The organism is Streptomyces sp. NPDC088387 (assembly GCF_044753385.1).
Taxonomy (GTDB): domain Bacteria; phylum Actinomycetota; class Actinomycetes; order Streptomycetales; family Streptomycetaceae; genus Streptomyces.
Window position 1 is genome coordinate 114,651 of the sequence record NZ_JBIVNC010000015.1, and the last position, 57,671, is coordinate 172,321.

Here is a 57,671-nt window from a genome sequence, read left to right on the forward strand (position 1 = left end):
CCCGGACGAACTCCTCGTCGAGATCGGCTTCCCGCGTCCCGCTCCGCACGCGGCACTCACCGAATTCGCCGAACGGCGCGGTGACTTCGCGATCGTGGCGGCGGCCGTCGACCTCGACGTCGATGAAGGTGCCGTACGCGGTGGCCGGGTGGCACTCGGCGGAGTGGGGGCCGCGGTCGTACGGGTGCCGGAGGCGGAGGCCGTACTGGCACGCGGCGGCTCCTTCGGCGAGTGCGCGTCCGCCGCCGCGGCAGCGGTCGAGCCCCCCGCCGACGCGTCCGCCGGCACGCACTACCGCAAGGAACTCGTCCGGACACTGGTCCGGCGCGCCTGTGAGGAGGCGATGGCCCGATGAGCCGACGGAAACTGGTGGGCAGGTCGGTCGCGCGCTGCGAGGATCCACGGCTGCTGTCGGGGCGGGGCCGGTTCGTCGACGACATCGCGCTGCCCGGCATGCTGCACGCCCAGTTCGTCCGCAGCACCGTCGCCCACGGCGAGATCACCTCCGTCGATCTCTCGGCCGTACGCAAAGTCCCCGGCGTCGTGGCCGCGTTCACGGCGGACGACCTGGAACTGGGCGACATCACCGCCCAACTCGGGCGCCCCCTCTCCGAGTTCGTCCCCACCGCCATGCCCGTCCTCGCCCGCGACAAGGTCCGCTACGTCGGAGAGCCGCTGGCCGTCGTCGTGGCCCGCGACGCCTACGCCGCCGAGGACGGACTGGAGGCGGCCCGCGTCACGTACACGACCCTGCCACCGGTCACCTCCGAGGAGACCGCGCTGGCACCCGGCGCCCCGCTCGTCCACGCCGAAGCCGCCCGCAACACCCTCGTCGACGTCTCCCTCTTCGCGACGGACGGCATCGACGAGATCTTCGCGAACGCGCCCTGCGTCGTCCACGTCGAGACCAGGACCGGCCGGCAGAACGCGCTGCCGCTGGAGACCCGTGGCGCCGTCGCGCACTGGGACGACCGCGAGGAACAGCTCGTCCTGCACACCTGCACCCAGATCCCGCACCAGGTCAGGACGGTGGCCGCCCGCAGCCTGCGGCTCGACGAGCGCGCGGTGCGGGTCGTCGTGCCCGACATGGGCGGCGGCTTCGGCCAGAAGTGCGTCGTGGGCCGCGAGGAGATCGCGGCCGCCGCGGCCGCACTGCGCCTGCGCCGCCCCGTGAAGTGGATCGAGGACCGCAAGGACGCCCTCTCCGCGTCCTTCCTCGCCCGCGAACAGCACTACAAGGTCCGCGCCGCCTTCGACGGCGACGGCCGGATCCTCGGCCTAGACGCCGACGTCGTCTGCGACATGGGCGCCTACTCCTGCTACCCCTTCACCGCCGGCATCGAGCCCCTGATGGCCTCCGCCGAGATGCCCGGCGTCTACAAGGTGCCCGCGTACCGGGTGCGGGGCCGTGCCATCACCACCAACAAGGCTCCCACCGGGCCCTACCGGGGAGTGAGCCGCCCGCAGTACGTGATGGTCGTCGAGCGGATCTTCGAACGGGCCGCGCGCGAACTCGGCCTGGACGCCGTCGAGATCCGCCGCCGCAACCTCATCACCGACTTCCCGTACACGGGAGTCAACAACATCACCTACGACCCCGGCTCCTACCTGGAGTCGCTCAACCTCTGCGAGCGACTCGTCAAGGACGAGGGCTGGTACGGGAGACAGGCGGCGGCGACGGCCGAGGGGCGGCACATCGGCATCGGCTACGCCTGCTTCAGCGAGCGCACCGGATACGGCTCCACCGCCTTCGCGCAGCGCAAGATGCAGGTTGTGCCGGGATTCGACATCTCCGAGGTACGGATGGACACCAGCGGCGCGGTGACCGTCACCACCGGCACGATGAGCCACGGCCAGAGCCACGAGACCACGATGGCGCAGATCGTCGCCGACGAACTCGGCCTCGACATGGCCAAGGTGAGACTCCACCAGGGCGACACCGACCGCATCACCTACGGCTTCGGGACCTTCGCCAGCCGCTCCGTCACCATCGGCGGCAGCGCCGTACGCCTCGCCGCGGCCAGACTCGGCGACAAACTGCGCGCCATCGCGGCCGCCCGCTGGGACATCGACCCCGGCGACGTACAGCTGACCGACGGCGCCGCCCGGCGCGGGGACGGTGCCTCCGACAGCCTCACCTACGAGGAACTCGCCGACATCGCCTACCTCCGGGCGCACCTGCTGCCCAAGGACATCGAACCGGGTCTGACGGCGGCCGCCACCTTCGACGTCTTCAACGACGGCACCTTCTCCAACGCCACCCACGGAGTCGTCGTCGAACTCCACCGGGGCACCGGGCAGGTGGAGATCCTGCGGTACGTGTGCGTGGAGGACTGCGGCGTCGCCATCAACCCCCAGGTCGTCGAGGGCCAGTGCCGCGGCGGCATCGCCCAGGGCATCGCGGGCGCCCTGTTCGAGCAGGTGACGTACGACGAACAGGGCGAACCTTCGGCGACCAGCTTCATGGACTACAAGGTGCCCACCGCCCACGAGATCCCCGACGTGCTGATCCACCACCTGGAGACGCCCTCCGCGTTCACCGAGACCGGCGCGAAGGGCGCCGGCGAGGGCGGCACCATCGGGGCCCCCGCCGCCGTACTCAACGCCGTCAACGACGCCCTGCGCGCGACCGGCGTCGAACTCGACAACACACCCGTCACCCCGGAGACCGTGTTCCGCGCCCTGCACCTGGAGGCCACCTCATGACCGAGGAAACCGCCCTGGAAGAGCGGGAGTTGCAGCTCCTCGTGCTCGACGTCAACGGCGAGCAGCACGAGGTGATCACCGAGCCGCGCCGCACCCTCGTCGACGTGCTCCGGCACGAACTGCGGCTCACCGGTACACATGTCGGCTGCGAGCACGGCATCTGCGGCGCCTGCACCGTGCTGGTCGACGACCGGCCCGTACGCGCCTGTCTGATGTTCGCGGCGCAGGCCGAGGGCGCCCGGATCCGCACCGTCGAGTCCCTCGCCGACGTCGCCGAGGGTGACGGACTCGGCGACCTTCAGCGGGCGTTCGGCGAGCACCACGGGTTGCAGTGCGGGTTCTGCACGCCCGGATTCCTGATGCTCGCCGAGGGGTTCCTCGCCGAACGGCCGGAGGCGACCAAGGACGAGATCCGCGAGGTCGTCGCCGCCAACCTCTGCCGGTGCACCGGCTACCAGACCATCGTCGAGGCGATCGACGGGTGTGCGAAGGACCGGCGCCGGGCCTGCGCGAACCTCTGTGACAGCAAGGAGAAATGACCCATGCGGCTGACCAACACGGTTGTGGTCAAGGCCTCGCCGGACGAGGTCTTCGCCCTGGTGAACGACGTCGAGAGGGTCGCCTCCTGTATGCCGGGCGCCGCGCTCGACGGGCAGGACGGCGACGTCTGGCAGGGCAGGGTGAAGATCAGGGTCGGACCGATCAGTGCCGCCTACGCGGGCACGGTCCGGTTCCTTGAGGTCGACACCGAGCGACGGCGGCTGCGGGTGCACGCCCGCGGAGCCGACACCCACGGCAGCGGAGACGCCGAGGCCGAGGTCGCGCTGGACGTGGTGGCGGCACCCGAGGGCGCGCTGCTCCAGCTCTCCACGGACCTGGTGATCCGCGGGAAGATCGCGCAGTTCGGCAAGGGCGCGATCGCCGCCGTGTCCGATCGGATCCTCCAGCAGTTCGCCCGGAATCTGGGCAGCCTGCTGGACGCGGACCGGCGGGCCGGGGGAGCGGCTGCCGTCCCACACACGGGTGCCCAATCCGCGGACGTGGGCACCAACTCCCCGCGCACGGGCACCAACTCCCCGCGCACGGGCGCCACATCCGCGGGCGAGGGCGCCACCTTCACCCCCGCCTCGCGGCCCGCCCTCGCGCGGGACGCGGAACTCGACGGCCTGGCCCTGCTGGCCGGCCCCGCGGCAGCCAAGTACGCCCTCGTCGCGGGAGCCTTCGCGTTCGGCCTCCTCGAAGGCTGGCTGCTGGGCCGCCTCAGCGCCCAGGCGCGCGAACTACGCGCCCTGCGGAGGTCGTCATGAGCACCTCGCGATACGGACACGAGACGGAGCGCACCTACGCGCGTGCCGGCTTCGGCGCCCCGGTGCGGCGTGGCAGCCGCCCCGCGATCGTCGTCGTGGACCTGACGCGCGGCTTCACCGAGGACGGTTTTCCCTCGGGCGCGGACCTGACCGAAGTCGTCGGCGCCACAGGCGAGTTGATCGACGCGGCCCGCCCCGCCGGAGTGCCGGTCGTGTTCACCGCGATCGCATACACGCAGGCCGAGGCGGCGGGTGACGCCGTCGTCTGGCTGCACAAGGCGCCGGGCATGCGGGCCCTGGTCGAAGGCGGCCAGGAGGTGGAGATCGATCCCCGGCTGCCGCGCGAACCACAGGACCACCTGATCGTGAAGAAGGGCGCCTCCGCCTTCTTCGGGACCTCGCTCGCCGCCCTGCTGACGGGTTTTGGCCGCGACACCGTGCTGGTCTGCGGGGCGACGACGAGTGGCTGCGTGCGCGCGACGGCCGTCGACGCCGTGCAGTCCGGGTTCTCGGTGCTCGTTCCGCGCGAATGCGTCGGCGACCGGGCCTCCGGCCCGCACGAGGCGAACCTCTTCGACATCCAGGCCAAGTACGGCGACGTACTCGACCTCAAGGACGCCGTCTCCTACCTCGACGGCCTGCCGAGGAGCGCCCGGTGACCCCGCCGCCGGAGGACCCCGTGACGCCCGACCCGCCCGTCCGCCACCTGTCACAGTCCGCGCTCGCCGATCTGGCCGACGTGCCCGCCACGAGCCGCTGGGTGCGCTCGGCCGGCGCCCGTCTGCACGTCCTCGACTACGGCGGACCGGGCGTCCCCCTCGTGGTGCTGCCCGGCATCACGAGTCCGGCGATCACGATGGACTTCGTGGCGCGCGAACTGACCGACCTGGTCAGGCCGTTGGTCGTCGACGTCAGGGGGCGAGGGCTGTCCGACGCGGGCGGTGCGTACAGCCTCGAGGAGTACGCGGAGGACACCGAAGCCGTCATCACCGGGCTCGGACTCGACCGGCCCCTGCTCCTCGGACACTCCATGGGCGCGCGTATCGCGGCGGTGACCGCAGTCCGGGGCGAGGTCGCCCTGCGCGGCACAGCACTGGGCGACCCACCGATGAGCGGACCGGGGCGCGGACCCTACCCCACTACGCTGGACACGTTCCTCGGCCAGCTCGCGCAAGCGGTCCGCGGCACCGACGCCGACGAGGTCGCCCGGGCGTGGCCGCGCTGGCCGCGCGCGGAGCAGGAGCTGCGGGCACGCTGGCTGGCCAGCTGTGCGCAGGACGCCGTCGTGGCCACCCACCGTGGGTTCGAGACCGAGGACTTCTTCGAGTGGTGGCCCTCGGTTCCCGGTCCCACGGCGCTGTTGTACGGCGCGGACAGTCCCGTCGTCACCGCCGAGGGCGCGCGGGAGGCGGCCCGGCTGCATCCCTCGGCGGTGTGCCGCGAGATCCCCGACGCCGGGCACATGCTGTTCTGGGACAACCCTGCCGTCGCCCTCGCCGCGCTGAGGGAGGTACTGCGCCCGATGCTGACCTGACGATCGCCCGCCGCCCGCCGCCCGCCGCCCGCCGCCCGCCGCCCGCCGCCCGCCACCCGCCGCTGGCGGTCCGCGTTCCGGACCGTCCCGTTCCGGGGTGCCGAACCGATCAAGAGCCGTGCTTAAGTGGCTCCATGGCTGACGAAACCGCTACCCCGACCTCCACTCCGCCCCGGCCTCCCGTCGCCCTGACGGCCGCGCCCGGCTACCAGGTACGGCGCCTCTACCAGGCCTACCTGGCGATCTGGATCCGCGCGGTGGACCCGACACTCACGGGCCCGCAGTTCGCGGTACTCCAGACCGTGGAGGCGGCACCGGGCCACGACCAGAGGTCGCTGGCGTCGGCGGTGGCGCTGGACACGTCGACGATGGCGGACGTCGCCCGACGGCTGGAGACCCGGGGCCTGATCGTACGCAGGACGGCCGCCGACGACGGCCGCCGCAAGCTGCTCTACCTGACCGAGGAGGGCGAGCGGACCCTCCGCGACGCGAACACCCGGGCGCGCCTGCTCGACCAACGGCTCCTGGAGCCGTTCGGCGAGGAGCGGCGCGAGGAGATCACACATCTGCTCACCTCCCTCGCCGACCACTGGGAGGGACTGACCGAGAACCCGTAGCCGCTCACCGAGGCATGCCGCGGGTTCCGGGTCGCCACCGACCGTACGGAAACCGGATCCCCGGAGGATGCCATGACCGACCACCACATCGGCCTGATCGTGCCCAGCTCGAACCTGACCATGGAGACGGAGCTCCCCCGCATGCTCCGGGAGCGCGAGTCCGTACTCCCCGACGACCGGTTCGTCTTCCACAGCAGCCGGATGCGTATGCGGCACGTCACCCCCGAAGAGCTGCGCGCCATGAACGCGCAGACCGGGCGCGCGGCCCTGGAACTCGCCGACGCCCGCCCGGACGTGGTGGCCACCGCCTGCCTGGTGGCGATCATGGCGCAGGGGCCGGGCCACCACTGCACCGCGGAGGACGAGATCACCGCGGTGCTGCGGGAGCAGGGGGCGCGGGCGCCCGTGATCTCCAGCGCCGGAGCGCTGCTCGACGGCATACGTGCCCTGGGAGCGCGGCGGGTCGCGATCATCACTCCGTACATGAAGCCGCTGACCCGGGTGGTCGCCGACTACATCGAGGACGCGGGTACCGAGGTGGTGGACGCGCTGAGCCTGGAGGTGCCGGACAACCTCGCGGTGGCCCGCCTGGACCCCGCCGACCTGCGCGAGCACTGGCGGCGCCTCGACCTCTCCCGGGCCGACGCCCTCGTCCTGTCCGCGTGTGTGCAGATGCCGTCGCTGTCCTCGATCCAGCCGGTGGAGGACGCGGCCGGCCTGCCGGTGCTGTCCGCGGCCACCGCCACGGCGTACCGCATCCTCGCCGCACTGGGCCTGCCCACCCTGGTGCCGGGCGCCGGTCGCCTCCTGAACGGCCGCGTCCCCAGCCCGGCCACGGCCTGACCGCAGCGCCCGGGACCGTGCGGAGATCCGCGCGGAGAACCCTTGACGGAGAGCCTCCACCGGGAGATAGTCAGCGTCCGGACTAATTCTCCGGCGGCCGACGCACCCCGTCCCACCCCGGCCTCGGGGACACCCCCTGACGAGGCCTCCCATGGCACCCCCCGAGGGGCCGGCGCAACCCTCCGAGGGCCCGCACCCCCCGAGGGACCGCAACCCTCCGAGGGGCCCGGCGCCGAGCGCACAGCTCCGGCCGCGGCGCATTCCACAAAACCCTCCCGCAGGGACTTACTGCGGGTCCCTGGGCGACGACGTCTGCCGCGTGCCCACCTCATCAGCGGTGCCACCACCGAAGGGAACAGACCATGACCGACATCTCGCCACCCGTCGCGTCACCACCCGTTGTCTCAGCGGTCGAACAGAACGGCGTGAACCCCGTCCCGGACGCGGAACGCCACGGCACGCCGGGCGGCCTGTTCCCCGTCTGGTTCTCGTGGAACGTGTCGATCCTCGGGGTCAGCCTGGGCGTCTACGTGTTCGGGGTCGGCCTGAGCGCCTGGCAGGCCATCCTGGCCGGGATCCTGGGATACGTACTGTCCTCGACGCTGGTCGGCATCCTCGCCGTCGGCGGTCCTCGGACAGGGCTGCCCACCCTCACCCAGACACGGGCCGCCTTCGGTTTCCACGGCAACAAGTTCCCCACCTTCTTCGCCTATCTGTCCAACGTCGGCTGGAAGGTCACGCTCATCACGCTGGCGTCGACCTCGGGGGCCAACCTCCTCGCCCGGCTGTGGCCGGGTCCCTTCGCCGACGGACAGGGTGAGGCGACCGTTCCGGCGATCGTGCTCTGGTACGTCGCCGTGCTCGTCGTCTCCGTGACGGTCGCGGTCTACGGCCATCAGATGATCCTCAGGGTGGAGAAGTGGATCGCCTGGCTCACCGGGGTGATGACGGTGGTGTTCATCGGCATGGTCGTACCCCATATCGAGTGGGACCGGATCGGCGGCCAGGCCAACGGCTCACTGGCCACCTTCGTCGGTGGGGTCATCCTCGCCATGACGATGGTCGGACTCGGATTCCTGCACTACGGCGGTGACTTCGCCCGCTACCTCCCGCGCACCACCAAGGCGGGCGGCGTGATCGCCTGGACCACCTTCGGCATCGTGCTTCCGGTCGCCGTCCTGCTCGTCCTCGGTGTGCTGCTGGCCGCGGGCGACTCCGGCCTCGGCACCGCCGCCGCGAACGACCCCATCGGCGCGCTCACGGACCTGCTGCCGCTGTGGTTCTTCATCCCGTTCACGATCGTCATCGTGATCTCGCTGGTGGCCGCGGCGATCACGGGCCTGTACTCCTCGGGGCTCGCCCTCCTCGCGCTCGGCGTGCCCGTCTCCCGGGCCGGGACCACGGTCATCAACATGGTCATCATCTCCGCCGGCGCCTTCTACCTGCTTTTCCTGTCCGACTCCTTCCTCGCCACCTTCCAGGCCTTCCTGGCCCTGATCGCGGTGGTCATGGGCACCATGGGCGGCATCCAGCTCCTCGACTTCATCCGCCAGCGGCGCCTGGGCTGGAACGTCGACCTCGCCAAGCGCGCGGGGGAGGGCGGCCGCAGCGGCCGCTGGACGGCGCTGGTCTCACTCGGTGTCGCCACCGTGATCGGTCTGGGCCTGGTCACCTCGTCCGACCCGAACCTCGCCAAGGTGGTCGGGTTCCTGCTGTCCGACTCGGCGAAGAAGGGCGTCATCGGCAGCACCAACATGGGTGTCCTGATCGCCATGGTGGTCGGCGCCGCCATCTACGCGTTCCTCACCTTCGTGCTGAAGATCGACCCGAAGGGCACCTACGCCGTGGAGCGCGAACCCGAGCCCGCGAAGGTCTCCTCATGACCTTCGAAAGCCCCGACCAGTGGCACGCGCCCGCCACCTACTGGTTCTGGCACAGGATCCCGGCGGCCGACGAGATCCGGGAGCAGCTGGACACCCTTGCCGCGGCCGGTTTCCGGTCCTTCCAGATCCAGACCCGGCTGTCGTTCCCGATCGAGGACTATCTCGGACCCCGGTATCTCGCCGCGTGCCGGCTCGCCGCCGACGAGGCGGCGGCGCGTGGACTGATGGTGGGCATCTACGACGAGTACAACTGGCTCTCCGGGCACGCGGGCGGACGTACCGTCGACGGACGCGACGAACTGCGCGAACGGCACATGTTCTGCACCACCGGGGAGCCCGTCGGAGAGTACGCCGAGACAGCCGTCGACGGGATCCGCGCCAAGGACGTGGATCATCTGCTGGAGCCCGGAAAGAACTGGGTGTTCGCCGGCGGAGTCCCGCGCTGGGACGAGTGGGAGATCGTCGCGGCGCTCGCCCACCCCGCGGGGGACATCGATTCCGCGGACTCCATCACGGACGTCACGGAACACGCCGAGCTCATCGAGTCCGGTGCGTCCGGATGCCGTGTGCGCGTCCCCACCGGGGCACTGGCCGGCCATTCCGCAGTCACCGTGTTCGTCGCGGCGCGGTGCGCGTCGAGCCGCATGATCAACTACCTGCTTCCCGAGGCCGCTGAGCGTTTTCTCGAAGTCGGCTACGAGCCCTACGCGGAGGCCTTCGGCGCACACCTGGGAACCACCGTCAGCCATGTCTTCTTCGACCAGCCGCACGGGTGCTTCTTCGACTGGCGACAGCGCCGCACCCATGTCGACTCGTCACTGATGTACGCGCCCACCGTCGTGCCGGACGACCGTCGGGTCCTGCTGTCCCTGGCGCGTGAGGTGGGCCCGCTGACGGCGGCCTGGCGGTGCGAGTTCTTCGAGCGTTACTCGGCCGTCGGCATCGACGCGTTCTTCGGGACCCTGTCGAAGTGGTGCACCGAGCACGGCGTCGCCCTGTCCGGCCACGAGGTCCTGGGGTACGTCTCCTCCTGGAATCCCGCCGACACGATCATCACCGAGGACCCCCGCACCAACTTCGGCACCGACTACTTCGGTCTGGACCGCTGGCGCGACCTCACGGCCGTCGACGCCCGCAACGAACACCCGCAGATCAGCGCCAAGTTCGGCGACTCGGTGGCCCGGTCCAACGGCCGCAGCGGCTGCCTGGTCGAGCAGTACTTCGCCCGCACGGAGACCGGATCCCACTTCGCGGCCGGCCGCTGGGAACTCACCCTGGGAGAGCTGCGGGACCAGACGATCCGTCACCATCTGCTGGGCGCACGGCAGTTGCTGATGCACGCCTTCTGGCTCACCGACGGCCACGAGGGCGACGAGCTGTTCACCAATCCCCGCTTCGACTTCGCCCCCGGCGTGAACTTCGAACCGTGGTTCACCCATCACCGGGCGTTCGCCGAGGAGTCGGGCAGGCTGTCGGAGTTCCTCGACGCAACCCGCCCCCTGGACGAGATCGCCGTGCTGTATCCGCTGCGGACGAGCTGGGCCGAAGGCCCCACCCATCCCTACGGTGAGCACACGGCGTTCTGGGCCGAGTACCTGGCCCGTGCCGGACACGACTTTCATCTGGTCGACGAACGCGACCTGCGCGCGGGCCGGCTGACAGGCCGGTACCGGACCCTGGTCCTGCCCGGGGTCTCCGTCATCCAGGACGACAAGTCCCTCGACGCGCTCGCGGAGTTCCAGGACGGCGGGGGAGTCCTGCTCGCTTCGGGCCCGGTCCCGCAGGCGACCCGGAGCCGGGGCGCCGACGGCCGGGTGAGCCGCCGTACAGCAGAACTGCTCAGCGGGCCACGGGCCCGGCACTGGCCGGACATCCCGTCGGCCGCAGCCGTCGCACCCCATCTGGACCGCTCGCTCGCCGGTCATCCGACGATCGACTTCGAGGGCGCGGTGTGGTCACGCCGGGCGCTCGACGCGGACGGGACGCGGATCGCCCTGTTCAACGACGACGACTGCGAGCGGTCCGTCCACATCAGGCCCGCCCAACTCCCGGCCAGGGCCACGCGGTGGCGGCCGGAGTCCGGCGTGGTCGAGGCACCGTTCGACACCAACGGCTCACTGCGCCTGAGCCTGGCCCCCGGCGAACTGGCCTGCTGGCACCTGACCCACGGCCCGCGCACGGTGCCGGCCCCCCTCATCCTGGACAGCGGATGGACGCTCACCCTCGGCGCCGCCGAGCACGCGATCGACGTCGACCGCGGCTGGGAACAGCAGGGATGGGCCGCGTACTCGGGCGTCGGCGAGTACCGGAACACCTTCCACGTCAGTGCGGCCGACCTCTCCTGGCCCGACTGGGAACTCGTCCTGCCCGTTGTGCACACAAGCGCCGAGGCCGAGATCAACGGACAGACCGTCGGTCGCTGGGGATGGGCTCCCTTCCGCTGCGACCTCCCCTCGTCCGCGCTGCGTTCAGGACCCAACGAACTGCGCATCCGCGTGGCGTCCACGGCCGCCAACCACTACTACTCCGGCACCCGCCACCAGCCCGGACCGGCCGACCCGAGCGGACTCGCAGCCGCCCCCCGACTGCGACCGCGTATGTCCGGGCGCTCGTACGACGCGGAGCGAGGTGCGGAAACCGTCTAGCACCGGCCCTGTCGAGGCGTGGGTCAGCCCTCTCTCCGGGCGGGCAGCGCCGTCGTCATCACCCCCACATTCCCGGTGTGCCACCGGGCAGAAGCACTTTGGTACGGACCATTGATGTGCCGTAGAGCCCCGTGCGACAGTGAGCGCGTTTGATCACCCCCCACGCTAGGAAGGCTCCCATGCGCCTACGTCGATCTGCCCTCATCACCCTTGCCGCGGCGGCGAGTCTGTGTCTCGCCTTGACGCCGGTCTCGGCCGTCGCGCAGGACCGGCCGGCCGGTACCTCCACCGGGACCGACACCGCCGTCAACACCAAGTCACGCGCTCAGCTCGACGACTACTGGACCCCGGAGCGGATCCGCCGGGCCAGGCCGATGCCCGCGCCCGCGGCCGGTTCCGAGGTGCGGTCCTCCGCGAGTGCCGCCGCCGAGGCCGTCGGCAATCCCGTGCACATCCCCGCGACAAGACCCGCCGCGCGCGGGGGAGTCGAGGCCCAGGCCAGCGTGTGGGGGACCGTGGGACGCCTGTTCTTCACGATCCCCGGCAAGGGCGACTACATCTGCTCTGGCAACGTTGTCACAAGCAACAACGGTTCGGTGCTGGCCACAGCCCGCCACTGCGGCTTCGGCGAAGGCGGCACCAACTACCGCTTCGCCCCCAACTACAGCCAGGGCAACGCCCCCTACGGCTGGTGGGGTTGGCGCAGCGCGGGCTGGGTCACCGGAGGCGGTCAGGAGAACGACAGCGCCTTCCTCGTCCTGAACACCGCGAACGGCCGGCGTGTGCAGGACGTCGTGGGCTCCACCGGCCTGGGCTTCAACTGGTCCAGCAACTACGCGCACATCATCGGTCTGCCGGCCGACAAGGACTATGCCGTGTGGTGCGAGGGGCAGGGTTACGCCGGACCCGACGGGCAGCGCCTGATGAACAACTGCAACGGCCTCTCCGGTGGTGCCAGCGGCGGCGGCTGGATCGAGAACTACCAGGCCGACGGCTCCGCCATCCAGACCGGCGCGTACTCCGGCAGCTACGGATCGGCCGCTGCCGCCTCGTCGTACGGCAACTCCTCGTACGACGTGTGGAACGGGGCCCAGAACAGCTGACCTTGTGCCCACCCGGCTGAGATTCCCGAGCCGTGGACGCCGTGGACGCCGTGGACGCCGTGGCCACGGGGCCTGACGACCGTCGCGGGCGGATCGCCGGTCGATCAGTGGATCGACGATCGACCAGCGATCCGCCCGCGGACCGCCGGTCGGGTGCGAGGCCTACGGCAGCACCGCGAACCGTCCACCTCGATGAGCCACTCGGGCATGCCGAGCGTCTCCACACCGAGGAACGTGCTCGCGGACACCGGCCACGTGCCGTCGAAAGCCCGCTGACCCGCGGCGAAGACGGGACCGACGAGGGTGCCGTCGGGAGTGAGGGCGGTGGGAGCCTGCTCGCCATCGATGTCTCAGGAAACTCTTATGTGATTCCCATGGCGAAACCCACCCGGTGTCACAGTATGGTCAAGGCTTCAACGGAGGACGGGGATTCCGGACGCGGGGGAGGGCGAGGAGGCAGGGAAATGGTCTTGGGCGGTACGGAAATACGCCGGGTGGCGCGTGGAGTGAGACGGCGCATTCGCGCACTCGCCGAACCCCCGGTACCGCAGTCCGCCTCCCGGCTCGTGCCGGAACCGGTGTTCGTCCTCTCCTCCGTGCGCTCAGGCTCCACTCTGCTGCGCGTCATCCTCAACAGCCACCCACGGATTCGCGCGCCCCACGAAATGCATCTGCGCACCCTTTCGGTCGACCTCAACAAGGCGTACACGAAAAAGGCGATGGCCGAACTCGACCTGGACCAGCGTGAGCTGGAGTACCTACTCTGGGACCGCATCCTCCATCGCGAACTGGTCCGCAGCGGCAAGCAGGTCATCGTGGACAAGACCCCCGGCAACGCGGCCGTCTGGGAGCGGCTGCAAGAAGGCTGGCCGAAGGCCCGGTACATCTTCCTGCTGCGCCACCCCGCGTCGATGGTGAGCTCACTGATCAACAACCGCCCCGACCGCGAACTGGGCGCCACCGTGCGGGAGGTGCGCGCGTACGTCGAAGCCGTCGAAGCGGCCCGCACCGGCCTGCCCGGCCTCACGGTCCGCTACGAGGATCTGACCGAGCGGCCCGCGGACATCACCCGGGAGATCTGCGCGCACCTCGGCCTGCCCTGGACGGCGAAGATGCTCGACTACCGCAGGGGCGACCACGGCCCGTTCGTGCCGTTCATCGGTGACTGGAGCGAGAACATCAAGTCCGGGAAGATCCAGAAGGCGCGGCCCCTGCCGGAGGCGGACGACGTTCCCGAGGCGCTGCGCGACATCACTCGAGCCTGGGGATATCCGTGTTGAGTGACCCGACCGGCGCCAAGCGCCGATGTACGTGTCCGGGGGCGACGGTCTGGGTGACCGGGCCCTCGGTGGCCGACCGGCGGGCAGCCGCCTACGCGCTCGCCGAACGACTGCGAGCCGACCAGCGCCGCGTCGCGGTGCTCGACCGCCCCGGCGGTCTCGACCCGGACGTCGAACGAACCGGCCTGATGGCCGAGGTACTGGCCCGCAACGGCATCGTGGCCATCGCTCCCTGCGCCCCGGAGAGCCCGCCCGCCGTGTGCGCCCGCCACAAGGCCAGTGGCACCCGGTACGTCGAGGTGTGCGTGACGGGCCACGACCGCCCGACGGACGTGGCCGCCGAGGCCCACGCGCTGCTGGGCCGACATTCCTGAGGCAATTCCTTCCGGCCGCACCGCCGACGGGCCAAGTTCCCCTACTGCAAAGGGTGTTCGACGAATAACGCGGTGTTGCGGCGCGTGGTATTTTCCTGGTCGACTGAGCGGAAGTCCTTCGGTGAACCGAAGGGAACTGGCGGAACTGGCGGAACTGGCCCGAGCGTCTGTGTGAGGGGTCCCGGGAACGGGACCGCACGATGCGGGCAACAAGCCGTTCTGCCACCGGGGGAGATCAGGATGAGCAACCCGACGTACTTTTTCGATCCCGTCGTGCCCGAGCCGGTGCCCGAGGTACCCAGGGTGCAGGACCCGTGGGCCGTCGCCATCGGCAACGCCTCGCTGCTGGGCGTCGGTTACCTGATGGTGCGCAAGCGCGCCCTCGCCGTCGTCTCCGTGGCCGTCACCGTCGTACTGGTCTCGCTTCTCGTCTCGTCGGCGAACGGGGCCTACCAGATCGCCGTTCTCGCATGGTGGGCCCTTGTCGTCGCCCACGGCTGGTTCCTCGCCCACCGGAGCGTCCACCGGGGTTCGTCACGCGGCATGCGCGTGGTCGCCGTCGCGGTCACCCTGCCCGTGCTGCTCGCCGTCGGGCTGCTCCGCCTCGACGCCTCCGACATAGGGCAACAGGTCACCGAGGCCCGCGAGAAGGGCGACTGCGCCGAGGTGACGGACGCCCAGGACGGTGTGTGGTTCGGCAACCGCGCCGCCAACGCGCCGCTGGCCGCCCGCGGCGACGACTCCGTGGCGGCCTGCGACCGGCTGAGTACCGCCAGGAGTGATCTGACCACCGCACTCACCGGTGACACCGAGTCCCTCTCGGACGGCTTCGACACCCTCGAGTCGGTCCTCGCCGAACCCGGCAACGACAAGACCGTCGAGACGACACTGAACAGCTTCCTCGGCCGTCTGGAGACCAGGAACCCCTGCGGCACGGTCGCCGTCACCGACTGGCTCCGCGACCGCGAGCCCACCGACAACGTCCTCGACCGGTCCGTCGCCTCCGCCGAGCGGGTCGCGCCGGGCGCGCTCGCCGGATGCGGCAAGGCCCTCATGGAGGACAGCAACTGGGAGCAGGCCCGCTCGCAGTACGCACGGCTGCTCGACCTCTACCCCGACGACCGGCTCGCGGACCAGGCCCGCGGCGGCGTACGGAAGGCCACGCAGAACATCGAGCTGGCCAACGTACGCACCCTGCTCGCCCCGAGCACCTCCGGTGCGCCCGAGTACTGCTCCAAGCCCGCGAAGTACAGCGGCGCCAAGGCCCGCGGCAAGGGCACCAACCGCGCGATGTTCTTCGCCGGGGGCAGCTACGCCACCGACTACTCGGAGCAGCTCCCCGGATCCTGGAAGGCCTCCGACGCCGCCGACGCGGTACTGGTGGTGTGCATGGGCGAGGACACCTTCGGCACGTCCGTGGAGACCTGCCCGTACGAGGGCCGCACGTCCGGTTCCACGGTGAACGTGACCTTCCACAAGATCGAGATTCCGGTGAAGGTCTACGAACTCAGGACCGGCAAGCTCGTGTCGAACCGCAAGCTCCAGGTCGGCGGCGAGAGCTGCCCGGCGATCCTCACCTACTACACGTCCTCCGAATCCGACACGGGCCCGCCGCGCGACCGGTACGTGGACGAGTCCGGCTCCGACGTGAAGGCCGCCTTCCGGTCCCTGATCGTCCGTTGACCGTCCGGCGGGCGACCGCCCACCGTACGGTGAGCGCAGGCCGTCGGCCGGCCGCGCGGGCTCCGCGCCGGCCGGCCGGCCGGCCTTCTGACGGGGTCTGGTAGGCAGGGGGCCGTCGGACGCACGGCAGTGTCCGGCGGCCGATCGAGGGGCGCTGCCGGAGAAGGGGACGTGGGTGGCACGGGAGGAACGCGTCATCGCCGGGCGGTACCGGCTGCGCAAGCGGCTGGGCTCCGGCGGTGGCGGAGCCGTCTGGCTCGCCGAGGACGAGGCACTGCGGGTCCAGGTCGCCGTCAAGGAGATCGACGTACCGCGGGAGGAGCCCGAAGCGACGGGTGACGACCGGGCGGGGCGGGGCCGCAGAGAGGCCCTCAAGGCCGCGCAGTTGCGCGAGCATCCGAACGTCATCACGGTGTACGACGTCGTCGAGGACGACGGCCGGCCGTGGATCGTGATGGAGTACCTGCCGGGCACCCGGGACCTGCGCGCCGCGGTCAAGGAGCGCGGACCGCTGGCCGGCGACGAGGTCGCGAGGATAGGAGCGGCCGCGCTCGACGCGCTCCGGGCCGGACACGGGCTCGGCATCATCCACCGGGACGTGAAACCGTCCAACATCCTGCTGGCGCCGGACCATTCGGGCGCCGCCGACCGCCGGGTCCTGCTCACCGACTACGGCATCTCGCTGTGGCCCCGCGAGACCCGGGTCACCCAGAGCGGCATGGTCGTGGGCACGCCGGGCTACCTCGCGCCGGAGCGGCTGTCCGGCGGCGAGGCGACCCGCGCGACCGACCTCTTCTCGCTCGGAGTCACCCTCTACTTCGCCGTCGAGGGTGTCTCGCCGTTCGAGCGCGACACCCTCGACGCGTCCCTCCTGGCCGCGCTGAACACCGAACCCGACCCGCCGAAGCGGGCGGACGAGCGGCTCTCCCGCGTGATCATGGGGCTGCTGGCGAAGAAGCCGGCGGACCGGATCCCTCCCGAGGAGGCGCGCGAACTGCTCGCCGCAGCCGCCGAACCCGCGACCGTTCCCGGGCAGCCCTCCACCGTCCCGGGTGCCCCCGCGCGCACCCCGGGCAGTGGCCGCCGGGCGCCGAACCGGCGTACGGCCGCGCTGCTCGCGGCGGCCGCCGTACTGGTCGGCGGTGGCGGATTCGCGCTGGGCGCCACGACTTCCGGCGATGAGGAGACCACGGCCTCCAAGCCGAAAGCCGTCGCGGCTCCCTCCCCGACCGTGACCCGTGGAATCCATCCGTACGGCAGCACGGTGGGCCTGCGCGAGGGACTCGACGCGGGCCAGTGCGTCGACGCCGACTGGAAGGGCGGCGAGTTCAGGGGGCAGCCCGCCCTCAAGACCGTCGACTGCTACGAGGACGACCCCGAGGGCCAGGTCGTCGCGACGGTCCCGGCCGACGGCCCCGTACCGGCATCCGACCAGCAGGCCGTACGGAACGACTGCACCCGGCGCACCGCCGAACTGCGCGGCACCATGGCCGATCCGGTGCTGTACGTCCTCACCCCCGCACCCGGCCAGAGCGAGCCGCCCGCCTCCGCCTGTCTGCTCTTCCTGAAGAAGGCCACCCTCGGCGGTCCGCTCGGCGACTTCCGCAAGTACGGCGACGAGGTGTACGTCACGACGACCGGCCCGGGCGACTGCGTGGACGTGGAGGAGGACGAGGACGGCGACTTCACCGAGACCCTGGTGAGCTGTACCGGGCCGCACGACGAGCAGATGATCGGCTGGCTCTGGGCCTCGGGCGACGGATCGGCGGACAGCGTCGAGACCGGCACGCTCTGCGAGGAGAAGTACGGCGTCAACTGGGCCCGGGGCGAGGGCCACGAGATGTGGGGCTGGCGCTCCTCCGACGAGGAGTGGGACGGCGGATTCCGCCACGTCCTGTGCAGCGTGGCCAGGGAGGACGGCAAGAAGCTGCCCGGGGGAGCGCTGAAGCCGGCGTACTGACCGTCGGGTGGGGCCTGCGGCGTGCGTGTGGCGGCTCAGCGCACGCCGGCCTGCCGTGCCAGGGCGGTCGCGGCCCGGACGCCGTCCGTGAAGGGTTCGCCGTGGCCGGGGAGCAGGACGTCCGCCGTCAGCTCGTCGAGACGGTCGAGCGCGGCCAGCGCGGCACGGCTGTCATGGGTGAACGCCCGGCACACGAGGGTCGGCCCGGTTCGGCCGGACAGTCCGTCGCCGGTGACCAGGGCGTCGCCGGTGAAGAGCAGACCCCGCTCGGGGAACAGATAGCCGGTGCTGCCGGGTGTGTGCCCGGGCAGCGTGACGGCCCGCGGGGCCCCGGGCACCTCGTCCAGCCGCCGGTCGGTGTCAAAGACCCGCGCCTCCGTCGTGCCGGACGCAAAGACCCGCGCCTCCGTCGTGCCGGACGCGGTGAAGGCGCCCGAGCGGGCCATGTGAAGCAGGACCGCCAGCCCCGAAGGCCTGCGCAGGAGGTACGGGACCATCGAGCGCTCGGGCTTGGCGTGGCGCGTGGCGCTGCGCGGGCCGTCACGAAGGACGGCGGCGTCCCTCTCATGGATCCAGATGTCGGCGCCTGCCCGCCCGAGGGGGCCCGTGAGACCCGTGTGGTCCGGGTGGCCGTGGGTCAGCAGCACGGCCCGGATGTCGCCCTCGGCCCGGCCGAGGCCGGCCAGCGCCTCCTTCAACTGCCCGGTGAAGGCCCTGTGGGACCTCACGCTGGCCGGCGACGCCGAACCCGTGGCCATGGCCGACCGCCCCCAGCTGCGGGAGGTCTGGGAGACGGCCGACCCGTCCGCCAAGATCCGTCTCTACGCCGCCTTCGTCCGCGGGGTCCATGAACGGGTCGCCGCGTTGTTCGCCCTGCTGAGCCAGGCCGGACCCGACGTGGGAGAGGTGCTGGACGTCGCCGAGCGGGAGCGGGTGACCGGCGTGACCGCCTTCGTCACCCATCTGTCCGAGGCGGGCGCCCTGCGGCCGGGGGCGGACCCGGCCCACCTCGCGGACGCCGTGTGGGCCGTCACCGGCCCGGATCTGTTCACCCGGCTCACGGCCGGGCGCGGCTGGTCGGCGGACGCCTATGAGGAGTGGCTGGCGGACATGTTCGCGGCGACACTGCTGGGCGGTCCCGGTCGCTAGGCGGGTGTGGCTGGATCACGCCACAGTGACGTGAGCTGCCACGATTCATAAATGTGAACCTTGCGCACATGGGTGTACGGGATGGCAAAGGACGTGCCAAACTCGATCAACGTTCCTGTGGCTTCGTCCAATTGGAGGACACGCATGAGAATTTCCCGGCGCACGGTACTCTCCGCGGCGGCCGCCGCGACGGCAGTGAGCGCCACTCCCGCGGTGGCCGCGGGAGCCGACGGTGACCGGGTACCGGAGTCGGCCGCGGACACCCTGCGCTCGGCCGCCGACTACGCGGTGCAGAAGCTGCGGGCCGTCGCGCCGGGAGTCACCGCGTTCCCCGTCGGGACACGCTTCGAGAAGTGGACCTACTCCCAGGGCGGCGACTGGGTCGGCGGTTTCTGGCCGGGGACGCTCTGGATGGCGTACCTCTACAGCAAGGACGAGACCTTCCGGACGCTGGCGCTGGACTCCGCCCGCAAGCTGGCGCCCCGCCAGAACGACACCACCACCCACGACCTGGGTTTCCTCTTCTACCCCTCGTGGGTCACCGCCTGGCGCCTGACGGGCGACGACACGTTCCGCACGGGCGCGGTGCGCGCGTCGGACACCCTGATCCGGCGCTACAACCCGCGCGGCCGATTCATCCGGGCGTGGGGCGGACTGGAGGACCCGAACAACGCGGGCCGCGTCATCATCGACACGATGATGAACCTCGACCTGCTGGCGTTCGCGACCGAGCAGACCGGCGACCCGAAGTACCTCGACATCGCCGTGGAGCACGCGAAGACGACACAGCGGGTCTTCCTCCGCCCGGACGGATCCACCCCCCACGTCTACGACTTCGACGCGGCCAGCGGAGCCCGGATCGGCCCGAACACCGTCCAGGGCTACAGCCCCACCTCCTGCTGGGCACGCGGCCAGGCCTGGGGCCTGTACGGCTTCACCACGATCTACCGCCGCACCGGCGACCAGCAGTTCCTCACCACGGCCCGCAGACTCGCCGACTACGCGGTGAAGGCCCTGACCCCGGACCACGTACCGGTGTGGGACTACCGCGCCCCGCAGCACCCCCACGACATCAAGGACGCGTCCGCCGGCGCCATCATGGCCTGCGGTCTGCTCGACCTGTCCGAGGCGACCGGCAGGAGCGAGTACCGCCGGGTGGCCATCCGGATCCTCACCGCGATCGCGGAGAACTGCCTGACCAGGAAGTCGACGCGCGCCGACGCGGTGGTCGCCCGCTGCACCCGCAACCGCCCCGCCGAGGACGGCATCGAGGTCTCCCTGCCGTACGCCGACTACTACCTCCTCGAAGGCATCCTGCGGCTGCTTCAGCCGCGGGACGTCGACCGGGCCATCGACCTCTCGACGCACTGACCCGGCACAGCGACCCACCCGTCGGCGAGGCCCTTCCGGGGGCCGCACTGGCGGGACCGGCCCGCCCGCGCGCACCCCGGCCGGGTCAGGTCTTCGCGCCGAAGTCCTGCGTCCAGTACGTCCCGTAGTGCGTTCCGGACCTCTTCACATAGCCGACGCCGATGTGCTTCAGCGAGCAGTTGAGGATGTTCGCACGGTGCCCCGGCGACTCCATCCACGCGCCGACCACGTCGGCGGGGGTGCGCTGGCCGACGGCCACGTTCTCGGCGAGCGCGCTCCAGCCCTTGTAGCCCGCCGCCTCGATCCGCTCGGTCAGGGTGCTGCCGTTGGAGCCGACATGGCCCATGTAGTCGTTCCTGGCCATGTCCGCCGAGTGGCGTTCCGCGGCCCTGTGCAGCGCCGAGCGGATCTTCAGCGCCGGGCAACCAGCCCTCTTCCGCTCGCCGTTGGTCAGGTTGACCACGGTCCTCTGTATCGACGCGGCCCTGGAGGCGCCGGGCGCGGCGGGCGCCGAGGCCGGTGCCGCCCCCGGTGCCGCTGACGCGGTCGTGGTCGTGGTCAGCAGCGTGGTCGATACGACGGCGCCGACGAGCGCCGACGCCAGGAATCGGGACACCGACATGTTTCTCTCCCATCAGGAACTTCCGTGCCGGAGTCGTCGCTCCCCGGGAGGGGCCGCGGCCAAACGGCGTACTGCCTGGTGGGCAGCCTGATGGGTGAACCGGGTGCGGGGGCGTACGGGATCAGCGCGACTGGAGCGCGTCCAGCGCCACCGCGTGCGCCAGCAGGAGCCGGCGGTCGTAGCGGTCGTCCTCGATCCGCAGGACGTAGTGGTCACGGAAGCGGGTCTTCTTGTCGAACGAGCCCACGTTCCGGCCGTCGGGGTCGACGAAGTCGAAGTGGTACTTCCAGATGAAGGGCAGATCGCCGATCCACGGCAGGACTTCCCACACCCGCCGGAACAGGGCCAGCGCGAAGTTGCGCTCCTGGACCGTGAGGGCCGGCAGGCCCGGCTGGTCGACCTTCCACGTCGAGCGCAGCAGCGACTTGCCGAACTTCTTGCCGAAGACGCCGATGGACTGGCCGTCCCCGGTGACGTCGTAGGCGCTGGCGAGGTCGACGATCTTGCGGGCCTTGAAGGCCGCGAAGACGGACTTGCGGGAGTCGTCGGTGTAGAGGGTGACCTCTTCCTTGAACTTCATCCGCTTCTGCTCGACGAAGGCGACCGTCTGCCCGGGTTCACCGCTGCCGGTGTCCGCGAAGACCTCGTAGCGGTTGACCATCATGGTCACCTTCTGATGGATGTGGAACTGCCGCTGGGCCTGTATTCCGCCGACGTCCATGGTTTTCCCTCCCGCGATGGCTCGCCAGCGTATCGGTCGGCCGCCGATCGCACCGACCCGGACCGCGGCCTCGTCGAGGTCCGCGGACTGGTCGAGGAGCGCGGATGTCCCGTCAGCCGGCCCCCCGCTCCGCCGCGGCGCCGTGCCGTACCCGTTCGCGCAGCGCCAGCAGACCACCGACGGCGTCCATGGCAGGGCTGGGTACACCGGTACGGCGAGCCAGCTCCCGGACGGCACCGAGGATGGCGTCCGTCTCCAGCCGCCGTCCGCGGTCCGCGTCCTGGAGCATCGACGTGCGGAACGCGCCCAACCGCCGCGCGATGTCCAGCCGTTCGTCCGCCGACATCGCGGTGTCGATGCCGAGCCGCGCCCCGACGCCGGCCGCCTCGGTGAACACGGCCGCGCACAGCCCGCGTACGTCGGGGTCGTCCAGGATGTCGATCACGGTCGCCCCGGTCAGCGCGCTGATCGGGTTGAGGTTGACGTTGCCGAGCAGCTTCTCCCAGACCGCGGTGCGGATGTCCGCGCTGGCCCGTGCCCGCACCGGGCCGCTCTCCAGGGCCTTCGCACAGCGCTCGACGCGGTGGGACGTACCGCCGAGCGGGTCACCGACGATCAGCAGATCGCCGCTGGTGTGGGTGACCTCGCCGGGCGCGGGCACGGAGCTGCTGAAGTGGGCGACACCGGCCATGACCCGTGCGGGCGGCAGCAGTTCGAGCAGCGCGCCGTCCGGGTCCACCGAGTGGATCACCTGCTCCGGGACGTCCCCGACAGTGGCCAGCAGCCACCACGGGACACCGTTCGCGACGACGAGCACGTCCGCCCCGGCCTCGATCCACGGTCGTACGGTGGCCAGCGCGGCGGCCTGGTCCTGGCTCTTGACGCAGGTCACCACGAGGTCCGGTACGCCGAGTCGTGCGGGATCGTGGGAGGTGGTCAGCCGGTACAGCTCCGTACGGCCGTTGCCGCGCAGCAGCAGCCCGTGCTCGCTGATGGCGTTGAGATGGGCACCGGGGGAGCCCAGGAGGGAGACGTCGGCGCCGGAGGGGAGGAAGGACGCGGCGAGGGTGGCTCCGACGGCGCCGGGACCGACGATGGTGATCTTCATGGCAGTCGCCTCAGCTCCGGTAGGACGGGTCGATACGGTCGATCTTGCGCCGCAGTGCCTCGAACAGGGTCCGGCCCGCTTGCGTGCGGTCGCCGAGCTGGAAGGACTCCCGCGTGGACTGGACGGCGGCCTCGTGGCCGACCTTCGCCAACGGCCGGCCCGCGAACGTGGCGGCGAGCTGGATCTCGCAGGCCCGCTGCAACGTCCACAGTGCGGCGAAGGCCGCGGGCAGGGTCGGGCCGAGCGCCAGCAGACCGTGGTTGCGCAGGATCAGCAGCGGGCGGTCACCCAGGTCCGCCGCGAGCCGCTCCCGCTCGCCGGGGTTGACGGTGATGCCCTCGAAGTCGTGGTAGGCGACCAGGTTGTGCAGCTGCGCCGCGTAGAAGTTGTCCGGGTCGAGTCCGTCGGCGAGACACGCGACCGCGCTGCCCGCCGTGGTGTGGGTGTGCATCACGCAGTGCGCGTCGGGGCGGCTCGTGTGCAGGGCGGTGTGGATCAGCAGCCCGGCCTCGTTCACCGGCCACTCGGAGTCCGAGAGGATCCGTCCCTCGTGGTCGATCTTGACGAGGTTCGACGCCGTCACCTCGTGGTAGAGCAGGCCGAACGGGTTGATCAGGAGGGCGTTCTCCTCGCCGGGCACCCGCAGCGTGATGTGGTTGAAGACCATCTCGACCCACCCGAGGTGGTCGAAGACCCGGTAGCAGGCCGCGAGTTCGAGCCTGGCCCGCCACTCGGCGTCGCTCATCGACGCGGGCGGCGGCGGGACGGGCAGAGCTGTCGCAAGAGTCACCGTGGCTCCTTCGGTCGGGACGCGTACGAACCCCGGCCGTGGTCGGTGCCGGTCGGGCTCACATCGAGCATGCGGCTACGGACTCCCCAGGGATATGGCGGAACGTACAGTCGGGGGTGTGCGTCGATGTCGGATCGGACATCGCCTGGCCCATGCCGGGCCGCCCCGTGGGTGTCCCGGCCGAGGAGGAGCGCGGATGCCGTCGCTGCCGCTCAGCAGACTGGTCGGCGCCCTGCCGGAGGGCGCGGTCTCCGTCGTCGCCGAGGGCCGCGCCGGCCCGATGGCCGTCACCGGCGTCGAACTCCTGGACACACCGGAGGCCCTCGGCGACGTGCCACCGGGCCGGCTGCTGCTCGCCGTCGGACTCGACCCGACCGGTGACGGTGTGCAGGACGCGGTGCGTACCGCGGCCCGGTGCTCGGGGGTGCTGGCGGTCAAGTGCGGGCGCCCGGCACCCTCCGGTCTCATGGTGAGCGCGGCGGAGCGCGACGTGGCCGTCCTTGCCGTCGATCCACAGGTGCCGTGGAGCAGGGTCCAGCGCACGGTCGGCACCCTGCTCGACGGCGCCCGGCCCGGCGAGGACCGCTTCACGGGCGGCGACCTGTTCTCGCTGGCCGACGCCGTCGCCGCGATCATGGGCGGCGCCGTCGCCGTCATGGACGTCCACCGGGTCGTCGTCGCCTACTCCACGCTGCCCGACCAGCCCATCGACGACACCCGCCGACGCGGCATCCTCAGCCGGCAGGTGCCCGAGGACGCCGTCGCCGACCACCTCGACAGCGAGTTGTGGCGCGGCGACGCGGTCGTCACCCACCGCCGGCCCGGCGATCTGCCCCGGATGGCCGTGGCCGTACGGGCCGGACAGGACGTCCTCGGCTCACTGTGGGTGGCCTTCCCGTCCACCGGGCCGACCGGCGACCACGAGGCCACGCTGCGGGAGGCCGCCGGGGTCGCCGCCCTGCACATGCTCGCGCTGCGCCGCCAGACCGACGCCGACCAGGACAGCCGTAACCGTGCCCTGCGAGCCGTCCTCGACAGTCCGCCCGACGCGAGCCCTGCGACAACGGCGGATCCGGGTGCCGTGGACCCGGGAGCCACGGTCCCTGGAGCCGCGCCCGGCTTCCGCCTCCCCGGCGTGCTGCTCGGGCTGGCCGCACCCGCGGCCCCGGACGGCGACGGTGACGTCGGTGACCCGCGACGCCGCGCCGACCTGCTGCGGATGCTGGACCTCGTGGCGGTCGACGGCCGCTCCCTCGGCTACGAACCGGCCGTGGCCGTCGTCGGTGACCGGCTCTACGCCCTGCTGCCCGCGGTCGTCACCGCCGCGGTCCCCGTCGAGCAGCTGATCGACCATCTGCTCCAGCGCGCCCACCGCACCCTGCGGCGCCCGTACACGGCCGTCCGCTCCGCCGACGTCACCTCGCCCGACGGACTGCGCGCGGCCCGCCGGGACATCGACGCAGCGCTGGACCACCTGCACGAGTCGGGGGCACCGCCGGGCTCGCACCACACGGAGGAGCTGCGCGCCGACCTGGTACTGCGGCGGCTGCTGCACACGGTCCGCCACCGCGCCGAACTCCGTACCGGCACCGCCGGGCGCATCGCCGCGTACGACGCCGAGCACGGCACCGACCATCTCGCCACCCTCGCCGCGTACTTCTGGCACTTCGGCGAGGTGGCACCGGCGAGCGGGGCGCTGCACATCCACCAGAACACCCTGCGGCAGCGACTGCGCAGGGCGGAGCGGGAGTTCGGGCTCGATCTGCGGGATCCGGCGCAGCGGCTGGTACTGGCGGTGGAGGTCGCGGCGGTGGGGCCCGGAGCGGTGCCCGCCGCCCCCGTCACCCCGGCCCCGTCGTGAACCCGCGTCCCCCCAAGCCCGCCGAGATCCCCTCCGCCGCCGTCCGCAGCGCCGGCAGGAAACCCTCGATGTCGCCGCGGCCGAGTCGCGTCCCCGGCCCCGAGACCGTCACCGACGCGACGCACACACCGTGGGTGTCGTGGATCGGCATGCCGATCGCGTGCACCTCGGTCGCGCTCTCCTCGAAGTTGAGGGCGTAGCCCCGCTCACGGGCCACGGCGAGATCGGCCAGCAGGGCGTCCAGGTCGGGCAGGGTCCCGGGCGTCAGGCGGCTGAGGCCTCCGGGGTAGCGCGCCCGTACCGTCTCCGCGGGGAGTTCCGCCAGCAGTGCCTTGCCCGCCGCCGTCCCGTACGCGGGCACGTGGTCGCCCGTGCGCGGGGCGACCCGCAGGGTGCGGGGTCCTTCGACGCCGTCGAGGAAGAGGACGTCGGGGCCGTCCAGGACCAGCAGGTTCGACGTCTCCTGGCTGGCGTCGCGGAGCGCTTCCAGATACGGGCGGGCGATCCGGATCAGCGCCCGTTCGTCGGTGACTCCGTGGGCCAGCGCGAGGACGGCGGGCCCGAGCCGGTACCGGCGCCCGCCGGGCTCCTGCTCCACAAAGCCGTAGCTGCGCAGTGTGGACAGCAGCCGGTGTGCCGTCGAGCGGGCGATGCCCAGATGGTCACTGACATCCGTGAGACGCACGGAATCGCGGCCCCGCAGATAGAGCAACGTGCGCAGGGCGTTCCCCACCGAGGCGGCACCGTACGGATCCACGGAGTTGTTCGACATAGCAGAAACTCTAGACGAGGTGTTCCGCACCGTGGGAGTTCTCCCTACCGTGTGGCTTCGGGATCAACGCACCGCTCGCCGCTCAGGAGACTCCCGATGCCACCTGGAACACCGGACACGCCACCCCCCGTCACGGCCCCGCCGAGCCTGTCCGTCGAAACCCCGGGCCGCAGGATCAAGCCCTGGCACAGCCTGTGGCTTCTGCTGCTGCTCGGCTGGACGGTGAGCGCGGCCGACCGCGCGGTCACAGGCCCCGTCGTCACCTGGATGATCGACAACGGCGTCGGGTTCCTCGCCGAGGCCGACCGTCCCTACGCCCTCGGCGGTCTCATCGGCGGCCTGTTCTTCGCCGGCTACATGCTCACGCAGTTCCCCGGGGGCTACCTGGGCGACCGCTACGGTCACCGGACGCTGGTCGTGGTGAGCCTGGTCTGGGCCGGCATCGCCACCGTGGTCACCGGATTCGTCGGCGGACTCGTGGCGTTCATCGTCGTACGCGTGGTCACCGGCCTCGGCGAAGGCGCCTACTACTCCAACGACCGCACGATCATCAGCGAGGCCACCCCCGAGCGTCACCGCAGCCTCGGTATGGGCGTCGTCATCACCGGTCTGGCGCTCGGCATCACCATCGCCATCATCTTCACTCCGCACTTCACGGACTTCGGCAAGATCTGGCTCTCCGACGTCGACGCCTGGCGGATGGCCTTCTGGATCCTCGGTACCGCCACCCTCCTGGTGGCCGGCGCGATCGCCTGGCGGTTCCGCGCCCACCTCAGCGCACGGGTCGTCGGCCGTGCCACGCTCCACCTGGCCGCCTACTCGGTCGTCTCCCTCGCGCTCATCATGGCGATCTACCTGCTGGGCACCGAGGCCGGTCTGTCGGACCTGTGGATCGCCGTACTGGAAGTCGTCCTCGCCGTCGGTGTCGTGCTGTTCGCGCTGGCCCGCAAGGGCGAGGAACTCGGGCCCGTCCTGAAGAACCGCAGCCTCTTCCTGATCTACCTCTCCTACATCGCCGTGCTGTGGAACCTCTGGTTCTTCAGCTTCTGGTCGGTGTCGATCGTCGCGGGTGCCGCCGACTCCTCCTTCGCCAACGCCGCCCTCACCGCCGGGTTCAACGCGGGCGCCGGCATCCTCGGTTTCCCCGTCGGTGGCTGGCTCTCGGACTACGCGGTGCGCCGCGGCTGGGGCCGCAAGCCCATGCTGCTGTCCTTCACCGGCGTCCAGGCCGTCCTCACCGTCGTCTTCGCCTGGTACCTCTCGGCGGCCGAGAAGCCCTCACTGCTCATCATGGGTCTGCTGCTGTTCACCGCGAGCCTGTTCTTCAACGCGTTGCAGCCCATCGGCCACGCCCTCACCGCCGACATCGCCCCGCCCCGTCTACGCGGCTCCGCGTTCGGCATGCAGAACCTCATCGGCGAGACGGGTGCCGTGCTGTCGCCCGCCATCGGTGGCGTCCTGCGCGACCACACAGGAAGCTGGACCGCAGCGGTGTGGCTGGACGCCGGAATCATCGTCGCCGGGTTCTTCCTGCTGATCGGCGTACGGGACGCGCCGGGCGGCGGAAAGGCGGCCTGACCGGCCGGAAGGCCCCACCTCCGAACATGTCCCACACGTCGCGGCGGCACATCGCAAGGACACCAGCGACACGTCGCCACGACACCGGAGTCACCGAAGGAAACACCATGCGCACTGTGCGAGACGCCGCCTTCGACATCCTGCGCCTGCACGGCCTGACCACCCTGTTCGCCAACCCCGGCTCCACCGAGGTGGCGTTGCTCGCGGACCTGCCCGACGACCTGCACTTCGTCCTCGCCCTGCACGAGGGGTCCGTGGTCGGTGCCGCCACCGGCTGGGCCCTCGCACGCCAGGAACTCGCCCTGGTCCTGCTGCACACCACGGCCGGTCTCGGCAACGCCGTGGGCGCCCTGGCCACCGCCCGCGAGAACCGGGCTCCCATGGTGGTGCTGGTCGGCCAGCAGGACCGCAGACACCTCGCCCACGAACCCTTCCTCGCCGGACGACTGGAGGGCCTGTGCGGCGACTATCCGGTACGGGTGGAAACCCCGGCGCGCGCCCAGGACGTCCCCGGCGCCATCGGCCGCGCGGTCCACGCGGCGCGCATCGGGCGCGGCCCGGCACTGGTGGTCGTACCGATGGACGACTGGACCCGGCCGGCCGACGACCTGCCCGTACCCGCCCCCGTACGCCTGCTCCAGGCGACCGGCGCCGACGCCGGCTGTGTGGGGGAGACGGCCGAGCTCCTGAACACGGCCACCGCCCCGGCCCTCGTAGTCGGAGCCGGCGCCGATGATCCCAGGACCTGGCAGGCGCTCACCGCGCTGGCCGAACGGCTGGGGTGCCCCGTGTGGCAGGAGGCGTTCGGAGCCCGCGCCGGTTTCCCGCAGGACCATCCGCTGTTCGCCGGGCACCTTCCCCCGGAGCGCGGACGGCTGCGCGCCGTACTCGCCCCGTACGACCTGGTCGTCGCCGTGGGCGCGCCGGTGCTGCGCCAGAACCTCTACGACGACGGCGCCCTCGTCGGCGCCGGAACCCGCCTGGCGATCGTCACGGACGATCCCGCCGAGGCCCAGCGCGCCCCCGCGGACCTCGCCGTCGTCGCGCCCCTGCCTGACTTCTGCCGCCAGCTCGCCGCGGCCGTGCACCTCCGTCCCACCGACACGGCGGCACCCCGGCCCCGGGTCGGCCCACCGGCTCCCCGGTCACCGCACCAGGGTGAGCAACTGCGCGCCGCGCAGGTCCTCGCGGCACTGGCCGAACGGCTGCCGCCCCACACCGTCCTCGTCGAGGAGACCCCGTCCAGCCGCCCCGACCTGCACGCGCTCGTACCGGCCCGGCAGCCCCTCGGCTTCCTCAGCGCGGCCATGGGCGGCCTGGGCTTCGCGCTGCCCGCCGCGATCGGCGTCCGGATGGCCGCCCCACATCGCCCGGTGATCGCCGTGCTCGGCGACGGATCGTCGCTCTACCAGATCCAGGCCCTGTGGACCGCCGTCCACTACGGCGTCGGCGCGCTCTTCGTCGTCATGGCCAACGGCCGCTACGCCGTGATGGACCAGCTCGCCGACCGCCACGGCGGCAAACCGGCCTGGCCCGCGTTCGACGAGGTCAGCGTGAGCGGAATGGCCCGCTCGCTCGGCTGTGCGGCCCGCCGGGTCACCGACTGGGACACACTCCTCACCGAGTTCGACACCCTCCTGCCGGCCCTGGAGCACCGCACCGAACCCCTGCTCCTCGAAGTGGCCGTGCGACCCGACCGACCGCACCTCGAAGCCGCCACCCCTCAGCCCTCCGTGCCGCACAAGGAAGCGAACCCCAGCCATGACCATCACCCGTGAGCTCTTCATCGGCGGCAAGGACGTGCCCGCCGCCTCCGGCCGCACCACCGAGGACATCAACCCCTTCACCGGGGAGGTGTACGCGACGGTGGCCGCCGCCGGTCCGCAGGACGTGCGGCGCGCGGTGGACGCCGCCGACGCCGCGTTCCCCGCGTGGGCGGCCCTCGCCCCCTTCGCACGCCGCGCCATCTTCCTGAAGGCCGCCGACCTGCTGGACGCACGTGCCGAGCAGGTCGCCGAGCTGATGGCCCACGAGGCGGGCGGGACCACCCCGTGGGCCTACTTCAACGTCGGACTCGCCGCGAACATCCTGCGGGAGGCAGGCGCCGCCGTGACCGCCCCGCGCGGCGAGGTACTGAGCGCGCAGGAACAGGGCGCCCTGGGCCTGGCGTTGCGCGAGCCACTGGGCGTCGTGGGCGCGTTCGCGCCGTGGAACGCCCCGGTCATCCTCGGTGTGCGGGCCGTCGCGGCACCGCTCGCCGCGGGCAACACGGTGGTGGTCAAGCCGAGCGAGGACGCGCCCATCGCCTGCGGCCACCTCATCGCCGACGTACTGCGCGAGGCCGGGCTGCCGGACGGTGTCCTGAACGTGGTGACCAACGCCCGTGAGGACGCCGCCGAAGTGGCCGAGGCGCTGATCGCCGACGAGCGGGTACGGGCCGTGAACTTCACCGGCTCCACCGCCGTGGGCCGCCGTATCGGCGAGCTGTCGGCCCGTCATATCAAGCCCGCCGTACTGGAGTTGGGCGGCAAGAACGCGGTCCTGGTGCTCGACGACGCGGACGTCGACTACGCCGTCGACGCGGTGGCCTTCAGTGTGTTCATGAACGCGGGGCAGATCTGCATGTCCGGCGACCGCATCCTTGTCCACACCTCGCTGGCCGAGGAGTTCACCCGCAAGTTCGCCGCCAAGGCCGCCGCATTGCAGGCCGGTGACCCCGGTGATCCCCGTACCGTCGTCGGACCGCTGGTCAGCACCGGTGCCGCCGCGCGCGTGGCGGGCCTGGTGGAGGACGCCGTGGCCAAGGGCGCCGGGGTGGTCGTGGGCGGTGGCGCACCCGACGGTGCCGTCCACCCGGCCACCGTGCTCACCGACGTCCCGAAGGACGCCGCGATCTACCACACGGAGATCTTCGGCCCGGTCTGCGTCATCGAGACCTTCACCGACGACAACACCGCCGTCGCCCTCGCCAACGACAGTGACAACGGGCTGACCTGCGGCATCATCACCGAGAACGCCACACACGGCCTGACCGTGGCGAGCCGGATCCGCACCGGCATCGTCCACATCAACGACCAGTCCGTCGTCGACGAGCCACAGGCCCCCTTCGGCGGAGTCAAGGCCTCCGGGTACGGCCGCTTCGGCGGACGGTGGGGGATCGAGGCGTTCTCCAACACACGGTGGGTGACGGTGGCCACCCAGCAGGCCCACTATCCGTTCTGAGCCCCACCGCCCGTTCTGAAGCCCCACTGTCCGTTCTGAATTCCCGCCATCCGTCGTGGAATCCCGCTGTCCGTTGTGGAATCCCTCGTGACCGTACCCACCACGCGAATCGTTTTACGTACGATCACGATATAGTTGCTTCTCTCAACGGACTTACGGTCATGCCCGATCCAACGGCCGCCACAGCGAGGGGGGTGGACGCCATTCCGGTCCGCCCCGCCCGCATCCAGGACGTCGCCGCCGCGGCCGGCGTCTCCGTGTCGACCGTGTCCAACGTCCTCAACCGGCCCGAGCGCGTCAACGCACGCACGGCCGAGCGGGTACGCGAGGCGGTGGCCGCCCTCGACTACGTGCCCCACCCCGGAGCGGCGGGCCTGCGTACCGGTCACTCCTCGGCGATCGGCCTTGTCCTGCCCGACGTGACCAACTCCTTCTACTCGCGCATCGCCCGCGGTGCCGCCGACGCCGCCTACGACCACGGCTACTCCCTCACCCTGTGCCACAGCGGCGACGCCCCCGAGCGCGAGCAGGGCTACTTCACGATGCTGGTCGAGCAACGCGCCGTCGGGGTGGTGGTCGTCCCGCTCAGCGCCGATCCCGGTCGCCTGACGCGGCTGCGCGAGCGGGGCATCCCGCTGGTCCTGGCCGACCGCGCGATGCCCGACCGGGACGGCTGTTCGGTCTCCGTGGACGATGTCGCCGGCGGCCGGGCCGCCGTACAGCACCTCCTGGACCGAGGGGCCCGTGACCTCCTCGTCGTCAACGGCGAACGCGGCATCCGCCAGTGCACCGACCGCCACCAGGGCGCCCGCCAGGCCGTACGCAGCTGCCGCGAGGCCCGGCTCGACCAGGTCAGCGTCCCCGAGATGACGGTCGCGTACGGCATGAAGATCGCCGAACAGCTGGCGACCCTGCCGGACGGTGTGTTCTGCACCAACGACTTCCTCGCCGCCGGCCTGTGCCGCGGCCTGACCGAGCGCGGCGCACGCATCCCCGAAGACGTACAGGTCGTGGGCTACGGCGATCTCGACATCGCCAGCTTCGTCGGCACCCCGCTCACGACGGTCCGGCAACCCGTCGAGGAACTCGGCCGCGCGGCCGTGGAGATGCTGCTCGACGAGGTCGAGGCGCGCGCCGAACACGTCCACGAGACAAGGGTGTTCGCGCCCGACCTGATCCACCGGGAATCGACGCGGTCCGTGGCCGACAGTTCCGTGAGCGGGAGCTGACCTCGTCCGCCGCACCACTCAACCGGTGAACCGCAACGTCACAGGCCCCATCAACCCTGACCCGAGCTGCGAAGGAAACGCCCACGCCGTCGGGGTCGCGGCTGCGAGATACGGGGCCAGCGTGTTGTGCACGGTCACCTCGGCACGGACGGTCCGGCCCGCGCCGCCCCGCAGAGGGAAGCGGTAGGGCGCGCAGAACGCCTCTCCGACCCGCTCCCCGTCCAGCACCACCTCGACACTGCCCCGCACCCGCCCGAGATCCAGCACAGGGTCCGCACCGACGGGCAGGCGCAGCTCCCGCGTATACGTCACACCCCCGCTCCAACTGCCCAGCCCCAGCGACCTCCAGTCACCCAGGGCGACCGGCGCCGGCACGGTCCGCACCCGCACCGGGCCGCGCCACGCGGAGCCACCCCGCAGCACGGCCGTGGGTGCGGTGACCACCTGCACCTCCGCCGGTTCCGCCAGTGGCTCGGGCAGCGCGAGCGCCGTACCGTCCAGGACCTGCTCCACACCGTCGCCGACCCGCACACGAGCAGGCAGCCCCAGGGGCAGATCGAGCCCGACCGTCCCCGCCGGGACCGTGAACCGGAACCGCTGAGCCGCCTCCGTCACCTCGTCCGTGACCCGCACGGGCCACACGTCACCGCCGAGCGCCGGAGGGCCGGCGAGCCACTCGGCGTCCGGCAACGGATGCGGTCGCACCGCGGCACGGCAGTGCTGCAACTCGCCCCGGCGCGCGCCGTCCTCGACCGTACGCCCGCTCCAGCTCCCCGTCCCGACCTCCCACCCGGCACCGCTGACCAACGCGCTCACCCCGGACTCCGACCGCGCCACCAGGTCGACGAACACCCCGTCCCGCGCGTCGGCGTCATCGGCCACGACCTCCAGCGTGTGTGCGCCCGCCCCGAGCGTCAGCTCGTGCCGGAAGAACATCGGCACCGCACCCCAGTCGGACTCGTAGTACTCGACCTTCTCCTGCCGAGCGACGACGGAACCGTCCAGCAGTACGGTCACGGCGGTCGCCGCACCCACCACGAGCACCGCCTCCGCACCACCGTCCGCCGGGATCCGCAGCCCCGCCCGATAGGTCACCCGGCCCTGTGGCCGCACTCCGTCGGGCACCCGCATGAACTGCGGACGCGGCCCGAATCCGTCCGGCGCCGAAAGACAGAAGAAGCTGCCGAGCGGCGTGTCGGCGGCCGCGGAGATGGTCGACGGGCGGCTCCCGGCATCGGAGAGCTCGTATTCGAGGACGTTGCGGGGGCGGACGACGGAGACCCGTACCGTGGCCAGGTAACCGGACATGCCGGTGTCGAGACGTTCGCCGTTCCACCACACACGCTTGACCGCCTCGGCACCGACGTGCAGGTCGGCGGCGCCGAGTCTGGAGGCCTCGACGACGGCACGGACCCGGGCCACGCGCCCACCATCCGGCACCGGAACCCGTACGAACTCCTCAGGCACCAGACCCTTGTTGCCGAGCAGCCCACCGGGATCCGGCGTGCCCCGGCCGGCCGAGTACTCCGCGCACTCCCAGCCCGCGGCCAGCGGCTCCTCCCCGGCCAGGATCCGTTCGACCCGCGCGGCGTCCAGCGGCTCCGGCGCCTCGTCGCGGGGCACCGGCGGCAGGACCCGGACACGCATGCCGTAGGTCGCCCGGGCGGGCCGCCATTCGACGTCCGCACCCTCGGACTCGCTCCACCCCATGTCCCAGATCTGCGGCTCGTCGACGGACACGCCGGCGGGCAGCGCCAAGTCGCCCCAGGTGTTGTCGAGCGTGGGGACCAGCCGCCCCTGCCAACCGGTCGAGAGATCAACGGTCTCTGCCCGCAAGGGAGTTGGATCCGACGAGGACCCTGGCGCCGGCTCTGGCGGCGTCCCTTCTCGCCAAGCGACGAGGACCGCCGGCGCCCCGTCCAACGGCACGGCGATGACGGAGCGGCCGGTGCCCGTCGCCGTGACCTGCGCGGGAACGCGGGTGCCGGTGGCCGGGTTCCAGATCTCGGCCTCGGCCACCGGCGCGCGGACGGTGACCGAGGACATGTCGGCATAGCGCGAGGGATCGGCAGTGTAGTCCGCGCGCGGTCGAGGAGGACCGGCGGTGGGCGGCTCGGGCACGCCGGTGTCGGGGAACGCGCCGGTCACCAGGGCGACCGCCTCGGACCCCGACTTCCTTACCAGCAAAGGCACTTCGCCCCACGCGTACCCGGCCGAGTCGGCGACGGCCACCGCACCCGCCTCCGCGTCGCGCACTCGCTCCAGCCGCGGATGCGTCAGCAGCGCGGCCACCACACCGTCGTCGCCGGACCGTCCGGCGGCCGTGGCGGGAGGGCGCCCCACAACGATCACCCGGCCGCCGGCGTCGAGCAGTTCGGTGAGCCGGCGTGCCGTCCCCTCCTCCAGGACGCCCGCCGAAGGCAGCAGCACCGCGCGGTACGCCATGTCCCTGACGCGCAGCGCCCCGTCCGTGGCCTTGGCGCGTTGCACGGAGTCGTCGTCGATGACGTCGAAGGAGACGCGGTGTCGGTCGAGCGAACCGGCCCTGGGACAGAGCCAGTTGTTGGTGCCGCACAGGTCGAGATAGTCGCGCTGTGTCTCGTCGACCTCGGCGAATCCGGCGCCGAGCCGGCCGCTGCCGAAGTGGTGGACGGGCGCGTCCAGCGGAATGAGGGACTGCATGGTGGCGGTGGGGTGCAGGACCGCCACGTCGGCCGCGTAACCACCCCAGGACATGATCGAGCAGATCCGGGCCACGGCACGCGAGAAGGCGGGGTACTGCCGCCAGTAGGGCTGACGCCAGTCGGTGGAGGGCGGCGCCCACTCGAACCAGCCGGCCGCCGTGCCGAAGTAACTGGCGTGCGGGTTGTACAGGTTGGCGCCACTGCGCAGGAACGGCAGCAGCCAGTCGTAGGTGTCCTCCAGGGTGCCGCCCCAGCCCGACGAGTGGAACGCCTCGATCCAGACGCGCTCGTGGCCGTAGAGATGCGCCATCGACGAGTGGACCTTGGCATCACCGTGATGATCGCTGCCGACGGCGCCGTACCAGCGATGGGTGCGGAAGTAGTCCGTGTAGATCTGCGTCGACTGGGCGGGGAAGCCCGCGCGGGCCGGGTGGCTCTGGTCGGCGCCGACCAGCATGCCGTGCCGCTCGTGCCAGGCCGCGAGCGGCCGGAAGAGCGCCTCTTCGGTGAGCTCGGCGCGGACGGCGTAGTAGTCGCCCCGGATCCTCTCGGCGGCGACTTCTGCTCCGCTCTCCGGCTCGACACGCCCCGTGGTGAACAGTGCGGGCAGGTGTTCGAGCAGGTCGTAGCCTCGGCGGGCGCGGAACTGCTCGGCGAAGCGGCGGCTCCACGAGTTCGTCCCCGGCAGCTCGTCCTGGAAGCTGCCCGCGAGGACATTGCCCAGATACGCGGGCACCCGACGCTCGTACTCCCGGTGAATCACGTCCAGGAGCCGGCCGGCGGCGGTCGGGTCCAGGTAGTCGAAGGCCGTGGGTACGGCGGTGACGAGCTGGACTTCGGTGCCGTCCTCGGTGGCGATCCGCGCGCCGCCCGTCACCGTCAGCCGGCGCCCCTCCGCGTCGTACGCGCCCACCAGGGACTCGGAGTCCCGCAGGGCCACCGCGCCGTCCGTGACCGTTGCCCGGCGGTGACGCAGGGCAAGACCGGCGGCGTCCGGGTGGCGCCGGGTGACAGCGCCCTGGACATTGGCGCCGGAGAAGCCGATCTGGTCGTAGAACCACAGGCGCACACCGAGTTCCGACGCGATCTCGCAGGCGTCGGTGAACCGGGCCCACCACTCTTCGCCGAACCACGCGGGCTCGTCGGCCGGGGCGCCGAAGGTCGGCCCGGACGGCGCCAGGTTGATCACCACGAGGTTGTGGACCCCGCCTTCCACGAACCGGCGCATCTGCCATGCGATGCGCTCCCGGGTGACCCGCGCGCCCGACCACCACCACAGGGGAGTGGGACCGAAGTCCCGCGGCGGGTTCTCGAAGAGCTGCTGAAGAGCGGGAGAGATCACGCCTACGTCCTTCCGGGCGGGGGTGGGGCCGTCGCACGGGTCGATCCAGGACCTAAATCGTTTTTACGGCGTCACCACGGTAGGCGACCTGCGTTCCCGATTCCATGCCCCGGACGGCGGAGCATCTGGCTGACAGTGCGCCAGGTACCCGCGCGGGACACCTTGTTGAAACGTTTTTCGCCCCCTATATTCACTGCACCTGGCCCCCGGAGTCGCGATGTCACGAGACGACGGAGTCGCATGATGGCCCCTGCCCCCACCTCCCCGGAACCCACGTCCCCGGACCCCACCGCTCCCGAGCCGCCCACCGAGCGGCCCATCCCCAGACACCTCTGGAAGGCCGCCGCCCTGTCCGGCATGGCCTCCTACCTCGACGCCGGACTCATCGTCAGCATCTCCGTCAACCTCGCGATCTACCGCGACAGTTACGACATGGGCGTGTGGATGGCGGGCGCGATCAGCGCGATCGTCACCGGCTGTATCGCCGTCGGATCCCTGGTCGGCGGCCGGCTCGCCGACCGGTTCGGCCGTCGCCGCCTCTACAACCTGGACATCCTCGGCTTCGCCCTCGGCGCCGTGATCATCACGCTCGCACCGAACGAGTTCGTCCTGCTGGCGGGCGTGCTGATCGCCGGTCTGGCGGCAGGCGCCGATCTGCCGACGTCGCTGGCGGTGGTCTCGGACGCGGCACCCGCGTGGGCGCGCGGCAGACTCGTCGCGTTCACGCAGGTGATGTGGATGCTCGGCATCGCCGTCGCGATCTTCCTCGGCTTTGTCCTGTCGACCACCGGCATGCTCGGTGCCCGGCTGATCACCGGCCAGCTGGCCGTCGCCGCCCTGGTCACCTGGCTTCTGCGGGCCCGGCTGAAACTGCCCGACCACACGGAGCCGGAGGACTCGGTACGAGCGGCAGGCGTCCCGCGCGGTGTCGCACTGAAGAACCTCTGGACGCGGGCCGCGATGCTCCCGATGACGGCGACCTTCGTCTTCTACGTCACCTGGGGCCTCGGGGCCAACACCTTCGGCCAGTTCGGCACCTACCTCCTGGTCACCGTCAGCGATGCCTCACAGAGCCTGGCGACCGGGATCAACCTGGCCTTCATCCCGGTCGGAGTGCTGCTGACCGTCGCCTTCGTGCGGGTCGCCGACAGCCCGTGGCGGGACCGGCTGTTCTACGTGGCCGCGTTGGTGCAGGTGCTGGCGTTCGTCGTCGCGTCCCTCACCGCGGGCGCCCTCGTCGGCATGCTGGTCTTCTTCGTTCTCTACCAGCTGTCCAACCCCTTCGCGGGAGAGGCCAACTACAAGGTCTGGTCACAACTGACCCTCCCGGCCGACACACGCGCCACCACACAGGGGCTGACCTACGCCCTGTCGCGGGGTGTCTTCGCCGTCGTGGCGTTCTTCACCCCCGCGCTGGCCGACCGCAGCGCGGCCGTCCTGCTCTGGTCGATCACGGTCTGCATGGCCCTGGCGGCGTTCGCCGGCGCGTTCGTCATCCGCGTGCTGGTGCCCCGCGCCCCGGCCGTGGTCGCCGCGCACCAGGACGTCGACGCCGCCCGGACCTGAACCGTCGTCACAAGGAGCGCCGAGCATGGCCATCAGCGAGTCCGAACCCGCCCAGGCCCCCCATTCCACCCACCTCCACGAACTCCTGCCCCCGGTCACCAGGCGGCGTACGAGGATCGGACTCGTCGCCGGTGGCCTGGGCACCTACTGGCCGCAGTTCCCCGGACTCCTGCCCCAGCTGAAGGAGTCCGCGGCCTACGTGGCCGACCGCTTCCGGCAACTCGACGCGGACGTGACGGACGTCGGGTTCATCTCCGACGCCGAGGAGGGAGCGAAGGCGGCCGAACGGCTCCGGCAGGTCGACTGCGACCTGATCGTCCTGTTCCTGACGACCTACCTGACGTCGTCGATGGTGCTGCCCATCGCACAGCGCTCCCACGCCCCGGTGCTGGTCATCGACCTCCAGCCGTCGGAACGGATGGACCACGCGGCCTTCGACACCGGAGCCTGGCTCGCCTACTGCGGACAGTGCCCGGTCCCGGAGGTCGGCAATGTGTTCCGCCGCGCGGGTATCCCCTTCCGTTCCGTGTCGGGCTGGTTGCGCCAGGAGTCGGCGTGGCGGCGTATCGAACAGTGGATCCGCGCGGCCCGTGTCCGCGCGGCACTCCGCCACGCGCGCCACGGTCTGATGGGCCACCTCTACCCCGGCATGCTCGACGTCTCGACCGACTTGACCCTGCTGCCCACGACGTTCGGTTCGCACGTCGAGGTCCTGGAGTACGACGACCTGCGCCACCGCGTCGAACAGGTGACGGACGACGAGAGCCGGGAACGGCTGGAGCTGGTCCGGCGGATCTTCACCCTGGACTCCAGCGTGGTGCGGGAGGACGTCGCCTGGGGCGCGAAAGTGTCCGTCGCCCTCGACCGGCTGACCACGGACTTCGGGCTCGACACCCTCGCCTACTACCACCGGGGTCTGAACGGCGAACTCCACGAACGGCTCGCCGCCGGCATGATCCTCGGCGCGTCCCTGCTCACCGCGCGGGGCGTACCCGCCGCGGGGGAGTACGAGTTGCGCACCAGCGTGGCGCAACTGGCCTGCCAGTGCGTGGGCGCAGGCGGCTCCTTCACCGAGATCCAGGCGCTCAACTTCGAGGACGGCGTGGTGGAGATGGGCCACGACGGCCCCGGCCATCTCGCCGTGAGCGCCCGCGACCCCCTGCTGCGCGGACTCGGTGTCTACCACGGCAAACGCGGCTGGGGCGTCAGCGTGGAGTTCGACGTCCGCCCCGGTCCCGTGACCCTGCTGGGCCTCGGCCAGGACGCCGACGGCACGCTGTCCTTCATCACCTCCGAGGGCACGGTGGTCCCCGGCCCGCTGCTGGAGATCGGCAACACCACGAGCCGCGTCGACTTCGGCCGCGACCCGGGAGAGTGGGTCGACGCGTGGAGCGCGACGGGCGTCGGCCACCACTGGTCCCTGTCCGTCGGCCGGCACGCGGGGGACTTCAGAGCGGCAGCGAGCCTGCTGGGGGTGGACCACCGGGAGGTGTGAGCGGCATCCCGGTGCCGTCCGCCGGCGGACCCGGCGTCCCGGCCCGGCCTCCTGCCGTCATACCGTCCCTCCTGAGAGCTACGCACCCGGTGAGCTCCACAGGGTGACGCGGAGCGCGACACGGCGTCTTTACGCTGGTCCCGACCTGTCACTCCCTCTCACGCAAGGCCCCGGATGCCACACAATGGCAAGAAGCCCGAGCCCGCCGCCGCGACGGCGAACCCCGCCGTGGTCCGTACGGTGCGCTCCGAGCTGTTCTCGCTACGGCCCCAGCCCCTCCCGCCCCTGACCTGGCCCCGCCAACTGCGCGCACTCCCGCACGTTCTGGTCACGGCGGTCGCGGTGGCGTTCTCCCTCACGGGTGCGGATGCCACCGCGAGGGCGCTCGCCTCCGGGCATGCGGCCACGTTGCTGGTCGCGCTCCGTTGGCCGGTGGCGGCATGGTGGCTGTCGACGGCGGCGACCGTCGGCATCGTGCTGGGCCACCCGCCCTCTCCCAGCAACGAGATCTGGGTCTGGATGGTGCAGGCTTCGGTGCTGTTCCTGCTGGCCCTGCGCGTCCGGCCGTCTGCGGCTATGACGGCCGCGGTGTTGAGCTCCCTGGTCGGCTGCGCACTGAAGCTGGCCCACACCGCTGTGGGCAGCTGGTCGTTGGTCGCCGGTGGCGTCACGCTGCACGCGCTGGCGACACTGGTCGGTGCCACCGCGCAGGGCCGCCGCGAGGACCGACGACGCCTCACCGAGCAGATCGCGGCCACGGCACACGAGCGCGCCCTGCGGACCGTGCTGGAGGAACGGGCCCGGATCGCGCGCGAGCTGCACGATGTGGTCGCCCACCACATGTCGGTGATCTCGATCCAGGCGGACGCCGCCCCGTACCGGGTGCCGGACCCACCCCGCGAGCTGGTCACCGAGTTGGCGTCGATCCGCGCCAACGCCCAGGAGGGCCTCACGGAGTTGAGACGCCTGCTGAACCTGCTGCGGGCCGACATGTCCGGCCCCGACCCGGACTCCGTCGCACCACAGCCCTCACTGGCCCAGCTCGACGCCCTGCTCGCCAACGTCCGCGCGGCAGATCTGGACGTCACCACGCGGACGGAGGGTGCGCCGCGCTCCCTGCCCCCGGGTGTGGACCTGTCGGCGTACCGGATCGTCCAGGAGGCCCTCAGCAACGTCCTGAGACATGCCCCCGGAGCCGGGGCGAACGTCGAAATCACCTACACGCGCGAAGCGTTGCGCGTACGGGTCACCAACTCGCCCCCGACACACCGGGCGCCCGCCTCACCCGGCGCGGGCCACGGCCTGACGGGCATGCGGGAACGTACTGCGATGCTGGGCGGCGAACTGGCCGTGGGCTCCACTCCCGACGGGGGCTACGAGGTCACCGCCCTGCTGCCCGCCCCGGCCCCCACCACTACTCCCACCGGCACTCCGCTACCCGCCCCGAGCCTCGACAAGGACACCGCCCAGTGACCATCCGTGTGCTGATCGCCGACGACCAGGCCATGGTCAGGGAGGCCTTCTCGGTCCTGCTCGGGGCCCATCCCGACATCGACGTCGTCGCCACGGCCGAGGACGGCGCGGACGCCGTGAGCCTGGCCGCCGAACTGCGGCCGGACGTCATCGTCATGGACATCCGTATGCCCGGCATGGACGGCATCGAGGCCACGCGCCGCATCACCAATGACCCCGACGCGCGGACCAGAATCCTGGTCCTGACGACGTTCAACCTCGACGAGTACGTCTACGAGGCCCTGCGCGCCGGAGCCAGCGGTTTCCTCCTCAAGGACGCGTCCGGTGTCCAACTCGCCGACGCGGTGAGGGTGGTGGCCCGGGGCGAGGGACTGCTCGCTCCCGATCTCACCAAGCGCCTGATCGAGGAGTTCTCCCGGCTCAGCAGCACACCCCGCCGGCCCACCGGCGTACGCATCGACGTGCTCACCCCGCGGGAGACCGAGGTCCTCACCCATGTGGCCTGGGGCCTGTCCAACGCGGAGATCGCCCGGGAGCTGACCCTCGCCGAGGAGACCGTCAAGACCCACGTGGGCCGCATCCTCCAGAAGCTCCAGCTGCGCGACCGTACCCAGGCGGCGGTCCACGCGTACGAGAGCGGACTGGTCGTTCCCGGCACCGCGCCGAGAGCGGAGTGACGGCGGGTAGGCCATGTCACCCCTGAGAGCCAGAGTGGAAGTTGGCTCCGTCGGGGGACGCTGACGACAGGGCCGGAACGCGACGCTTGCGGCATCTAACGGGGGTCCGAGCCCGGCCTCCCGTGTCGGAAGCGTTCCTGGAGCAGATACATGTCCTCGCACCCGTTCACCGCCGCCGCCACGACCGCCGCCACCGCCGTCCCGGCGACCTCCGGGCCCCCTCGGCGGAGCCTGATCGGCAGGATTCTCGGCGGTGTCGCCGCTCTGTTGGCCACGTTCGTGGTGCTCCTGACCGCGCTGGTCATGCTGGGGTCATACATCCCGGCCATCCCGAAAGTGGGTGTGATCGGCCCGGTGCTCGGCGGGCAGTACCCGTTCCACATGGCCCTGTTCGCCGTCATGGGCAGCGCACTCGCCCTGCTCGCGTGGCGCCTTGGCCTGGTGCGGTGGGGGAGGACCGTGACCGTGACCGGGGTGCTCTCGCTGGCCGGGGCACTGGTCATCGCCGGCGTGCAGTACGTCGACGCGGAGGCGGTGGGCACCGACGTCTCGTTCAGCGAGGTCTTCACGCAGATCGCGTACCCGGGCACCAAGCCGGACACAACACAGACGTACGCGACACATGACGGCGAGGCGTTGCAGGTGGACGCGTATCTCCCCGACGGCGCCGACGCCCGCGACGATGGCGACGCCGCCGGGCGGGGCGGCGGCAAGGTCCCGGCGATCGTGCTGGCCCACGCCGGTGGCTTCCACGTCTTCGACAAGAGCGACCTGCGCGGCACCGGCCGCTGGCTGGCCGACCACAATGTCGCCGCCTTCGCCATCGACTACCGCCTGGCGACCCCCGAGCGCGCCACCTGGGACAAGGCCCCCTACGACCTGGTCGACGCCCTGCGCTGGGTGCAGGACCACGCCGACGAGTACGGCATAGACCCGGACCGGATCTCGATGGGCGGCATGTCCGCGGGCGGCGTCCTGGCCCTGAACACCTCGTACCGGCTCCAGAACGGCACGATCGAGGCCATCAACGGCCGCACGCCCGAGGCTCCCGCGTCCGTCGTCGGCTTCTACCCCGGCACCGACGTCAACGAGATGTGGGAGCGGAACATAGACGGCTCGCGCAACGCGGCGGAACTGTTCACCGGCGGTACCCCGGAGCAGTACCCGGACCGCTACCGCGAGGTCTCACCCACCTCCGACATCCGCCCCGGCCTGCAACCCACGCTGCTCGTCGTCGGCGACCGTGACCGCGGCACCACACCCACCGACGTCAGGCGGTTCGGCAACGCGCTGCGCGCCGAGGGAGTGGACACCAAGGTCAAGGAACTCCCCTTCGCCGTACACGCCTTCGACGACGCCTACGGCAGCCTGAGCTCCCAGGCCAGCCGCCAGATCCTGCTGGACTTCCTCACTGCCGGGACTTCGTGAGCAGGTGGATCGCGGGGACGGGACCGGGTACCGGGGTGGGGCCGCCGGGGTTTCGGGGTGGGGCCGCCGGGCTACTGGCCCACCCGCCCGTCGACGCACTCCCGCAGCAGATCCGCGTGTCCGCAGTGCCGGGCGTACTCCTCGACCCGGTGGACCCACAGTTCACGGATCGCGGTGCCGTCCTCGCCCACGCGTGTACCCAGGTCCTCGTATCCGAGCAACACGGCGTCGGTCGCGGACTGTTCGCGGACCAGGTCGGCGAAGGCGGACTCGACGAGCGCCCGGTCGGCGACGGCTCCCTCGAAGGCCCCGTCGCGGGCGCCGTACAGCTTCGGAGCCGGGTCCTCCGTCACCACCCAGTTGCGCCAGTCCCGCTCCACCTCGGCGAGATGGCGGACCAGGCCCAGCAGGGACATGGTCGACGGCGGTACAGACCGGCGTGCCAGCTGTTCCGGGTCCAGCCCCTCGCACTTCATCCGGAGGGTCAGCCGGTATCCGGACAGGAAGTCCTGGAGGGTCGCCAACTCGCCGTCCGGGCTGACTCCGTCACTGTTGCGGGGATCCGCGTCGGGGTCGACCCACATGTCGGGGTAGACGTTGGCCTGGCTCCATCGCTCGGGCTTGTCGCTCATCGTCCACACGATGCTGAGTGAACGCCCACCACGCAAACGATTTAGTGCCCGCCGGCGTCCCGGTCCCGGTCGCCCCTCACCCGATCCGGGCGGCGATCGTCCGCGCGCACTCCAGTGACTCGGTGCGGGTCGTGTCCACCTCCAGGTCGTAGACCACACCCCGGTGCACGGCCTCCGCCTGTGCGGCCGCCATGCCGCCGATCCGGTCCCCGCGCGCGATCTCACGGCCCGCGGCGACCGCACTGTCACAGCGCACACCGACCCACAGCGCGGGCAGGTCGCCGAGCGCGCGCTGCCATCGCTGCTGGGACGCCGTTCCGCCGAGGAACACGTCGTCGACGACGATCCGCGCCCCCGCGCGGGCCATCGTCACGATGCCCTCCGTCCAGGCCGCCTCCAGCTCGCGGAAGCCCGCCCCGACGCTCACCGTGCCGTCCGCCGCGATGTCGATGCCCTCCTGCCCGGCCTGCATCGCGGCGGGCAGCGCGTCGACGAACGAGTCGCATCCGAACGCCAGCCACGGATCCGGAAGCACGGCCTGAAGGCACCGCACGATCCCCGACTTACCCGAGCTGGAACCACCGTTGAGAATGATCATCCGAACCGTCACGGCGCCACCCTAGGCGGCGGCCCACCGGCCGCCAAGCGCTTTGAACCCGCTAGGAGAGCGGGGCGCGCGGCGTGTGCGCGATGCCGTTGACGAGGGCCTGGAGGATCCAGGTGCGGCGGGCCGTCGGCGGGCCGGAGATCAGATCAGCGGCCTGCGCGGCCACATGCGGATGTCGGGTGGGGGAGGCCTGCCGCAGGGCACTGGCCAGGGCGTTCCACTCGTCCTCCGCGCCGGCGGTCTGCTCGCGCACGGAGTGCTCCGCCGCCGTGGCGGTGGCGATCTGGAGCAGCGCGTCGACTCCCCACGAGGCCTGGTCGTCCGGCACACCGCCCTCGGCAAGGAGCGCGAGGAGCGCCTCCACCAAGTCGAGGTAGTGGGGTCCGGAGGGGCGGGCGATCAGGGCCGACTGGGCCAGGCTCGGGTGGGCGTGGAGCACCCCGATGTACGAGGTGAGTACGGTCTCGATCCGCTCACGCCAGTCGCCGGACACCCCGACCGGGCTCAGGTCGATCCCGCCCAGCAGCTCTTCGAGTATCGCCGCGTGCAGCTCGGCGGTGTTGGCCATGTAGACGTACAGCGACGCGGGGCCGGTGTCGAGCTCCTGTGCGAGCCGGCGCATGGTGACCCGGTTCAGCCCCTCGGCCTCCATCAAACGGACCGCGGTGGCGACGATGCCGTCACGGGTGAGCGCCGGCTTGGCGGGGCGCTCTCTGCGGCTGCGGGGCTGCGGGTTCGCGGTCATACCCGGAGTGTAGCGAACGCGATCGCCACGAACACGATCGTCATGAACTTGTTCGTAACGAACATGTTCGTTACAGTGGAGGAAGTCCATGGAGTCCACGGGCATTCGGAGAGAGTCCCCGCCTCCAGCCACCTCGCCTCCAGCCATCCCGTCGCACCAGCAAGGAGCACCGTCATGACCACCACCACACACCACCCGACAGTCGTTGTCGGCGCCGGACTCGGCGGCCTCACCCTCGCCCGCGTACTGCACGTCCACGGCATCGAGGCCGCCGTCTTCGACCTCGAGTCCGGACGCGACGCCCGTACCCAGGGCGGCATGCTCGACATCCACGAGGAGAACGGTCAGATCGCGCTGCGCGCGGCCGGTCTCTACGACGGTTTCCGCGCCCTGGTCCACCCCGGAGGGGAAGCCAGCCGGGTCCTCGACAAGCACGCCGTTGCTCACTGGGACGAGACCGACGACGGCACCGGCGGCCGCCCCGAGGTCGACCGGGGCCAGCTGCGCGACCTGCTGCTCGACTCCCTCCCCGAGGGCGTGATCCGCTGGGGTCGTCGGGCCACCGGCGCCCGCCCGCTCGGTGACGGCCGGCACGAGGTCACCTTCGCCGACGGCGGGACCGTCACCTGCGATCTGCTGGTCGGCGCAGACGGCGCCTGGTCCCGCATCCGCCCGCTGGTCTCCGCCGTGAAGCCGGAGTACACCGGCATCTCCTACGTCGAGGTCGACCTGCCGGACGCCGACGTGCGGTACCCGGGCCCGGCGGCGGTCGTCGGCGGCGGCAGCCTCTTCGCGCTCAGCGACCACAAGGGTGTCCTGGCTCACCGCAAGACCGATGGCAGTCTGCACATCTCCGTCGCGGTCCAGATCGCCGAGGACTGGCTTGACGGCATCGACTTCACCAACACCGAGAGCGTGAAGGCGGCGGTGCTGCGGCAGTTCGAGGACTGGGACGACAGCATCAGGGCGCTGGTGGCCGACGCCGACTCCGCGACCGAGCTGACCCCACGGAAGATCAACGCCCTTCCCGTCGGTCACCGCTGGGACCGCGTTCCCGGCGTCACGCTTCTCGGCGACGCGGCCCACCTGATGTCACCGTTCGCAGGTGAAGGGGCCAACCTCGCCATGCTCGACGGCGCCGAACTCGGCCGCGCCATTGCCGCCCACGACGGCGACCTGGAGAAGGCCCTCACCGTCTACGAGGAGGCCCTCTTCCCGCGCAGCGCCCAGAAGGCCAGGGAGTCCGAGCAGGGCATCGAGCTCTGCTTCGGCCCGGACCCGATCGGTGGCCTCATCGCACTGTTCAGCGGAGCCTGACGGTCGGGCCCGGCGATCGGGCGTCGCTGTGGGGCCCGACGGTACGGCGAACGGCCGGTGCACCGGCGACCTCCACCGGGTAACCTGTCAATATAGCTTTGGAGGTTAGATTGACTGTCGCGCTGTTGACGGACGAGGGTCTGCTGCTCGACCTGCTGAACACCACGCCGGTCGTCGACGGTCACCCGCGTGACGACCTCGCCGGCGAGGACGCCGGACTGCTGTGGCTCACCGCCCATGACCAGCCGGCGTCGGCCGAGGAGTGGCGCGCGGCTGTCGAGGCGCGCACGGCGCTTCAGGACGTGATCCGCGGCGAGCGGTCCCCCGACTCCCTGGAGCCGTTCCTGGCCGGGGTCAGCCGCAGGCCGAGGCTCGAAGGTGTCCGTATCGCCTGGGATCTTGACCTACCCGAAGGGCGAAGTGCGGCGGCCCGTGCCGTCCTTGTGTGGGGAGCCCTCAGCGAGTCCGGCCCGGGGCGGCTGCGTCCTTGCGCCAATCCCGAGTGCCGGCTGTTCCTCGTCGACCGCAGCAAGCCGAACACCGCGCGGTGGTGCTCCATGGCCACCTGCGGCAACCGGATGAAGGCCCGTCGGCACTACGAGCGCACCCGGGACACCTCGGCCGGCTGAAGGCGTGCAGACGGCGTGCCAACGGCGTGGCAACGGCGTGACGGCACGTCGATCGGCACGGCGACGCCTGCCGCCGTGCCGAACAAGGGGAGTCGGCCGCTCCACGGCGGTCCCGTCAGCGTCGGACGAGTGTCCTGTCGAGGAAGTTCCGGATCGTGCCCGCGGCGGCGTCCAGGTGGGACTCCAGCAGGAAGTGGCCGCCGTCGAACAGGGAGATCTCGGCGCCGGGGGAGTCCTCGACGAAGGCGAGCGCTCCCGCGGCCGGGAAGATCTCGTCGTTGCGGCCCCACACCGCGAGCACCGGGACGCGGCTCTCGCGCAGGTAGGCGTGCAGGGCCGGATAGAGCGGGACGTTGTTGGCGTAGTCGGCGAACAGGGCCAGTTGCACGGCGTCGTTGCCGGGCCGGGACGCCAGGGCGAAGTCGTGGAGCCAGGTTTCGGGGTTGACCAGGGTCTCGTCCGACACGCCGTGCAGGTACTGCCAGCGAATGGCCTCCAGGGTCAGCGCCTCGCGGACCGGTCCCTCGGTCTGCGCGTTCTGCTCCTGCCAGTACGCGCGGACGGGCTTCCAGAACTCCTCCGCGAACCCCGCCTCGTAGCCGTTGCCGTTCTGCGTGACGATCGCCGTGACCGATGCCGGATCGGCCAGCGCGAGCCGCCAGCCCACGGGCGCCCCGTAGTCCTGGACGTACATCGCGAACCGGGTGACGCCGATGTGCCGCAGCAGGTCCCCGGTCAGCTCCGCCAGGTTGTCGAAGGTGTACTCGAACTCGTCCGCGGGCGGCGCGTCCGACAGCCCGAAGCCAAGGTGGTCGGGGGCGATCACGTGGTAGCGGTCGGCCAGTAGCGGAATCAGGTCGCGGAACATGTACGAGCTGGTCGGGAAGCCGTGCAGCAGCACCACGGCCGGGGCGTCCTTCGGCCCCGCCTCCCGGTAGAAGAGCCGCTGCCCACGGACGGTCGCGTAGCGGTGGTGGATGGTCGTCATGTCCTGTCTCCGATCGGTCCGGGCCGGATGACCGCGCTTCACACCTAACCGGCAAGGGGAGGTTAAGTGGTTAGTGAGGAGTCAAGCATGGCCTGTCTAACCTGTCAATCGTCGATTGATGGTTAGCCGTGGAAGCGGATGCGGGAGTCGGCCGGGCTGTAGGCCGTGTTGCCCGGCTTCGGAGTGGGGTGGGCGGGCTGCCGGCTCCCGCTGCGAGGCCCTGGCGGACGGAGTCTCCGCGCCAGGAAATCGGGCGAACAGGATCGTGCAAGAGTGCGGTAGGAATGTTCTACGCTTCTTGCCAACCCCGGGTTTTGATGGTCATGAAACAACATGACCTACCTCAATGGGGCCATTCATGCCGCTCGATCATTACGTCACACTCGGCCGCTCCGGCCTTCGCGTCAGTCCCTTCGCGCTCGGCGCCATGACCTTCGGTGAAGACCCGGGTGGTGCAGGGTGCAGCGTCGAGGAGTCCGAAAAGATCCTCAAGGCGTACCTTTCCCGTGGCGGAAACTTCGTCGACACCGCGAATTTCTATACCAACGGGCATTCCGAAGCCATTCTCGGTGACTTCTTCGCAGGAAACCGCGGGCTGCGCGACCGCGTGGTAATCGCGTCGAAATTCTTCGGCAACCTTTTCCCGGGCGACCCCAATGGCGGTGGCGCGGGCCGCCGGTCGATCATCAACCAGCTGAACGAGACACTGCGTCGGCTCCAGACGGACTACCTCGACCTGTACTGGCTGCACCAGTGGGACCGCAACACCCCCGTCGAAGAGACCATGCGCACGCTTGACGACCTGGTCCAGGCCGGCAAGATCCGCTACATCGGCTTCAGCAACACCCCTGCTTGGGTGACGACTCAGGCCCACACCATGGCTGTGCTGAGGGGGTGGAGCCCGCTGATCGCGCTCCAGGTCGAGTACTCACTGCTTGCCCGTGAAGTGGAGGGAGAACTGGCGCCCTTCGCTCTGGACCAGGGGCTTGCGCTCGTGCCGTGGAGCCCGTTGAAGAACGGTTTTCTGTCCGGCAAATACAAGCGGGGCACCGAGGTCGCGGACTCTGTCCGCACCACGTATGTGGGTGGCCCCAGCGGCAGTGAATTCGACGTCATCGAAACGGTGGCAGCGGTCGCCAAGGAGCTGAACAGCACCTCCGCGGCGGTGGCGCTCGCCTGGCTGCGGGCCCGTAAGGGAACGGTTGTGCCCGTCCTCGGCGCCCGGCGCCTCGAACATCTGGAGAGCAACCTGGCTGGACTGGACGTGTCCCTCACGCCGGAGCAACTGAACACGTTGGACGAGGTCTCCACCCCCACACTGAACTATCCCGCACCCATGCATGGCGCCCTTCGCGCGATGCTCCAGTTCGCAGGCGCCACGGTCGACGGTGAGGCGTCCGCCGTCTACCCGCCCCTTGTGCAGAGCGACGTCCGCTACTGACATCCGTACGGAGAAGGGCGGCCCGGCGCCGCCCCGGAGGCGGCTGGTGTCGTAAGGGCCGCCCCTCCCGGCCGTCCTGCGGAAGGTGTCGGCCTCTTGCAGGACGGCGGTCGGACGGCTCTTTCCCCCTCCCCTTCGTGCGACATAGTCTAAGTGCTTATGGTTATGTCGAGCCCCGTCGTTCGACGGGACGGAGAGGGACTGTGATGAGCACATATCTGGGCAGCGGGGACAAGGTCCTGCGGCGAACGGACTACCGGCCGGAGTGGCTCGACCGCCTGGCTGAGGACGTCACCATGGAGGCGTCGGTCCTCAACGGGATCGTCCAGGGCGCCACAGCCGTGCGCGAGATCCTCGGGCACGCGCGAACCCTGTACGACTACCAGGAGTTCAACTATGTCGGCGCGTACGGCGAGGGTGCCTTCGCCGAGGACTACAGCTCACGAGTGCACGGTGAGCCGATCGGCAGCCTGGTCGTGGTGCGCTTCAACGAGGCGGGCCTCACGCAGCACATCGTCATCAACCACAGGCCGCTCAAGGCGGTCCTTCTGTGGGCCAGGCTGATGGGCGAGCACTTCGCCGACACCGCGTACGCCGACTACTTCCTCACCCCCGCAACCGTCCAGGAGTTGCTCGCGACGGAGGCCGGGGCATGACCGCGGACGGGGAACTGCGCTACGACGTTCTCGTCTCCGACCTCGCCCCGGTCAAGGACGCTCCTCTGCCGAACGGTCAGGCCGCCCACTGGTCGCCCCTGTCGCACACGCTGATCCACGGCCCGAGCAGCGCGGCTGTCGTCGCCCCGCCGATCACCCGCACCCAGTCTGCCGCGCTCGCGGAGTGGATCACCGCGCGGGGAAAGAGGCTGAAGTACATCTTCATCACCCACGCGCACGGGGACCACTGGCTCGGCACCCGCGAACTGCTGCGACACTTCCCCGACGCCGTCGCCCTCGCCGCACCCGGCACGGCTCAACGCATCAAGGACAGCACAGCCAACGGCTCGCTCCCGCAGCTGTGGCCTGCCCTCTTCCCGGAACAACTGGACACGGACGCGGCACGTATTGCCATCGATCATGCCCCGGCCGACGGGTTCACCGTGGACGGGTACCTGCTCATGCCCCTGGACGTGGGCCACAGCGACACGGACGACACGTCGATACTGCACGTCCCGTCGCTGGGCTTGGTCGTGGCCGGCGACGTGGTCTACAACAACGTTCACCAGTACCTGGCCGAAACGCCCAACGGCGGCCTTCAAGCCTGGCACAAGGCCTTGGACGCCGTCGCCGCACTCAAGCCCCGGTATGTCGTCGCAGGGCACAAGGACGCCGGCCGGCGCGATGCGCCGGCCGACATCGACGCCACGCGCCGCTATCTCGACGACACGGCACGTCTGCTCGAAGCAAGCTCGACCCCACATGAGTTCTTCACCCGCGTGCTGAAGCACTGTCCCGACCGACTGAACCCCTACACGCTCTGGCTCAGCGCACGGCAACTGCTGAACGACACCGCGGCACAACCTTCCTCATGACCCGCCGGTGAAGCGCCGTCATGAGGGGGAGATTCCGTTCGCGGCACGCTTCCGCGCGCGAAAGGCGCGAAGGTTCGCTGCGTTTCCGCAGGTCTTCACGTCATGCCAGGCGCCACTGTTGTTGCGCGAGCGGTCGTAGAAGGCGATCAGGCAGTCCATGTTGCGGCACGTCTTGAGGCGGTGCCATGTCTCGTCGAGCTGGGCCTGCCAGACGGTGATGAGCAGCGCGGAGATGATGGGCTGTGCACCACTGCCACCAGGGCGTGCGAGGACGAGACCGTCCCCGTGCATGTCCAGGGAGATTTCAGCCGTGATCACAGGGGCGACGAGTGCGTTGCCGGATTCAGGAGGTGTGGCCGCGGCAGCATTCTGAAGAAGACGCCGGTGCTCGTGCAGACGCCCGCGACTCGCTTCGTCGAGAGAGATGCGGAGCTTCGGCGCCCCGGTCGTGCGGGACCAGCTCTCGGCCACCGCCTCGACCCAGGTCTGCGCTGAAGAGAGGTCGGCCAGCAGGTCTGCGCTCTGCCTGCCTGTCGCGATGGTGTTCAGGAAGTCCTGCACCAGGGCAAGAGCGCCTGGCGCGGGATCGAGCCCGTAGCGTTCTGTGGCAGGCCACCGTGTCTGTGTCATGCCCGGGAGCTCCGGGGCGGACGATCGTCTACAGCTGACATAGTTGTAGACACTACATCTCTTTCGTTGGGTGGGGTGCCGCCGGATCGGCGATGCCCTCGGAACAGTTGCGTAAGCAGCTCCCGCTCCAACGCGCGTACGGTGGAGGAGCCGCGGACTGCACCACGTGCAGGCGTCGCGCCGCCGTCAAGGATGGAAGCAGGTGCTCCTTCACCGGGTTGTACTGGGCAATGGCACATCCGCCCGACGTCACCGACCTCGGAGGAATCACATGTCGCTGTCCGCGCTCCGCCGCGCCGGCCCCACCGTCGTCCCGGCCGCCCGCCGGTACGGCGCCGGATTCTGGCTGATCGCGCTGGCCTTCCTCACGGCCATGGCGTTCAGCACCGTCCCCACGCCGCTGTACCCGCTGTACCAGGCCCACGACGGCTTCTCCACGTTCACCGTCACGATCGTGTTCGCCGTCTACGCCGTGGGTGTGCTGATCAGCCTGCTGCTGGCGGGGCATGTCTCGGACTGGGTCGGCCGCAAGAAGATGATGATCGCGGCGCTGGTCCTCGAACTGATCGCCCTCGTGCTGTTCCTGGCCTCCACCGCGCTGCCGGTCCTGATCGTCGCCCGGCTGATCACCGGCCTCGGCGTCGGCATGCTCACCGCGACCGCCACCGCCCACCTGCAAGAACTCCACACCGCGAGCCGCCCCCGCGCCTCCACCCAGCGGTTCGAGATCGTCTCGACGGCGGCCAACATCGGCGGCCTCGGCCTCGGCCCGCTGATCGCCGGCGCCCTCGCCCAGTACTTCGGCGATCCGCTGCACCTGCCCTACGCGGTCTTCGGTGTGCTGCTGCTGATGAGCGTCGTCGCCGTGGTCCTGAGCCCGGAGACGGTCGAACCCCCGGCCGTCAGGCCGCGGTACCGGCCGCAGCGGATCAGCGCCGACCACGGCGACCGGGCCGGATTCATCGCCGCGGGCGCGGCCGGATTCGCGGCCTTCGCCGTCTTCGGACTGTTCACCTCGCTCGCCCCGGGCTTTGTCGGCGGCACCCTGCACCACCCCTCCCGGGCGCTCGCCGGAGTGATCGCGTTCGCCGTCTTCGGCGCCGCCGCGCTGGCACAGACCCTGACCACCCGACTCGACGTCCGGACACGCAGGAACCTCGGCCTGCTGGCACAGGGTGTCGGCGTCATCGGCCTGGCGGTCGGGATGCACACCGCCAACCTCGCCGTCTTCGTGACCGCCGGGGTCGTCGCCGGGCTCGGCGCGGGTGTGCTGTTCAAGGCCTCCGTCGGCGCGGTCGCCGCCATGGCCGCACCCGCCAAGCGCAGCGAGGCCCTGGCGGGCTTCTTCACCATGTCCTACTTCGGCCTCATCCTGCCCGCCGTCGGCATGGGCATCGCCAGTCAGTACGTCGCCCTCACCACCGCGATGAACTGGTTCGCCGGCGTTCTGCTCCTCCTGCTGGCCGCCGCGGCCGTACTCGCCACACGGCGGCAGGCGGCCGACCCCACCCAGTGAGCGCACGACCGCCACGCCGGTGGCGACGCGCGGTCACCAGTCGTGGACCGTGCCGTCCAGCGCGAGCCGGTTGACCGGCAGATAGGCGGCCTCGTACGGGAAGGCCGCGGCGGCCTCCAGATCGAGCTCGACGCCCAGGCCGGGGCGGTCACCGGGATGCAGGAGACCGTCCTCGAAGCGGTAGCTCGTGCGGAAGACGGTCAGGGTCCGCTCGCTGTGCGGCATGAACTCCTGGATGCCGAAGTTGTGGATGGCCAGGCCGAGATGGAGCGCGGCGGCCATGCCGATGGGGGACACGTCGGTGGGCCCGTGCATCCCGGCCTTGATCTGGTGCATCGCGGCGAAGTCGACGAGCTTCCGCATGGCCGTGATGCCGCCCGTGTGGGTCACCGCCGAGCGGACGTAGTCGATGAGGTGCTCGCTGATGAGGGTCTTGTAGTCCCAGATCGTGTTGAAGGTCTCGCCCAGTGCCAGCGGTGTGGTGGTGTGAGCACGGACCAGCCGCAGCCCCTCCTGGTTCTCGGCCGGAGTGCAGTCCTCCAGCCAGAACAGGTCGTACGGCTCCAGGCGCTTGCCGAGCTGAGCGGCCTGGGTCGGGGTCATGCGGTGGTGGCCGTCGTGCAGCAGCAGGAGTTCGGGACCGTACTTGGCGCGGACGGCCTCGAAGACGGCCGGCAGGTGGCGCAGATAGGCGCGGGTGTCCCACAGCTCCTCGGACGGACGCGGAGCCACACCGGCCGAGCCGTCGGGTCCCTGGTCGCCGGGGTCGCCCGCGACCCCGTAGACCGGGCCGAGTCCCGGCACGCCCGTCTGGATACGGACGGCCCGGAAGCCCTCGTCGAGATGCTGGTCGATCGAGTCGAAGAGCTGCGGCAGATCACCGCCGCTGGCATGTCCGTAGGAGAGGAGTCCTCGTCGGCTCCGGCCGCCGAGCAACTCGTAGAGCGGCATGTTCGCGTACTTGGCCTTGATGTCCCACAAGGCCGTGTCCACCGCGGCGACGGCGGCCATCGTGACGGGGCCCCGACGCCAGTAGGCGCCGCGGTAGAGGTACTGCCAGGTGTCCTCGATCGGACCCGCGTCGCGGCCGATCAGGAGCGGGTTCACATGATCGCGGAGGTAGCTGACGACGGCGAGTTCGCGGCCGTTGAGCGTCGCGTCGCCCCAGCCCACGACACCGTCCTCGGTTTCGAGGCGAAGACTCACGAAATTGCGGCCCGGGGACGTGACGACGACATCGGCGGACTTGATCTTCACTGGCAGGCTCATTCCCGGTGGTTTAGGCCGTGGAGAAGTGGCAAGGCGCGCGGGATGTCGTGCATCCCCAGCTCACCCGTAACTTCTGTAAGACGCGTATCGCTCCACGCGGGTTGCGCATGTGCCGGGCACGGTGAGCGTTGAGCGACACGAAACAGCCGGCGTACACGACCGCGCCGACGCCGGTCACCACGGCCGTCAGACCACTGGCCAAGCCCCGCGACCCACTGGCCAAGCCCCGCGACCCACAGGCCAAGCCCCGCGACGCGTTCTTCGACAACGCCAAGTACCTGGCCATCGTGCTGGTGGCGATGGGCCACGCATGGGAGCCACTGCGCTCCGAGAGCCGTACCGTCACCGCGCTGTACATGCTCGTCTACGCGTTCCACATGCCGGCCTTCATCGTGATCTCGGGGTACTTCTCGCGCGGCTTCGACGCGGCCCCCGGCAGGCTGAAGCGCCTGGTCGCCGGTGTGGTGGTCCCGTACATCGTCTTCGAGACCGCGTACACCCTGTTCACCAGGTGGAGCGACGGCGTTCCGGACCGGCCCGTCAGCCTGCTGGACCCGCTCTACCTGACCTGGTTCCTGGCGGCCCTGTTCATCTGGCGGCTGACGACGCCCCTGTGGCGGAGCGTGCGCCGGCCACTGCCCCTCGCGCTGGCCGTCGCCGCCCTGGCGACCCTCTCACCGGCCATCGGCAAGGACCTGGACCTGCAACGCACCTTGCAGTTCCTGCCGTACTTCGTGCTGGGCCTGTGCCTGAAGCCGGAGCACTTCCGGCTGGTGCGCCGGTGGCGGGTACGCGCCCTGGCCGTACCGGTGTTCGCGGGAGCGCTGCTCTTCGCCCACTGGGCCGTGCCGCGTATGGACTACGCCTGGTTCTTCCACCACTCCGCCGCCGAGGACCTGGGGGCGCCGTCCTGGTACGGGCCCTTGATGACCCTGGCCCTCTTCGGCTGCTCCACGATCCTGGTGGCCTGCTTCCTCGCCTGGGTTCCGGGACGGCGCACCTGGTTCACGGCACTGGGCGCGGGCACGCTCTACGGCTATCTGCTGCACGGCTTTTTCATCCAGGCCGCCAACCACTGGCACTGGTCCCGCCACGACTGGTTCCACCGGCCGCTCGGCGCGGTCACCGTCTCCCTGGTCGCGGGGGTGGTGGTGACCGCGCTGTGCACCGCGCCCGTGCGGCGGCTCTTCCGGTGTGTGGTGGAGCCGAGGATGGAGTGGGCCTTCCGGCGCTGAACACTCCCGTGACGCAGCGCTGTCCTCGGGCTCAGCGGGCGGCGGTGTCGAGCAGCAGTTTCGCGGCCGTGGCCGCTCCGTCCGCGCGGACCTCCCCGGCCACCGCGGCAGCGCGGTCACGGGTCCCGGCGGCCAGGGCAGTCCTGAGCGAAGCCGACAGGGACTCCGCCGTCGGGACCGGGCCGTCGTGCGCCGCTCCGATGCCCAGCTCGGCCGCCCGGCCCGCCCAGTACGGCTGATCCGCGACCTGCGGCACCAGCACCTGCGGCGCACCGGCCCGGGCCGCCGTCGTGGTGGTACCCGCGCCGCCGTGATGCACAACGGCGGCCACCCGGTGGAACAACGCCTGCTGGTTCACCTCTCCGACGACGAAACAGTCGTCCAGGTCGTCGATCAGGGCCAGTTCGGCCCAACCGCTCCCCAACAGGACACGGCGGCCCTGTGCCCGCACGGCCTCCACCACGGCGCGCGAGACGTCCTCCGGGCTCGCGCCCCGCATCGGCATACTGCCGAAGCCCACGTACACCGGCTCCTCGCCCGCAGCAAGGAACGCCTCCAGCTCTGCCGGCAGCGGCCGTGTGTCCGGCCGGATCCACGCGCCGGTCTGCGTCACGTCGAGGTCGGGCGTCTTCTCCCAGGGGCCCAGGACCGGGTCCGCGGCCAGCAGCGGACGGCCGGTGAAACCGTGCGCGCGGACGTCGGCCACCGGCGGCAGGCCCACCGAGGCGCGGTGCGCGTTGATCGTCTCGCCGAACAGCCCGTGCAGATGCCTGGCGTGCAGGTCCCACAGCACCCGGTTGTCGGTCACGTCCTCGGGGACCGTCTGGCCCGGCCAGACACCCGGCCGGTGCTGGGCCGACGGTAGGTAGCAGGGGGAGAAGGTCGCGAACACAAAGGGCACGCCCAGCTGCTCCGCCGCGGCCCGCGCGCCCGACACGGCGGGCAGCGAGCCGGTGGCCACTACGACGGCACAGTCCTCGCCCGCGGTGACGACGGCCTCGTAGGCGGCGGCGGTCAGGTCCGCCGCGATGTCGGGAAGAGTGAGCCGCGCCTTGCCCTGGCCCGCGCCCTTCGCCAGCGCGCGGATCGGCCGGCCGAGCGGAGTGTGGGGTACGTCGATACCGTCCAGCAGCTCCGCGAAGTCCGGTGGTGCGCACATCCGTACGTCCCCGCCGAGCGCCCGCAGTTGTACCGCGAGCCCCGTCATCGGTTCGACATCCCCGCGTGACCCATACGTCGACAACAGCACACGCATTTCGCGAAACTCCCAAATCCCCAGGTTCTGGCCTCGGTCGACCATCCTGAGGCATCACCGGGGCCTTGCCGCAAGCCCCCCGGTGCGCTATAGGTTGATAGTGGCGGGGAGTTCGGACTCCCGGCCTTTTTCATTGCCGGGCGGGCTGTTGGGACGAAGGGTCGCCCGAGAGGGGGCCCGAGAGGGGGCCTGTGCGCGGTCAGAGGGCGGCGAGCAGGTCGTCCAGCGGGGCGGGTACGCGGTCGGGCTCGAGCGCCTCGACGAGGACATGGCCGTAGCGGATCTTGCGGCCCTTCTTCGTGCCGAGGAAGCGCCGTAGTTGCAGATGTGCGGGACGGCCCTGCTGTGCGGGCTGGCGCAGGAACGTCTGAAGGGCGCGTATGTCGCCCTCCACTCGGACGAGTTCCTGCACGCGTTTCACACCCAGTGCGCGGATCAGTTCGTCCTCCAGGTCCGCCGAGCAGACGAAGAACTCCCGCCCGGCCGCACCGGCCCGCTCCAGGCCGCGGGTGTAGAAGCCACGCTCCGCCTCGTCGCACAGGCCGGTGAGACGCAGGCCCAGGCCGGGCGGGCCGAGGAGTTGTGCGAAACGGGCCACGCTCATGGCCCCACCCATCGAGACGACGCAGACCCCCTCGGCCTCCAGGTCGCGTCCGCGGCGCGCGGCCAGCGTGTTGACCGCGGCGGCGTCGCTCGGCCCCTCAAGGAGCACGGCCGTCCGGACGGACAGCCGTGTGGCCAGCTCACGCGCGGGGTCGCCGGGGTCACCGGCCGCCCACGCGGTGACCGCTTCCCGGAACGACCCCATGTCAGCCATGGGACGAGTCTCCGTCCTTTCCACCTGCGGCGGTAG

At 71.0% G+C, this 57,671-nt stretch carries 49 protein-coding genes (1 of these 49 only partly in view); 34 read left to right on the forward strand and 15 right to left on the reverse strand.

All coding sequences use genetic code 11. The features are described 5' to 3' along the window. From ACIQAC_RS32325 to ACIQAC_RS32395, 15 genes are all read left to right on the forward strand, one after another. Nucleotides 1-355 carry the final stretch of an FAD binding domain-containing protein gene (locus tag ACIQAC_RS32325; protein WP_402197345.1) on the forward strand. It extends 494 nt beyond the left edge of the window, so the window shows 355 of its 849 coding nt (coding positions 495-849); its start codon lies off the left edge, out of view; its stop codon occupies nt 353-355. Beyond that, the gene (locus ACIQAC_RS32330) at nt 352-2,706 is read left to right on the forward strand and encodes a xanthine dehydrogenase family protein molybdopterin-binding subunit (protein ID WP_402197348.1); all 2,355 of its coding nucleotides are present in this window, start codon (nt 352-354) and stop codon (nt 2,704-2,706) included. The genes ACIQAC_RS32325 and ACIQAC_RS32330 overlap by 4 nt, the downstream gene beginning before the upstream one ends. Then, on the forward strand, nt 2,703-3,245 hold the full coding sequence (locus ACIQAC_RS32335; RefSeq protein ID WP_402197350.1) for a (2Fe-2S)-binding protein: 543 nt from the start codon (nt 2,703-2,705) through the stop codon (nt 3,243-3,245). The genes ACIQAC_RS32330 and ACIQAC_RS32335 overlap by 4 nt, the downstream gene beginning before the upstream one ends. Before the next feature lie 3 nt (nt 3,246-3,248). After that, nucleotides 3,249-4,013, forward strand: coding sequence for an SRPBCC family protein (locus tag ACIQAC_RS32340; RefSeq protein WP_402197353.1), 765 nt, complete (start codon nt 3,249-3,251; stop codon nt 4,011-4,013). Beyond that, a complete protein-coding gene (locus ACIQAC_RS32345) occupies nt 4,010-4,672 on the forward strand; it encodes an isochorismatase family protein (protein WP_402197355.1) in 663 nt (220 codons plus the stop codon). The genes ACIQAC_RS32340 and ACIQAC_RS32345 overlap by 4 nt, the downstream gene beginning before the upstream one ends. Next, entirely contained in the window at nt 4,669-5,547 is an 879-nt protein-coding gene (locus tag ACIQAC_RS32350; RefSeq protein ID WP_402197357.1) for an alpha/beta fold hydrolase, read from the forward strand. The genes ACIQAC_RS32345 and ACIQAC_RS32350 overlap by 4 nt, the downstream gene beginning before the upstream one ends. A 134-nt stretch (nt 5,548-5,681) precedes the next feature. Then, nucleotides 5,682-6,164: a MarR family winged helix-turn-helix transcriptional regulator gene (locus ACIQAC_RS32355; RefSeq protein ID WP_402197360.1), complete on the forward strand. Its 483-nt coding sequence runs from the start codon at nt 5,682-5,684 to the stop codon at nt 6,162-6,164. 72 nt (nt 6,165-6,236) lie between these two features. Next, on the forward strand, nt 6,237-7,007 hold the full coding sequence (locus ACIQAC_RS32360; RefSeq protein WP_402197362.1) for an aspartate/glutamate racemase family protein: 771 nt from the start codon (nt 6,237-6,239) through the stop codon (nt 7,005-7,007). A 362-nt stretch (nt 7,008-7,369) separates the two neighbouring features. Then, nucleotides 7,370-8,890, forward strand: a complete 1,521-nt coding sequence (locus ACIQAC_RS32365; protein ID WP_402197364.1) for a purine-cytosine permease family protein — start codon at nt 7,370-7,372, stop codon at nt 8,888-8,890. Further along, nucleotides 8,887-11,535: a hypothetical protein gene (locus tag ACIQAC_RS32370; RefSeq protein ID WP_402197367.1), complete on the forward strand. Its 2,649-nt coding sequence runs from the start codon at nt 8,887-8,889 to the stop codon at nt 11,533-11,535. The genes ACIQAC_RS32365 and ACIQAC_RS32370 overlap by 4 nt, the downstream gene beginning before the upstream one ends. A 179-nt stretch (nt 11,536-11,714) precedes the next feature. Then, on the forward strand, nt 11,715-12,638 hold the full coding sequence (locus tag ACIQAC_RS32375) for a peptidase (protein WP_402197369.1): 924 nt from the start codon (nt 11,715-11,717) through the stop codon (nt 12,636-12,638). A 506-nt stretch (nt 12,639-13,144) separates the two neighbouring features. Continuing rightward, a complete protein-coding gene (locus ACIQAC_RS32380; protein WP_402197371.1) occupies nt 13,145-13,918 on the forward strand; it encodes a sulfotransferase family protein in 774 nt (257 codons plus the stop codon). Next, nucleotides 13,915-14,292, forward strand: a complete 378-nt coding sequence (locus tag ACIQAC_RS32385; RefSeq protein WP_402197373.1) for a hypothetical protein — start codon at nt 13,915-13,917, stop codon at nt 14,290-14,292. The genes ACIQAC_RS32380 and ACIQAC_RS32385 overlap by 4 nt, the downstream gene beginning before the upstream one ends. A 240-nt stretch (nt 14,293-14,532) precedes the next feature. Then, complete coding sequence (locus tag ACIQAC_RS32390; protein ID WP_402197375.1) at nt 14,533-15,975, forward strand: tol-pal system YbgF family protein; 1,443 nt, start codon at nt 14,533-14,535, stop codon at nt 15,973-15,975. A gap of 175 nt (nt 15,976-16,150) precedes the next feature. Further along, nucleotides 16,151-17,935, forward strand: coding sequence for a serine/threonine-protein kinase (locus ACIQAC_RS32395; protein ID WP_402197377.1), 1,785 nt, complete (start codon nt 16,151-16,153; stop codon nt 17,933-17,935). A gap of 35 nt (nt 17,936-17,970) precedes the next feature. On the opposite strand, the gene ACIQAC_RS32400 is transcribed toward ACIQAC_RS32395, so the two are convergent. After that, nucleotides 17,971-18,663, reverse strand: a complete 693-nt coding sequence (locus tag ACIQAC_RS32400) for an MBL fold metallo-hydrolase (RefSeq protein ID WP_402197379.1) — start codon at nt 18,661-18,663, stop codon at nt 17,971-17,973. On the opposite strand from ACIQAC_RS32400, the gene ACIQAC_RS32405 reads away from it, so the two are divergent. Both ACIQAC_RS32405 and ACIQAC_RS32410 read left to right on the forward strand, forming a co-directional pair. Next, a complete protein-coding gene (locus tag ACIQAC_RS32405; protein WP_402197381.1) occupies nt 18,641-19,084 on the forward strand; it encodes a hypothetical protein in 444 nt (147 codons plus the stop codon). The two genes, ACIQAC_RS32400 and ACIQAC_RS32405, sit on opposite strands and share 23 nt — an antisense overlap. 144 nt (nt 19,085-19,228) lie before the next feature. Beyond that, on the forward strand, nt 19,229-20,455 hold the full coding sequence (locus ACIQAC_RS32410) for a glycoside hydrolase family 88 protein (RefSeq protein WP_402197384.1): 1,227 nt from the start codon (nt 19,229-19,231) through the stop codon (nt 20,453-20,455). An 85-nt stretch (nt 20,456-20,540) separates the two neighbouring features. Here the strand turns inward: ACIQAC_RS32410 and ACIQAC_RS32415 are convergent, their stop codons facing one another. From ACIQAC_RS32415 to ACIQAC_RS32430, 4 genes are all read right to left on the reverse strand, one after another. Beyond that, on the reverse strand, nt 20,541-21,077 hold the full coding sequence (locus ACIQAC_RS32415) for a CAP domain-containing protein (protein ID WP_402197386.1): 537 nt from the start codon (nt 21,075-21,077) through the stop codon (nt 20,541-20,543). 121 nt (nt 21,078-21,198) lie between these two features. Next, complete coding sequence (locus ACIQAC_RS32420; protein WP_402197389.1) at nt 21,199-21,798, reverse strand: hypothetical protein; 600 nt, start codon at nt 21,796-21,798, stop codon at nt 21,199-21,201. A gap of 112 nt (nt 21,799-21,910) precedes the next feature. After that, complete coding sequence (locus ACIQAC_RS32425) at nt 21,911-22,906, reverse strand: ketopantoate reductase family protein (protein WP_402197391.1); 996 nt, start codon at nt 22,904-22,906, stop codon at nt 21,911-21,913. A 10-nt stretch (nt 22,907-22,916) separates the two neighbouring features. Beyond that, nucleotides 22,917-23,696, reverse strand: a complete 780-nt coding sequence (locus tag ACIQAC_RS32430; protein ID WP_402197394.1) for a class II aldolase/adducin family protein — start codon at nt 23,694-23,696, stop codon at nt 22,917-22,919. Nucleotides 23,697-23,892: 196 nt separating this feature from the next. Between ACIQAC_RS32430 and ACIQAC_RS32435 the strand changes: the two genes are divergently transcribed. Further along, nucleotides 23,893-25,557, forward strand: a complete 1,665-nt coding sequence (locus ACIQAC_RS32435) for a PucR family transcriptional regulator (RefSeq protein WP_402197396.1) — start codon at nt 23,893-23,895, stop codon at nt 25,555-25,557. Here the strand turns inward: ACIQAC_RS32435 and ACIQAC_RS32440 are convergent. Next, the gene (locus ACIQAC_RS32440; RefSeq protein ID WP_402197399.1) at nt 25,538-26,329 is read right to left on the reverse strand and encodes an IclR family transcriptional regulator; all 792 of its coding nucleotides are present in this window, start codon (nt 26,327-26,329) and stop codon (nt 25,538-25,540) included. The two genes, ACIQAC_RS32435 and ACIQAC_RS32440, sit on opposite strands and share 20 nt — an antisense overlap. Nucleotides 26,330-26,425: 96 nt before the next feature. On the opposite strand from ACIQAC_RS32440, the gene ACIQAC_RS32445 reads away from it, so the two are divergent. The 4 genes from ACIQAC_RS32445 (at nt 26,426) to ACIQAC_RS32460 (ending at nt 32,358) form a co-directional block, all read left to right on the forward strand. Beyond that, nucleotides 26,426-27,907 (forward strand): MFS transporter, encoded by a 1,482-nt coding sequence (locus ACIQAC_RS32445; RefSeq protein WP_402197402.1) that lies wholly within the window; start codon nt 26,426-26,428, stop codon nt 27,905-27,907. Between the two features lie 107 nt (nt 27,908-28,014). Further along, complete coding sequence (locus ACIQAC_RS32450) at nt 28,015-29,685, forward strand: thiamine pyrophosphate-dependent enzyme (protein ID WP_402197404.1); 1,671 nt, start codon at nt 28,015-28,017, stop codon at nt 29,683-29,685. After that, a complete protein-coding gene (locus tag ACIQAC_RS32455; protein ID WP_402197407.1) occupies nt 29,669-31,129 on the forward strand; it encodes an aldehyde dehydrogenase family protein in 1,461 nt (486 codons plus the stop codon). Before ACIQAC_RS32450 ends, ACIQAC_RS32455 begins: the two co-directional genes overlap by 17 nt. 194 nt (nt 31,130-31,323) lie before the next feature. Continuing rightward, nucleotides 31,324-32,358, forward strand: coding sequence for a LacI family DNA-binding transcriptional regulator (locus tag ACIQAC_RS32460; protein ID WP_402197409.1), 1,035 nt, complete (start codon nt 31,324-31,326; stop codon nt 32,356-32,358). An 18-nt stretch (nt 32,359-32,376) separates the two neighbouring features. On the opposite strand, the gene ACIQAC_RS32465 is transcribed toward ACIQAC_RS32460, so the two are convergent. Beyond that, the gene (locus ACIQAC_RS32465) at nt 32,377-36,384 is read right to left on the reverse strand and encodes a glycosyl hydrolase (RefSeq protein ID WP_402197412.1); all 4,008 of its coding nucleotides are present in this window, start codon (nt 36,382-36,384) and stop codon (nt 32,377-32,379) included. Between the two features lie 240 nt (nt 36,385-36,624). On the opposite strand from ACIQAC_RS32465, the gene ACIQAC_RS32470 reads away from it, so the two are divergent. The 5 genes from ACIQAC_RS32470 (at nt 36,625) to ACIQAC_RS32490 (ending at nt 43,023) form a co-directional block, all read left to right on the forward strand. Then, nucleotides 36,625-37,950, forward strand: a complete 1,326-nt coding sequence (locus ACIQAC_RS32470; protein ID WP_402197415.1) for an MFS transporter — start codon at nt 36,625-36,627, stop codon at nt 37,948-37,950. Nucleotides 37,951-37,975: 25 nt separating this feature from the next. Then, nucleotides 37,976-39,445 (forward strand): arabinose isomerase, encoded by a 1,470-nt coding sequence (locus ACIQAC_RS32475; RefSeq protein ID WP_402197417.1) that lies wholly within the window; start codon nt 37,976-37,978, stop codon nt 39,443-39,445. 174 nt (nt 39,446-39,619) lie between these two features. Continuing rightward, the gene (locus ACIQAC_RS32480; protein ID WP_402197420.1) at nt 39,620-40,918 is read left to right on the forward strand and encodes a sensor histidine kinase; all 1,299 of its coding nucleotides are present in this window, start codon (nt 39,620-39,622) and stop codon (nt 40,916-40,918) included. After that, nucleotides 40,915-41,595, forward strand: coding sequence for a response regulator (locus ACIQAC_RS32485; RefSeq protein ID WP_402197423.1), 681 nt, complete (start codon nt 40,915-40,917; stop codon nt 41,593-41,595). The genes ACIQAC_RS32480 and ACIQAC_RS32485 overlap by 4 nt, the downstream gene beginning before the upstream one ends. 150 nt (nt 41,596-41,745) lie before the next feature. Further along, nucleotides 41,746-43,023 (forward strand): alpha/beta hydrolase, encoded by a 1,278-nt coding sequence (locus ACIQAC_RS32490; protein ID WP_402197426.1) that lies wholly within the window; start codon nt 41,746-41,748, stop codon nt 43,021-43,023. A 71-nt stretch (nt 43,024-43,094) separates the two neighbouring features. Here the strand turns inward: ACIQAC_RS32490 and ACIQAC_RS32495 are convergent, their stop codons facing one another. From ACIQAC_RS32495 to ACIQAC_RS32505, 3 genes are all read right to left on the reverse strand, one after another. Further along, on the reverse strand, nt 43,095-43,655 hold the full coding sequence (locus ACIQAC_RS32495) for a DinB family protein (RefSeq protein WP_402197429.1): 561 nt from the start codon (nt 43,653-43,655) through the stop codon (nt 43,095-43,097). Nucleotides 43,656-43,731: 76 nt separating this feature from the next. Next, complete coding sequence (gene cpt, locus ACIQAC_RS32500) at nt 43,732-44,253, reverse strand: chloramphenicol phosphotransferase CPT (protein ID WP_402197582.1); 522 nt, start codon at nt 44,251-44,253, stop codon at nt 43,732-43,734. A gap of 61 nt (nt 44,254-44,314) precedes the next feature. Continuing rightward, nucleotides 44,315-45,007, reverse strand: a complete 693-nt coding sequence (locus ACIQAC_RS32505) for a TetR/AcrR family transcriptional regulator (protein ID WP_402197432.1) — start codon at nt 45,005-45,007, stop codon at nt 44,315-44,317. A gap of 174 nt (nt 45,008-45,181) precedes the next feature. On the opposite strand from ACIQAC_RS32505, the gene ACIQAC_RS32510 reads away from it, so the two are divergent. Then, on the forward strand, nt 45,182-46,324 hold the full coding sequence (locus ACIQAC_RS32510) for an FAD-dependent oxidoreductase (RefSeq protein ID WP_402197434.1): 1,143 nt from the start codon (nt 45,182-45,184) through the stop codon (nt 46,322-46,324). Nucleotides 46,325-46,434: 110 nt separating this feature from the next. Then, nucleotides 46,435-46,953, forward strand: coding sequence for a CGNR zinc finger domain-containing protein (locus tag ACIQAC_RS32515; protein WP_402197437.1), 519 nt, complete (start codon nt 46,435-46,437; stop codon nt 46,951-46,953). 115 nt (nt 46,954-47,068) lie between these two features. Here the strand turns inward: ACIQAC_RS32515 and ACIQAC_RS32520 are convergent, their stop codons facing one another. Continuing rightward, nucleotides 47,069-47,941 carry an alpha/beta fold hydrolase gene (locus ACIQAC_RS32520; RefSeq protein WP_402197439.1) on the reverse strand — a complete coding sequence of 291 codons (873 nt, stop codon included), beginning with the start codon at nt 47,939-47,941 and terminating at the stop codon, nt 47,069-47,071. A gap of 358 nt (nt 47,942-48,299) precedes the next feature. Here ACIQAC_RS32520 and ACIQAC_RS32525 point away from each other — a divergent pair, with 358 nt between their 5' ends. The 3 genes from ACIQAC_RS32525 (at nt 48,300) to ACIQAC_RS32535 (ending at nt 50,913) form a co-directional block, all read left to right on the forward strand. Next, on the forward strand, nt 48,300-49,382 hold the full coding sequence (locus ACIQAC_RS32525) for an aldo/keto reductase (protein ID WP_402197441.1): 1,083 nt from the start codon (nt 48,300-48,302) through the stop codon (nt 49,380-49,382). Between the two features lie 206 nt (nt 49,383-49,588). Beyond that, nucleotides 49,589-50,038, forward strand: a complete 450-nt coding sequence (locus ACIQAC_RS32530) for a hypothetical protein (RefSeq protein WP_402197443.1) — start codon at nt 49,589-49,591, stop codon at nt 50,036-50,038. Continuing rightward, complete coding sequence (locus ACIQAC_RS32535; RefSeq protein ID WP_402197445.1) at nt 50,035-50,913, forward strand: MBL fold metallo-hydrolase; 879 nt, start codon at nt 50,035-50,037, stop codon at nt 50,911-50,913. The genes ACIQAC_RS32530 and ACIQAC_RS32535 overlap by 4 nt, the downstream gene beginning before the upstream one ends. A gap of 18 nt (nt 50,914-50,931) precedes the next feature. On the opposite strand, the gene ACIQAC_RS32540 is transcribed toward ACIQAC_RS32535, so the two are convergent. Beyond that, nucleotides 50,932-51,543, reverse strand: a complete 612-nt coding sequence (locus tag ACIQAC_RS32540) for a CGNR zinc finger domain-containing protein (RefSeq protein ID WP_402197447.1) — start codon at nt 51,541-51,543, stop codon at nt 50,932-50,934. A gap of 271 nt (nt 51,544-51,814) precedes the next feature. Here ACIQAC_RS32540 and ACIQAC_RS32545 point away from each other — a divergent pair, with 271 nt between their 5' ends. Beyond that, complete coding sequence (locus tag ACIQAC_RS32545) at nt 51,815-53,059, forward strand: MFS transporter (protein WP_402197449.1); 1,245 nt, start codon at nt 51,815-51,817, stop codon at nt 53,057-53,059. 33 nt (nt 53,060-53,092) lie between these two features. Here ACIQAC_RS32545 and manD read toward each other — a convergent pair whose 3' ends face one another. Next, on the reverse strand, nt 53,093-54,316 hold the full coding sequence (gene manD / locus ACIQAC_RS32550) for a D-mannonate dehydratase ManD (RefSeq protein WP_402197585.1): 1,224 nt from the start codon (nt 54,314-54,316) through the stop codon (nt 53,093-53,095). A 206-nt stretch (nt 54,317-54,522) separates the two neighbouring features. Between manD and ACIQAC_RS32555 the strand changes: the two genes are divergently transcribed. Further along, on the forward strand, nt 54,523-55,563 hold the full coding sequence (locus ACIQAC_RS32555) for an acyltransferase family protein (RefSeq protein WP_402197587.1): 1,041 nt from the start codon (nt 54,523-54,525) through the stop codon (nt 55,561-55,563). 31 nt (nt 55,564-55,594) lie between these two features. Here the strand turns inward: ACIQAC_RS32555 and ACIQAC_RS32560 are convergent, their stop codons facing one another. Both ACIQAC_RS32560 and ACIQAC_RS32565 read right to left on the reverse strand, forming a co-directional pair. Then, nucleotides 55,595-56,818: a glycosyltransferase gene (locus ACIQAC_RS32560; protein ID WP_402197451.1), complete on the reverse strand. Its 1,224-nt coding sequence runs from the start codon at nt 56,816-56,818 to the stop codon at nt 55,595-55,597. Between the two features lie 199 nt (nt 56,819-57,017). Then, nucleotides 57,018-57,635, reverse strand: coding sequence for a TOPRIM nucleotidyl transferase/hydrolase domain-containing protein (locus ACIQAC_RS32565; protein WP_402197453.1), 618 nt, complete (start codon nt 57,633-57,635; stop codon nt 57,018-57,020). Nucleotides 57,636-57,671 lie beyond the last annotated feature (36 nt).

Bases quoted from the DNA above. Each gene is read 5' to 3' on its own strand.
- ACIQAC_RS32560 (WP_402197451.1), bottom strand. From the start codon at position 56,818: ATGCGTGTGCTGTTGTCGACGTATGGGTCACGCGGGGATGTCGAACCG.
- ACIQAC_RS32495 (WP_402197429.1), bottom strand. From the start codon at position 43,655: ATGAGCGACAAGCCCGAGCGATGGAGCCAGGCCAACGTCTACCCCGAC.
- ACIQAC_RS32470 (WP_402197415.1), top strand. From the start codon at position 36,625: ATGATGGCCCCTGCCCCCACCTCCCCGGAACCCACGTCCCCGGACCCC.
- ACIQAC_RS32480 (WP_402197420.1), top strand. From the start codon at position 39,620: ATGCCACACAATGGCAAGAAGCCCGAGCCCGCCGCCGCGACGGCGAAC.
- ACIQAC_RS32420 (WP_402197389.1), bottom strand. From the start codon at position 21,798: ATGGACGTCGGCGGAATACAGGCCCAGCGGCAGTTCCACATCCATCAG.
- ACIQAC_RS32410 (WP_402197384.1), top strand. From the start codon at position 19,229: ATGAGAATTTCCCGGCGCACGGTACTCTCCGCGGCGGCCGCCGCGACG.
- ACIQAC_RS32425 (WP_402197391.1), bottom strand. From the start codon at position 22,906: ATGAAGATCACCATCGTCGGTCCCGGCGCCGTCGGAGCCACCCTCGCC.
- ACIQAC_RS32450 (WP_402197404.1), top strand. From the start codon at position 28,015: ATGCGCACTGTGCGAGACGCCGCCTTCGACATCCTGCGCCTGCACGGC.
- ACIQAC_RS32545 (WP_402197449.1), top strand. From the start codon at position 51,815: ATGTCGCTGTCCGCGCTCCGCCGCGCCGGCCCCACCGTCGTCCCGGCC.
- ACIQAC_RS32530 (WP_402197443.1), top strand. From the start codon at position 49,589: ATGAGCACATATCTGGGCAGCGGGGACAAGGTCCTGCGGCGAACGGAC.
- ACIQAC_RS32540 (WP_402197447.1), bottom strand. From the start codon at position 51,543: ATGACACAGACACGGTGGCCTGCCACAGAACGCTACGGGCTCGATCCC.
- ACIQAC_RS32535 (WP_402197445.1), top strand. From the start codon at position 50,035: ATGACCGCGGACGGGGAACTGCGCTACGACGTTCTCGTCTCCGACCTC.
- ACIQAC_RS32435 (WP_402197396.1), top strand. From the start codon at position 23,893: ATGCCGTCGCTGCCGCTCAGCAGACTGGTCGGCGCCCTGCCGGAGGGC.
- ACIQAC_RS32445 (WP_402197402.1), top strand. From the start codon at position 26,426: ATGCCACCTGGAACACCGGACACGCCACCCCCCGTCACGGCCCCGCCG.
- ACIQAC_RS32340 (WP_402197353.1), top strand. From the start codon at position 3,249: ATGCGGCTGACCAACACGGTTGTGGTCAAGGCCTCGCCGGACGAGGTC.
- ACIQAC_RS32565 (WP_402197453.1), bottom strand. From the start codon at position 57,635: ATGGCTGACATGGGGTCGTTCCGGGAAGCGGTCACCGCGTGGGCGGCC.
- ACIQAC_RS32335 (WP_402197350.1), top strand. From the start codon at position 2,703: ATGACCGAGGAAACCGCCCTGGAAGAGCGGGAGTTGCAGCTCCTCGTG.
- ACIQAC_RS32355 (WP_402197360.1), top strand. From the start codon at position 5,682: ATGGCTGACGAAACCGCTACCCCGACCTCCACTCCGCCCCGGCCTCCC.
- ACIQAC_RS32360 (WP_402197362.1), top strand. From the start codon at position 6,237: ATGACCGACCACCACATCGGCCTGATCGTGCCCAGCTCGAACCTGACC.
- ACIQAC_RS32475 (WP_402197417.1), top strand. From the start codon at position 37,976: ATGGCCATCAGCGAGTCCGAACCCGCCCAGGCCCCCCATTCCACCCAC.
- ACIQAC_RS32345 (WP_402197355.1), top strand. From the start codon at position 4,010: ATGAGCACCTCGCGATACGGACACGAGACGGAGCGCACCTACGCGCGT.
- ACIQAC_RS32440 (WP_402197399.1), bottom strand. From the start codon at position 26,329: ATGTCGAACAACTCCGTGGATCCGTACGGTGCCGCCTCGGTGGGGAAC.
- ACIQAC_RS32370 (WP_402197367.1), top strand. From the start codon at position 8,887: ATGACCTTCGAAAGCCCCGACCAGTGGCACGCGCCCGCCACCTACTGG.
- ACIQAC_RS32520 (WP_402197439.1), bottom strand. From the start codon at position 47,941: ATGACGACCATCCACCACCGCTACGCGACCGTCCGTGGGCAGCGGCTC.
- ACIQAC_RS32525 (WP_402197441.1), top strand. From the start codon at position 48,300: ATGCCGCTCGATCATTACGTCACACTCGGCCGCTCCGGCCTTCGCGTC.
- ACIQAC_RS32375 (WP_402197369.1), top strand. From the start codon at position 11,715: ATGCGCCTACGTCGATCTGCCCTCATCACCCTTGCCGCGGCGGCGAGT.
- cpt (WP_402197582.1), bottom strand. From the start codon at position 44,253: ATGATCATTCTCAACGGTGGTTCCAGCTCGGGTAAGTCGGGGATCGTG.
- ACIQAC_RS32505 (WP_402197432.1), bottom strand. From the start codon at position 45,007: ATGACCGCGAACCCGCAGCCCCGCAGCCGCAGAGAGCGCCCCGCCAAG.
- ACIQAC_RS32510 (WP_402197434.1), top strand. From the start codon at position 45,182: ATGACCACCACCACACACCACCCGACAGTCGTTGTCGGCGCCGGACTC.
- ACIQAC_RS32415 (WP_402197386.1), bottom strand. From the start codon at position 21,077: ATGTCGGTGTCCCGATTCCTGGCGTCGGCGCTCGTCGGCGCCGTCGTA.
- ACIQAC_RS32365 (WP_402197364.1), top strand. From the start codon at position 7,370: ATGACCGACATCTCGCCACCCGTCGCGTCACCACCCGTTGTCTCAGCG.
- ACIQAC_RS32390 (WP_402197375.1), top strand. From the start codon at position 14,533: ATGAGCAACCCGACGTACTTTTTCGATCCCGTCGTGCCCGAGCCGGTG.
- ACIQAC_RS32455 (WP_402197407.1), top strand. From the start codon at position 29,669: ATGACCATCACCCGTGAGCTCTTCATCGGCGGCAAGGACGTGCCCGCC.
- ACIQAC_RS32330 (WP_402197348.1), top strand. From the start codon at position 352: ATGAGCCGACGGAAACTGGTGGGCAGGTCGGTCGCGCGCTGCGAGGAT.
- ACIQAC_RS32490 (WP_402197426.1), top strand. From the start codon at position 41,746: ATGTCCTCGCACCCGTTCACCGCCGCCGCCACGACCGCCGCCACCGCC.